This is a genomic window from Burkholderia sp. AU39826 (genome assembly GCF_020419965.1).
Taxonomy (GTDB): Bacteria; Pseudomonadota; Gammaproteobacteria; order Burkholderiales; family Burkholderiaceae; genus Burkholderia; species Burkholderia semiarida.
This window is the reverse complement of the sequence record NZ_JAIZQG010000015.1, coordinates 55,455-112,079: the sequence shown is the minus strand read 5'-3', so window position 1 is coordinate 112,079 and position 56,625 is coordinate 55,455. Positions and strand designations below refer to the sequence as shown.

The window sequence follows — 56,625 nt, the reverse complement described above, 5'->3', positions numbered from 1 at the left end:
TCGGGCGCGCGGGTTGAGACGGGCGCGCAAGCGCGCCGCGGCGCGTCACGGATAGAAGATCTGGACGCGGAAATTCGAGGCCGGCGTGCCGTTCGTTTCGAGGCGGACGACCATCGTCTGCGTCGTGCCGGGCGGCAGCCCGGCGTCGATCGGCGTGCCCGGGCGCACGTAGTCGCGCGGCGCGAGCACGCGACGCACGGTGACGTGGTTGGTGTCGTCGAGCAGCGTGAGTTCGAGCGACGGGTACGCGAGCGCGACGCGGTAGCGGTTCGTCAGCGGCACCTTCAGTTCGAGCTCGCGCGGGCCGTCGAGCTGGCGCAGGTCGGTCGCGTCGAGCCGCAATCCGTCGATCGCGCGCGGCGGCGTGACCGTGCAGCCGAGCGGCGCGCACGCCTGCCGGAACCAGCCCTGCGTGGCGGGCCAGTAGATCATCAGCGTTTCGCGCTGCCACCACGCCAGTTGCGCGGCGAGCAGGGCGACCAGCGCGGCCGCGACGAGGCCGCCGAAAAAGCCGCCGAGCATCCCGCGCCGCTGCGGCGCGCGCGTCTCGCGCGTGACGGCGAAGTGGGGACGATCGTCATCGGTCGGTGCGGCGGGGAACGGGACGGCCAGTTGGACGGCCGGTTGGTCGGCCGGCTGGACGTCTGGCTGGATGATCGGTTCGTCGGCCGCTGCTGTCGTCGGGGCCTTGTCGTGCCGGGCGAAGGTATCGGGTTCCGATGCGGTTTCGGTTTCGGTAACGGCGGGCGCGGGCCTGAACGCAAAGCGCGGTTCGCGCGGCGCGCGTTCGTCGTCGGGCGCCGCGAAGTGCGCGGGCACGACGGGTTCGACCGGTTCGGCGGCGGTTTCCGTTTCGGGCGGCAGGTGAGCGACGAAGCGCGGCTCGCGCGGGTCGCGCTCGACGGGCGCGGGCGACGACGCGGCTTCCCCGGTTTCGTGCGGTTCGTGCGGTTGCGGCGAATGCGGTTCGGCCGGTTGCTCGACGGCTGCCGAGGCATCGAGCTCGGCCGGAGACGACGCGAACGGCTCGGGCGTACCCGACAGATGGACGACGCCGGCTTCCGTGGACGGAAGCGCGAGCGGTATCAGCGGTTCGGTGCGCACGGTCTCGGCGCTGTGCTGCAGCGACGGATCGACGCCGCCGTCTAGCCACGGCGCCCACATGTCCCAGCCTTCCGGCTTGTAATCGGTGCCGGTCGGCAATTCGGGCGGCGCGTCGGTGGCGAACAGCCGAGCCGGGGCGGCCTGCTGGCGTGCGTCGCCGCCCTGCGGCGCGGCAGCCGGTTCGGTCAAGGCCGGCTCGGGCTGCCGCGCGTACTCGGGAACGAGCGATTCGGCGGCGTTGAAGACTTCGTGGCAATGCCCGCAGCGCACGAGCCCCTGGTGCAGCGAGAGCTGTTCCTGCTGCAGCCGGAAGACGGTTTCGCAATGAGGGCAGCGCGTCGCAAGAAGCATGTCGAGCCGGGCGGCCTGCTGGCCAGAGTGAAGGACAGCGCTATTCTAATGGCTTTCGCGGCGGGTTCCGGCGAGGCATACCCAACCTTCGTGCTCGCGCCAGACCGAGATGTCGACGTAGCGCGCATAGACGGCCGCCACTTCGTCGGCCTGGCGCGCGAGCACGCCGGACAGCGCGATGCGCCCGCCGGGCTTGACCTTCGACGCGAGCATCGAGGCCATCAGCTTCAGCGGGTTCGACAGGATGTTCGCGACGACGATGTCGAATTCGCCGTCCGGGCAGGCGTCGGGCAGCCCGTACGTGACTTCCGCGCGGTTGCGTTCGCTGTTCTGGCGTGCCGATTCGACCGCCTGCGGATCGATGTCGATGCCGATCACGGGGTTCGCCCCGCATTTCTTCGCGAGGATCGCGAGGATGCCCGAACCGCAGCCGTAGTCGAGCACCGACTGGCCCGGCTTCACCGACTGCTCGAGCCATTCCATGCACAGCCGGGTAGTGGGGTGGCTGCCGGTGCCGAACGCGAGGCCCGGATCGAGTTCGAGGACGAGCGCATCGGGATCGGGCGCATCGTGCCACGACGGCACGACCCAGATCCGCTCGCCGATCGGGATCGGCTCGAACTGCGACTGCGTGAGCCGCACCCAGTCCTGCTCCTCGACTTCGCGCACGACGAACTTCGGCGTTTCGGCGATGCCGATCTCGTTCGCGGCCGCCGCGAGCAGCACGGCCGGCTCGTGGTCGGCCGACAGCAGCGCGACCACGCGCGAGCGCTGCCACGCGGTGCGATCGGGCACGAGGCCCGGCTCGCCGAAGAGCGGCTGTTCGTCGGGCGTGTCGGCGTCGGCGTCCTCGACGGACACCGACAGCGCGCCGAGCTCGAGCAGCGCGTCGGACAGGGCCTCCGCATGCTCGCGGGCCAGTTCGACGACGAGTTCGCGATAACTCATGCTTACGCTTCTTCCGGTGCGACCTGCTGCTTCTGCGCGAGCCGGTTTTCGAGGTAGTGGATGCTGGTGCCGCCTTCGACGAACTTCGAGTCGATCATCAGCTCGCGATGCAGCGGGATGTTGGTCTGGATGCCTTCGACGACCATTTCCGACAGCGCGATGCGCATCCGGCGGATCGCCTGTTCGCGCGTCGCGCCGTAGGTGATCAGCTTGCCGATCATCGAATCGTAGTTCGGCGGGACGAAATAACCATTGTACGCGTGCGAATCGACGCGCACGCCGGGGCCGCCCGGCGTATGCCACGACGTGATCCGGCCCGGCGACGGCGTGAACTTGAACGGATCTTCGGCGTTGATCCGGCATTCGATCGCATGCCCGCGGAACTGGATGTCGCGCTGGCGCAGCGCGAGCTTCTCGCCGGCCGCGATGCGGATCTGTTCCTGCACGATGTCGACGCCCGTGATCAGCTCCGATACCGGATGCTCGACCTGCACGCGCGTGTTCATCTCGATGAAGTAGAACTCGCCGTTTTCGTACAGGAATTCGAACGTGCCCGCACCGAGGTAGCCCATCTTCTTGCACGCGTCCGCGCAGCGGTCGCCGATGCGGTCGATCAGGCGGCGCGGAATGCCGGGCGCCGGCGCTTCCTCGATCACCTTCTGGTGGCGGCGCTGCATCGAGCAGTCGCGCTCGCCGAGCCAGATCGCGTTCTTGTGCGCGTCCGACAGCACCTGGATCTCGATGTGGCGCGGGTTCTCGAGGAACTTCTCCATGTACACCTGCGGGTTGCCGAACGCACGGCCGGCTTCCTCGCGGGTCATGTTGACCGCGTTGACGAGCGCGGCTTCGGTGTGCACGACGCGCATCCCGCGCCCGCCGCCGCCGCCAGCCGCCTTGATGATGACCGGATAGCCGATCGTGCGCGCAATCTTGACGATCTCCTTCGGATCGTCCGGCAACGCGCCTTCCGAGCCCGGCACGCACGGCACGCCGGTCTTGATCATCGTCTGCTTCGCGGTGACCTTGTCACCCATCATGCGGATCGTTTCCGGACGCGGGCCGATGAACGTGAAGCCCGACTGCTCGACGCGCTCCGCGAAATCGGCGTTCTCCGACAGGAAGCCGTAGCCGGGGTGGATCGCCTCGGCATCGGTGACTTCCGCGGCGCTGATCAGCGCCGGCATGTTCAGGTAGCTCAGGTTCGACGGGGCCGGGCCGATGCAGACGGCTTCGTCCGCGAGGCGCACGTACTTGGCTTCCTTGTCGGCTTCCGAGTAGACGACCACCGTCTTGACGCCGAGTTCGCGGCACGCACGCTGGATGCGCAGCGCGATTTCACCGCGGTTGGCAATGAGGATTTTTTCAAACATAGCGAGTATTCGTCTCTTCGAGGGGCGCGCGAACGGCGCCTGGCGAGCATCGGCGGCGCGCGGCCGGCAGGGCCGCGCGGCGGGCTTAGCCGATCACGAAAAGCGGCTGGCCGTATTCGACGGCCTGGCCGTTCTCGACGAGGATTTCCTTGATCACGCCGGCCTTGTCCGACTCGATCTCGTTGAGCAGCTTCATCGCTTCGATGATGCAGATCGTCTGGCCTTCCTTGACCGTGTCGCCGGCCTGCACGAACGGGTCGGCGCCCGGCGACGGCGCGCGATAGAACGTGCCGACCATCGGCGACGTCACGACGTGGCCCTGCGGAGCGGCCGGTGCGGCTGCGGCGCCGGCGGCCGGCGCCGCAGCGCCTTCGGTCGGCAGCGCGGCGGACGGAGCAGGCGCGCTGACTTGCGGGGCATACCCAGCCGTCGGCTGCACGTAGACCGGCGGCGCGTTCTTGACGATACGCACCTTGCCTTCGCCTTCCGTCACTTCCAGCTCGGAGATGCCGGATTCGGAAACGAGGTCGATCAGAGTTTTCAGCTTACGAAGATCCATCGGGAATTCCCCTTTCAATACGTGAAAGCGCCGGTGAGCGGCCGGCGCTGAATCTAGATCGCGAAATCAGCCGCGCGACGCGCCTTGCAGCTTGTCCAGCGCGTACTCGAGCGCGTACAGATAACCTTTCCAGCCGAGCCCGCAGATCACGCCTTCGGCCTGGTCGGAAAAGTAGGAGTGGTGCCTGAACGCTTCGCGGCGATGCACGTTCGACAGGTGAACCTCGACGAACGGAATGCCAACGCCGGCGATCGCGTCCCGGATCGCAACGCTCGTATGCGTATACGCGGCCGGATTGATCAGGATGAAGTCGGTCTGTTCCTCCCGCGCGGCCTGGATGCGGTCGACCAGCGCACCTTCATGGTTGCTCTGGAACGACGACAGTTCGGCGCCGGCCTCCTGGGCGCGCGCGGCAAGCGCCTGATCGATCTGCGCGAGCGTGACGCGGCCGTACACCTCCGGTTCCCGGGTGCCGAGAAGGTTCAGGTTGGGGCCGTGCAACACCAGCAATCGTGTCATGGTCGCTTCTATTTCTGCGGAATTGCGCGAACTTTAGCGCTATTTAGAGAAATTTGTCTAGTTTTGCCGAACGGCCAGACGCGTCGGGCCCGCAAGAATTACCGGTGCGGATGCAAAGTATCGGCGAATTCACGCGAAATTGCGGCGAATGCCCGGCAAATCACCGCGAACGCGCAGGCCGTCGCTTGCGCAGATTACAGCGCGTCGAGCGTCTTTTTCAGCTCGGCCGGCTGGATTTGTCCTAATTTTGTCTCGCGGATCTTGCCGGTTTCGTCGATGACGACGGTAAACGGCAGCGCGCCGGCGGTATTTCCGAAATTGCGGGCCAGATCGGCGCCCGCATAGCCGCTGACGAAGACCGGGTAATCGACCTTCACCTTCTGCAGGAAATTCTTCACGTTCTGCTCGGAATCCACGCCGATCCCGACGAAGCGGATGCCTTTCTGCTTGTACTGATGCGACAGCGCGACGAGCTCGGGCATCTCCTCGACGCACGGGCCGCACCACGACGCCCAGAAATTGACGACGACTTTCTGGCCCTTGAAGGCGGCCAGCGTGGCCGGCTTGCCGTCGACGCCGGTGAGCGACGACGCCCACAGCTGGTCGACCGGATTGCCGTGGGCGGCCGGCGCGGCGACGGCGACGCCGTCGTCCGTCGTGCCGCGGAACCAGTGGCCGGCGGCGATCCCGCCGGCAACGGCGGCGGCCGCGACCACCGCGAGCGCCAACATGCGTTTCATCATCATCGTTGAATCATTCCGGTTCGGAAGGGGCCTCGCCTGCCGCGACGAGTGCGCGCAGCGCGGCGGCGTCCGCGCGGGCGACGCGGCCGCGCGCGTCGGCCTTCACCGCGCCGCGCAGGTCGTCGCTCGCATACAGCGCGAGATGGATGCCGATCGCGTCCACGTCGCGCCGCGGGCGCCACAGGAAACTGAGCGTTTCGACGTCGCCGCGGCCCGCGAAATGCCGCGTCTCTGACACGTCGTACTGGACGTTCTGGTTCAGCAGGTAGATCGCGACGTCCTTCGGGTTGTCGGTGAATGCCTGCAAATGGATATCCGAATGCGCGTTCGCGGTGCCGTTCAGCACGGCGCCCGTCACATAAGGATGGAACTCGGCGAGCCGGCGCATCCAGTCGAGCGCGATCTCGCGCAGGCGGCGCAGTTCGTCCGGCTGCGTGTCGCTCTGGAACAGCGCGAGGTACTCGCGCAGTTCTTCCTCGATCTGGTCGTTATCCGGCAGCCATTCGCCCGCAACGCGCGAATCGCCCAGCAACTGGCGCGCGGCCTTGCGTTTCGCGCCGGCGTAGTCCAGCCCGTCCTCCGCGATCAGGCGGGCGGCGGACTGGGCGATTTCCTCGCGGACGCGCCGCGGGTCGACAAGAGGTTTGCGAGACATGATCCGGCAATCATACTCGATCGTCGCGGCGCCCGAGCACGGGTGCGGCGGCCCGCCGCCCGAGGGTGACGGCGCCGTTCGCCCGCATCGTTCGGGCCGCCGGGCATCGCAGGCCGTCAGTTACAATAGTGCTCTTTTGTGTCGCGGCCAGGTCGTTGGCCGGGCGCCGGCCGCACGGCCTCGCCGGCGCGCCGCACACGCATCCTTTCCGAATCGACGGCGCCCGGCGGCGCGAAAGCATTCATCTATGCACATCCACATTCTTGGCATCTGCGGCACCTTCATGGGCGGTCTCGCCGTACTCGCACGCGCGGCGGGCCACACGGTGACGGGTTGCGACGCGGGCGTCTATCCGCCGATGAGCACGCAGCTCGAGGCGCAGGGCATCACGCTGATCGAGGGCTACGGCGCCGAGCAGATCGACCTGAAGCCGGACCTGTTCGTGATCGGCAACGTCGTCACGCGCGGCAATCCGCTGATGGAGGCGATCCTCGATCGCGGCCTGCCTTACGTGTCCGGCCCGCAGTGGCTCGGCGAGCACGTGCTGGCCGGCAAGTGGGTGCTCGCCGTGGCGGGCACGCACGGCAAGACGACCACGTCGTCGATGCTCGCGTGGCTGCTGGAAGACGCGGGGCTCAACCCGGGCTTCCTGATCGGCGGCGTGCCGCTGAACTTCGGCGTGTCCGCGCGGCTTACCGATTCGAGCTTCTTCGTGATCGAGGCCGACGAGTACGACACGGCGTTCTTCGACAAGCGCTCGAAGTTCGTGCACTACCGGCCGCGCACTGCGGTGCTGAACAACCTGGAATTCGATCACGCCGACATCTTCCCCGATCTCGCCGCGATCGAGACGCAATTCCATCATCTGGTGCGCACCGTGCCCGGCGTCGGGCGGATCGTCACGAACGGCCGCTCCGACGCGCTCGAGCGCGTGCTGGCGCGTGGCTGCTGGAGCGAGGTCGAACGCTTCGGCGTCGACGGCGGCTGGCAGGCGCTGCCGGCCGAGGACGGCGTGCCGGTGGACGAACGCTTCGCGGTGTATCGCCAAGCCGAGCGTGTCGGCGAAGTCGCGTGGCAGGTGCAGGGCGACCACAACCGGATGAACGCGCTCGCGGCGATCGCCGCCGCGCGCCACGTCGGCGTGCCGCCCGCGCAGGCGGCCGTTTCGCTCGCCTCGTTCCGCAACGTGAAGCGCCGCATGGAAGTGCGCGGCAGCGTGGACGGCGTGACCGTCTATGACGATTTCGCCCACCATCCGACCGCGATCGACACCACGATCGCCGGCCTTCGCGCGCGCATCGGCCGCAAGAATGCCCGCATCCTCGCGGTGCTGGAGCCGCGCTCGAACACGATGAAGCTCGGCGTGATGAAGTCGCAATTGCCGTCGAGCCTCGCCGACGCCGATCTCGTGTTCGGCTACGGCGCGCCGACCGGGCGCGATGCGCTCGGCTGGAATCTTGCCGAAGCGCTCGCGCCGCTCGGCGAGCGTGCGCGCGCATTCGACGACCTGCACGTGCTGGTGAAGGCGGTGGTCGAGGCCGCGCGCCCGGGCGACCACGTGCTCGTGATGAGCAACGGCGGTTTCGGCGGCGTGCACCAGAAGCTGCTCGACGCGCTCGGGAGCCGCACGTGATCCTGTATCTGCACGGCTTCCGGTCGTCGCCGGAATCGCAGAAGTCACGGCTGCTCGCCGCACGGATGGCCGAACTCGGCCGCACCGGCGAGTGGCGGTGCCCGTCGCTGTCGGTGTCGCCGCTCGACGCGATCGCGATCGCGGAAGCCGAGGTCGCGGGCGCGCGCGACGTGACCGTGATCGGCAGCTCGCTCGGCGGGTATTACGCGACGTGGCTCGCCGAAAAGCATGGCTGGAAAGCCGTGCTGCTGAATCCGGCGATCGTGCCGCAGCGCGATCTCGAACAGCATCTGGGCGAGCAGCCGCTGTGGCACGGCGGCGGCACGATCGTCGTCGAGCGCCGTCACCTGCACGAACTCGACGCGCTGCGCGTGCCGGCGATCACGCGCGCCGACCGCTACTATCTGTTCGCGGCGACCGGCGACGAAGTGCTCGATTATCGCGAGATGCTCGCCCATTACCCGGGCGCGAAAACCCGCGTGATCGACGGCAGCGATCACGGGATCAGCGAATTTGCCGACTATGTCGACGACGTTCTCGCGTTTTGCGACGGAAAGACGACTTGAACCGGCCGCGTGCCGATCGAATCCCCATCATCATGCGGCGCCGCCGACGCGGCGCCCGGCAGTCTGAACGAGAGTACTGAGTGAACGTTTTCTTCGAGGAATCGGGCAGTTTCAAGGCGGGCAGCGTGCTGTCGCGCCAGGGCGACGCATTTCAGGTCGAGTTGCCCGGCGGGCGGCGCGCGAAGGTGCGCGCGAAAGACGTGCTGATCGAATTCGACAAGCCGGCCGCAAGCGAACTGATGCAGGAGGCCGACACGGCCGCGCAGCAGATCGATCTGGATTTTCTGTGGGAATGCGCGCCGGCCGACGAGTTCGCGTACACGGCGCTGGCCGCCGAATACTTCGGCGCGACGTACGGCCCGGTCGAGCGCGCCGCGCTGGTGCTGCGGCTGCACGGCTCGCCCGTCTATTTCCGCCGCAAGGGGCGCGGCCAGTACCAGCGCGCGCCGGAAGAGCAGCTCAAGATGGCGCTCGCGTCGCTCGAGCGCAAGCGCCAGCAGGCGCTCGTGCAGGCGCAGTATGAAGAGGAGCTGAAGGCCGGCAAGCTGCCGGAGGCGTTCGCGGGCAAGGTGCTCGGGCTGCTGACGCGGCCGGACAAGAATTCGATCGAATACAAGGCGATGGAAGCGGCGGCCGGCGCGCGCGGCGTGTCGCCGGCGCGGCTGATGCTCGACTGCGGCGGCATCGAGTCGCCGCGTGCGCTGCACGAAGCGCGCTTTCTCGCGGAATTCTTCCCGCACGGCACGGGCTTTCCGCCCGTCACGGTCGGCCCGCTGCCGGACGACCTGCCGCGCGCGAACGTCGAGGCGTTCTCGATCGACGACATCACGACCACCGAAATCGACGACGCGTTTTCGGTCGAGCACCTGTCCGACGGCCGGGTGCGAATCGGCGTGCACATCGCGGCGCCGGCGCTCGGCATCGTGCGCGGCGACCCGGTCGACGCGATCGCACGTGCGCGCCTGTCGACCGTCTACATGCCGGGCGACAAGATCACGATGCTGCCGGACGACGTCGTCGACGTGTTCACGCTGAAAGAGGGTGACTATCGCCCGGCGCTGTCGCTGTACATCATCGTCAACCGCGAGACGCAGGAGATCGTCGCGAACGAGACGCGCGCGGAGCTCGTGTTCGTGAAGAGCAACCTGCGCCACAACACGCTCGACGAGCTCGTCAACGAAGAGACGCTCGCGGCCGGCACCGGCGACTATCCGCACAAGGACGACATCGCCGTGCTGTGGCCGCTCGCGCAGGCGCTGTTCGAGAAGCGCCAGGTCGCGCGCGCGGGCTACGGGCTGAAGCGCGAGGTGCAGCGCAACACCGACTACAACTTCTACGTCGAAGGCGAGCGCGTGACGATCACGCCGCGCCGCCGCGGCTCGCCGCTCGACCTGATCGTGTCGGAGCTCGCGATCCTCGCGAACTCGACCTGGGGCGCGTTCCTGCACGACCATACGGTGCCGGGCATCTACCGGTCGCAGCGCGGCTTCGGCGCGCCGGGCCCGAAGCGCACGCGGATGCAGACGACGGCCGCGCCGCACGAAGGCCTCGGCGTCGCGCAATACGCGTGGAGCACGTCGCCGCTGCGCCGCTACGTCGACCTCGTGAACCAGTGGCAGCTGCTCGCGTGCGTGCAGCACGGCGTCACCGCGAAGCTCGCCGCGCCGTTCAAGCCGAAGGACGCCGATCTCTACGCGGTCGTGCAGGGCTTCGACGATACGTATACGGCCTACGCCGACTACCAGCGCCGGATGGAGTACTTCTGGTGCCTGCGCTGGCTCGCGCAGGAGCAGAAGAAGCAGGTGGTCGCGAGCGTCGTGAAGGGCGATCTCGTGCGCCTCGAGGAAATCCCGCTGCTGCTGCACGTGCCGGGGCTCGGCGTGCATGCGCGCGGCACGCGCGTGCTGCTCGACGTGATGTCGCTCGACGAGCTGACGATCGAGGCGTCGGTGCGGCTCTTGAACGTGCTCGACGCGCCGACCGTGACGAGCGGCGACGCGGCCGACGAAGAGGATGACGCCGAAGGCGGCGACGATACGCTGGTCGACGCGCAAGACGCGTCGGCGCAAGCCGAGGCCGAGGCACTGGCCGAATCGGGCGACGCGGCGGCAGAGGGCGGCGAGGCTGCGGGCGGCAACGACGGCGAAGCGGGGCGCGCATCATGAACGCAACTGCGTCGACGAGCGGCGCCGACCGCTATGTCGTGTTCGGCAACCCGGTGGCGCACAGCAAGTCGCCGTTCATCCACGCGCAATTCGCCGCGCAGACCGGCGAGCCGATCGAGTACACGCACCGGCTCGCGCCGGTCGACGGGTTCGAGGCCGCGGTGCGCGCGTTCGTCGCCGAAGGCGGACGCGGCGCGAACGTGACGGTGCCGTTCAAGCTCGACGCGCATGCGCTCGCCGATACGCTGTCGCCGCGCGCGGCGGCGGCCGGTGCGGTGAACACGCTGCGCATCGACGCCGACGGCCGCCTCCACGGCGACAACACCGACGGCGTCGGCCTCGTGCGCGACATCGAGGCGAATCTCGGCGTGTCGCTCGCCGGTGCGCGCATCCTGCTGCTCGGCGCGGGCGGCGCCGCGCGCGGCGTCGTGCTGCCGCTGCTCGACCGCGCGCCGCTGTCCATGACGATCGTGAATCGCACCGCGAGCAAGGCCGAGGCGCTCGTCGGCCAGTTCATGCAGGCCGCGCACGATGCGGGCTGCACGCTCGCGGGCGGCGGCCCCGGCGTCGTGCGCGCCGAGCCGTACGACGTGGTGATCAATGCGACGGCCGGCAGCCTCGATGCCGCGCTGCCGGAATGCGACGCGGCCGCGTTCGGCACGGGCACGCTCGCGTACGACATGATGTACGGCGCGCAGCCGACCGTGTTCATGCAGCACGCGGCGTCGCTCGGCGCGCGCACGGCCGACGGCCTCGGGATGCTCGTCGAGCAGGCCGCCGAATCGTTCTTCATCTGGCGCGGCGTGCGGCCGGACGGTGCGCCGGTGCTCGCCGCGCTGCGCCAGGCGCTCGCGGCGAGCTGAACGGAGCGGCACGTGGTGGCGGTGAGCGGCATGCAGCGCACGCGCACGGTGAGCGTCGCTCGCTGGATCGTCTACGCAGGGTCGGTGTTCGCGCTCGCGTGGCTCGCGACGCAACTGTTCTATCTCGCGCAGATCGCGCTGTGGTCGTTCGTGAACCCGGGCTCGACCGCGTTCATGCGCACCGACGCGTGGTGGCTGTCGCGCGACACGCCGCCCGCGCAGATCCGGCACCAGTGGGTGCCGTACGACCAGATCTCGCGCAACCTGAAGCGGGCGCTGATCGCCTCCGAGGATTCGACGTTCGCGACCAACAACGGCTACGACGTCGACGCGATCCTGCAGGCGTGGGAGAAGAACAAGGCGCGCGGCAGGATCGTCGCGGGCGGCTCGACGATCACGCAGCAGCTCGCCCGCAACCTGTTCCTGTCGCGCGAGAAGAGCTACATCCGCAAGGGGCAGGAGCTCATCATCACGTGGATGCTCGAAACGGTGCTCGACAAGGAACGCATCTTCGAGATCTACCTGAATTCGGTCGAATGGGGCCGCGGCGTGTACGGCGCCGAGGCGGCCGCACGCTATTACTACAGGATTCCCGCGAGCCGGCTCGGCGCGTGGCAGTCGGCGCGTCTCGCGGTCATGCTGCCGAAGCCGCGCTGGTTCGATGCGCATCGCGGCTCGGCCTACCAGGCGCAGCGTGCGGCGGTCATCGCGCGCCGCATGGGGGCGGCCGAGCTGCCGCAATCCGAGTAAGCGGCGCGCCTGCGCCGCTGTATTGTCCGTTTCGCCGTCGACGCGCGATTGGTGCGCTGCAGCGCGTTCGTGTCATCCCCATTTCGGGCCACATCCTTTAGACGAATCCATCTATTTCGCTTTGCTGAGCAATGCCGTCGACCGTGCGATTTTGGTGGTCGGCTTCGCACGAAATCGGTGCTTTTTTAGTCGTCGCGGGTAAACGCGAAAGTCGACGAAAGCGACGTGAAATGCAACGTTTCGCAAATCGAAGCATTCCTGAAAGGTGTGCGCCGCACCGGCCGCACGCCAAATATTTCCAAATTTTTCAAAGCCGGCGGGCTCGCGTATATTGGCCGGCGCCTCGGCTCATCGGCCGCAATCGAGGCGGGGGGCGGCTTATCCCGCTGCTCGACACGAAAAACATCCGAGAGAAGGAACGCAACGATGCCAGCGAGCAAAGCGAAGCTGTTGTTGGGGGTGGTGTGTTCTTCGCTGATTCTGACGGCCTGCAACGACGACGTGACGTCGTCCGCTGCGGCGAGCGCCGCGAATTCAGCCGATCCCGCCGGTCAGGTCGACCGCGCGTACAACGATCCGAACAGTTATTCGTCGAGCGCGAACGCGTCGCTCGACGCGTCCGCCGCGGTCGAAAAGGCCGCCGTCACGCACCACCAGATCACGCTGAACGGCAAGACGATCCGGTACACGGCCACCGCCGGCCACCTCGTCGCGCGCAATCCGCAGACGGGCGCGCCCGAAGCGTCGTTCTTCTACGTCGCCTACACGGCCGACAACCAGCCCGCGGCGAAGCGGCCCGTCACGTTCCTGTACAACGGCGGCCCCGGCTCGGCCTCGGTGTGGCTGCATCTGGGCTCGTTCGGCCCGCGCCGGATCCAGACCGGCGACCCGAACGCGAACGCGTCGACGTTCCCGTTCGTCGACAACCAGGACACGCTGCTCGACACGACCGACCTCGTGTTCGTCGATGCGATCGGCACGGGCTTTTCGGAGGCGATCGCGCCGAACACGAACCAGACGTTCTGGGGCGTCGACCAGGACGCCGGCGCATTCCGCGATTTCGTGACGCGCTACCTGAACGTGAACCAGCGCAACGCTTCGCCGAAATACCTGTTCGGCGAGTCGTACGGCACGCCGCGCACCGACGTGCTCGCGAACCTGCTCGAGACGGCCGGCGTGAAGCTCGACGGCATCGTGCTGCAGTCGTCGATCCTGAACTACAACACCAACTGCGACATGGCGAGCGACTATGTCGGCAACTCGAACAACGGCGCGAGCCCGGTGAGCTGCGCGGGCTTCGTGCCGTCGTACGGCACGGTCGGCGCGTACTACCAGCTCGACAACCCGAACCCGTCGAACCTGCCGCAGTATGCGGACCAGATGCGCCTGCTGACGGCCGGCAGCTACGCGCCCGCCGTGAACGCGTACCTCGCGAGCCACACGCCACCGCCGCCGAACCTGGTCACGACGATGGTGAATTCGACCGGCGTGAAGCAAGCGCTGTGGAATGCGGACTTCAACGTGGTCCCGACCTTCTTCGACAACAGCTTCCAGTTGTCGCTCGTTCCGGGCACGCTGATCGGCCGCTACGACGCACGCGTGAACGTGCCCCTGTCGAGCCCGCTCGCGGCCGACGGCGATCCGTCCAGCTCGTTCATCACGAAGCCGTTCACCGACACGATCGGCAGCTACCTGCCGAACGAACTCAAGTACACCGCGCAGTCGGCCTACTCGGTGAGCAGCAATGCGATCAACACGTGGGACTGGACGCACGACGGCCTCGCGATGCCCGACACGATCCCCGATCTGGCCGCGGCGCTGACGCTGAATCCGCAATTGAAGGTGCTGTCGCTGAACGGGTATCACGACATCGCGACGCCGTTCTACCAGACCGAGCTCGACCTCGCGCGGCTCGGCACGCAACCGAACCTGACGATCAAGGACTATCAGGGCGGGCACATGGTCTATCTCGACGATACGTCGCGTCCGCAGGAGAAAGCCGACCTCGTGACCTTCTACAACGCGGCCGCGCACTGATGCGCGAGGCCGGCGACAGGCGCCCTCGGCGGCGCCGCTCGCCGGCAGTCGACCTCATTCCAGACTGGAGCCTGACATGAAGAATCGTTTCATCGTCGTTGCCGCGGCGCTCGCATGCGTCGGCGCCGCCGCATCCATTTCCGCATTCGCACAGGCGAGCGACGCCGCCGCGCCGGCGCGTGCGCGCCAGGCGCAGCTCGGCGACCCGTACGTGCCGCCGGCCGCGCGCCACGCGAGCGCCGGCACGCAGACGACCGGCGCCGCACTGCATGCGCAGGTGGTGCGCAAGCTCGCGCGGCAGTTCAGCGCGGCCGACACGCAGAACACGGGTTCGATCACCGAGTCGCAGGCGCGCGCGGCCGGCCTCGGCTACGTCGCGAACCACTTCCGGCAGATCGATGCGGGCGGCAGCGGCCGCGTGTCGTTCGCCGACGTACAGCGCTACATGCAGGCGCGCGGCACGAGCCAGCAGTAAGCGCGGGACGCGGTGAGCAAACGGGGCGGAACCTGCGGCACGGCGGGTTCCGCCCCCGTGCGCATCGCCGGGCGGTTGCGCGAGCCCCCGAGTCGATCTCGCCTGAATTCTCATTATCTGGACAACGCATTCAAATATTGGAGCCGAGTGCGTGCGCTCCTACAATCCGAAGCACATCGACAGCTTCGGACGCACGCATCGCGCGGCGCCCGTCGCACACGGAGACACCTTCCATGAAGTTCGCCGGGCGCTTTACTCGGTGCATCGACCGCCGCGACGCCGCAGCACGGGACGCAGTTCCGGCGCCGCGCGAGCGGCTTCACCGATTCCGTTGAAGAAGCCCCGCCCCATGACCAAGATGCCAGACTCCCTTGCCCTCGACGCCCGGCGCGCGATGCCGGCCGAACCGTCGCTGACCGACAGCATCGGCGCGACCAGCACGCCGCTCGACCTCGCCGCGCAGCAGGCCGGCACGCAGACGCTGCTGCGCGGCCTCGCGATCCTCGAGGCGATCGCGAACGGCGCGCGCGACATGCGTGCGATCGGCGCCGCGCTCGGCACGACGCGCAGCACGACGCATCGCCTCGTCAGCAGCCTCGTGCAGGCGCGCTATCTGCGCCAGGTGCAGGGCGGCTACCTGCTCGGCCCGAAGCTGATCGAGCTCGGCACGATCGCGCTCGAACAGATGCCGCTCACCGCGGTGGCGCGTCCGCATCTGGAGGCGCTCGCGGAAGCGACGCTCGACACGATCCATCTCGGCGTGCGCGACGGCGACGACGTGCTGTACATCGACAAGATTCCCGGCACGCGCGGCCTCGAGATGCGCTCGCGCGTCGGCCACCGGATGCCGCTCGCATCGACCGGCATCGGCAAGGCGATGATGCTCGACCTCGATCCCGAGCTGTGGCGCTCGCTGTTCGAAGCCGCGCGGCGCGCGCTGGCCGGCGTCAACTTCAAGCCCGACAACCGGCCCGAGACGAATGCGTTCCTGCAGCGCATGGCCCATTACGCGGTCGGCGGCTATACGTTCGACCTCGAGGAAAACGAGGCGTCGATCCGCTGCGTGGCCGCGCCGATCCGCGACGCGTCGGGCGCGATCGTCGCGGCGGTGTCGGTCGCGAGCACGATTCCGTACATGCCGCACGACCGGATGGACGAACTGATTCCGCTCGTGCAGCGCGAAGCGCGAGCCATTTCCGCGGAACTGGGCTGGAGCCCGCCGCAGGGTACCCGCAGGATCAAACGATGACGACTTCGACCCGGCCCGTTCCGGATGCCTGTTCCGCCGCCCCGTCGCTGATCGCGCTCGACTGGGGCACCACGTCGCTGCGCGCCTATCTGTACGACGCGCACGGTGTGCCGATCGACACGCGCAGCCGGGCGGCCGGCGTGATGCACGTGCCGGGCGGCGGCGCGCGTGCGTTCGACGCGGTGTTCGAGGAAGCGTGCGGCGACTGGCTCGACCGCACGCCCGGCCTGCCGGTGCTCGCCGCCGGGATGGTCGGCAGCGCGCAGGGCTGGCGCGAAGCGCCGTACGTCGCGGTGCCGGCCGGCGCCGACGCGCTCGTCGCGGGCCTCATCACGGTGACGACGTCGCGTGGCACGACGGTTTCGATCGTGCCGGGCGTGATCGCGACGGGCGAATTGCCCGACGTGATGCGCGGCGAAGAAACGCAGATCGTCGGCGCGCTCGCGAGCGATCCCACGCTTGGCGCCGATCGTTCAGGCGTACTGATCGGATTGCCGGGCACGCATGCGAAATGGGCGTGGGTGAAGGACGGGCTGATCGAACGCTTCCAGACCTTCATGACCGGCGAGCTGTTCGCGGTGCTGCGCGATCACACGATCCTCGGCCGCACGATGCGCGCGGGTGCGTCGCCCGACCGTGGCGCGTTCGTGCGCGGCGTGGCGGTCGCGCGCGGCGCGCGGCACACGGGGCTGCTCGCGACGATTTTCAGCACGCGCACGCTCGGCCTGACCGACCGGCTCGCGCCGGATGCGCAGGGCGACTACCTGTCCGGCCTGCTGATCGGCCATGAGCTCAATGCGCTCGACGCGATGCTCGCGGAGCGCGGCATCGCGCTCGCGGACCAGCCGCTGCTGCTGATCGGCGACGGCGGCCTGTGTTCGCGCTACGTCGATGCGCTCCAGGTATTCGGCCACGCGCATGCGCGTGTCGCCGCGCAGGCGACCGAGCGCGGCCTGTGGCGGATCGCGTCGCGCGCCGGGCTCGTGCGCGCGGACGGCGAGCCCGTGTGCGCCGACCAGTGAACTGCTTGCAGAGGAATCTTCGATGCCGTCCGACCTGACATTGCCCGCGCCGTACACGCCCCACGCCGCATTGATGCGCGCGTTCGATGCGTGCCCGCTGATCGCGATCATGCGTGGCATCACGCCCGCGGAAGCGGCCGACCACGGCCGCGCGCTCTACGAAGCCGGCTTCCGGATCGTCGAGGTGCCGCTGAACTCGCCGGAGCCGTTCGACAGCATCGCGGCGCTGCGCCGTGCGTTGCCCGACGACATGATCGTCGGCGCGGGCACGGTGTTGCGCGCCGAGTACGTCGACCGCGTGCAGGACGCGGGCGGCGCGCTGATCGTGATGCCGCACAGCGACGCGGCCGTGATCCGCCGCGCACGCGAGCGCGGGCTGGCGAGCGCGCCGGGCGTCGCGACGCCGACCGAAGCATTCGCGGCGCTGACGAACGGCGCCGACGTGCTGAAGATGTTCCCGGCCGAGCAGCTCGGCGTGACGGTCGTGAATGCGTGGCGCGCGGTGATCGACCGTGCGGTGCCGCTGGTTCCGGTCGGCGGGATCGCACCGGACAACATGCGGCCGTTCCTCGACGCCGGCGCGAACGGTTTCGGGCTCGGCTCGGCGCTGTACCGTCCCGGCCAGTCGGCGGATACGACCGCGGCGAATGCGCGCGCGTTCCAGGCCGGCTTGCGCGCGGCACGCGGCGGAGCCGCATGATGGGCCGCCTCGCGGGCAAGGTCGCGATGGTGACGGGCGCGGGCCGCGGCATCGGCGCCGCGATCGCGCGTGCGTTCGTGCGCGAAGGCGCGGCCGTCGCGCTCGTCGATCTCGACTTCCCGCAGGCGCAGCACACGGCCGCCGCGATCGCACACGAATGCGACGGCGCGCGCGTGCTGCCGTTGCAGGCGGACGTCGCGCGGCAGCAGGCGGTGCGCGATGCGCTCGCGCGGACGGAAGCGGCGTTCGGCCCGCTCGACGTGCTCGTGAACAACGCGGGCATCAACGTGTTCGCCGATCCGCTGACGATGACCGACGACGACTGGCGCCGCTGCTTCGCGATCGATCTCGACGGCGTGTGGCACGGCTGCCGCGCGGCGCTGGAGGGCATGGTCGAGCGCGGTCGCGGCAGCATCGTGAACATCGCGTCGACGCATGCATTCAGGATCATCCCGGGCTGCTTTCCATACCCGGTCGCGAAGCACGGCGTGCTCGGTCTCACGCGTGCGCTCGGCATCGAATACGCGGCGCGCAACGTGCGCGTGAACGCGATCGCGCCGGGCTACATCGAGACGCAACTGACGCGCGACTGGTGGGACGCGCAGCCCGATCCGGCCGCCGCGCGCGCCGAGACGCTCGCGCTGCAGCCGATGAAGCGGATCGGGAAACCGGAGGAGGTCGCGATGACGGCCGTGTTCCTCGCGTCCGACGAGGCGCCGTTCATCAATGCCGCATGCATCACCGTCGATGGCGGGCGCGCGGCGCTGTATCACGACTGACACGACTGACGTAACGATTCGAAAGACCGCACGTGCGACGGCCGCGCGCACGCTGCGTCGAAACCAACAAGCGGCTGCATCCTGTTCGATGAAAACAAGGAGACACTGGAGATGAAACGCAGAACGTTCGTAACGCTGGCCGCCGCGGCCGCGGTGGTGATGGGCAGTCCGGTCGCGCACGCGGCCGACCCGGTCAAGATCGGCTTCCTCGTGAAGCAGCCGGAAGAGCCGTGGTTCCAGGACGAGTGGAAATTCGCCGAGATCGCCGCGAAGCAGAAAGGCTTCACGCTCGTGAAGATCGGCGCGCCGTCCGGCGAGAAGGTGATGAGCGCGATCGACAACCTGTCCGCGCAGAAGGCGCAGGGCTTCATCATCTGCACGCCCGACGTGAAGCTCGGGCCGGGCATCGTCGCGAAGGCGAAGTCGCACAACCTGAAGATGATGACGGTCGACGACCGCCTCGTCGACGGCGCGGGCAAGCCGATCGAGTCGGTGCCGCACATGGGGATTTCCGCATACAACATCGGCAAGCAGGTCGGCGACGGCATCGCGGCCGAGATCAAGAAGCGCGGCTGGGACATGAAGGAGGTCGGTGCGATCGACATCACCTACGAGCAGTTGCCGACCGCGCACGACCGCACGAGCGGCGCGACCGACGCGCTGGTGGCCGCCGGCTTCCCGAAGGCGAACGTGATCGCGGCGCCGCAGGCGAAGACCGACACCGAGAACGCGTTCAACGCGGCGAACATCGCGCTCACGAAGAACCCGCAGTTCAAGCACTGGGTCGCATATGGCCTGAACGACGAGGCCGTGCTCGGCGCGGTGCGCGCGGCCGAAGGGCGCGGCTTCAAGGCCGACAACATGATCGGCATCGGCATCGGCGGTTCCGATTCGGCGTTGAACGAGTTCAAGAAGCCGCAGCCGACGGGCTTCTACGGCACCGTGATCATCAGTCCGAAGCGCCACGGCGAGGAAACCTCGGACCTGATGTACACGTGGATCACGCAGGGCAAGGCGCCGCCGCCGTTGACGCTGACGACGGGCATGCTCGCGACGCGCGAGAACGTGTCGAAGGTGCGCGAGGAGATGGGGCTCGCGTCGAAGTAAGCGGCCCGCCGGCTGCCGCGGCGACGCGGCGGCCGGCGGTCGATGGATCTGGAAGTGGGGAGACGACGTGTCAGCGGCACTGCGTTTTGACAATATCGGCAAGGTATTTCCCGGCGTGCGCGCACTCGACGGCATTTCGTTCGACGTGCATGCGGGCGAGGTGCATGGCCTGATGGGCGAGAACGGCGCGGGCAAGTCGACGCTGTTGAAGATTCTCGGCGGCGAATACCAGCCCGACGCGGGTAGCGTGCTGGTCGACGGCCAGCCCGTGCAGTTCGCGAATGCGGCCGCGTCGATCGCGGCCGGCATCGCGGTGATTCACCAGGAATTGCAGTATGTGCCCGATTTGACGGTCGCGGAAAACCTGCTGCTCGGCCGCCTGCCGAATGCGTTCGGCTGGGTCAGGAAGCGCGAGGCGAAGCGTTACGTGCGCGAGCGGCTCGCCGAGATGGGCGTCGATCTGGACCCCGACGCGCGGCTCGGGCGGCTGTCGATCGCGCAGCGGCAGATGGTCGAGATCTGCAAGGCGCTGATGCGCAATGCACGCGTGATCGCGCTCGACGAACCGACGAGCTCGTTGTCGCATCGCGAGACGGAAGTGCTGTTCAAGCTGGTCGACGATCTGCGCGCGCAGGGCCGTGCGCTGATCTACATCTCGCACCGGATGGACGAGATCTACCGGCTGTGCGACGCGTGCACGATCTTCCGCGACGGGCGCAAGATCGCGTCGCACGAGGCGCTGGCCGACGTGCCGCGCGAGCGGCTCGTCGCCGAGATGGTGGGGCGCGAGATCGCCGACATCTACCATTACGCGCCGCGCGCGCTCGGCGACGTGCGGTTTTCCGCCGAAGGCGTCGACGGCCCGGCATTGCGCGAACCGGCGAGCTTCTCGGTGCGCGCGGGCGAGATCGTCGGCTTCTTCGGGCTCGTCGGCGCCGGCCGCAGCGAGCTGATGCGGCTCGTGTACGGCGCGGACCGCCGGCGCGCCGGCGTGCTGACGCTCGACGGCCAGCGCATCGACGTGAAGCGCACCGGCGACGCGATCCGCCACGGCATCGTGCTGTGCCCGGAGGACCGCAAGGAAGAAGGAATCATCGCGATCGCGTCGGTCGCGGAGAACATCAACATCAGTTGCCGCCGCCATTCGCTGCGTGCGGGGCTCTTCATCAACGGCAAGACCGAAAGCGAAACGGCCGACCGCTTCATCCAGCGGCTGAAGATCAAGACGCCGAACCGGCGCCAGAAGATCCGCTTCCTGTCGGGTGGCAACCAGCAGAAGGCGATCCTGTCGCGCTGGCTCGCGGAGCCCGACCTGAAGGTCGTGATCCTCGACGAGCCGACGCGCGGGATCGACGTCGGCGCGAAGCACGAGATCTACGACGTGATCTACCGGCTCGCGGAGCGCGGCTGCGCGATCGTGATGGTGTCGTCGGAGCTGCCGGAAGTGCTCGGCGTGTCCGACCGCATCGTCGTGATGCGCGAAGGGCGGATCGCAGGCGAGCTGGCGCGCGCCGACGCGAACGAGCACGCGGTGCTGAACCTCGCGCTGCCGCAGACGAGCGCGGCCGAGGCGGCCTGACGCGGCCGGCTACGTCCGGACAAGCCTGGGACAATCGAATCGAACACGCGCGGCGCGGGCCGCACGATGCAGGAGCAGGAGACACACCATGCAAGCCAACGAAAACCTTGCCAGCGCCGCCGTGAAGCCGTCGGCCGACGCGCTGGTTCCGCAGCAGAGCGACCACCAGAAGTGGTGGCAGCATCTGACCGAATACAGCCTGATCGCGATCTTCGCGGTGATGTTCATCACGATGTCGCTGACCGTCGATCACTTCTTCTCGATCGACAACATGCTCGGCCTCGCGCTGTCGATCTCGCAGATCGGCATGGTCGCGTGCACGATGATGTTCTGTCTCGCGTCGCGCGACTTCGACCTGTCGATCGGCTCGACCGTCGCGTTCTCCGGCGTGCTGTGCGCGATGGTGCTGAACGCGACCGACAACACGTTCGTCGCGATCGTCGCCGCGGTCGCGGCCGGCGCCGCGATCGGCTTCGTGAACGGCGCGGTGATCGCGTACCTGCGCATCAACGCGCTGATCACGACGCTCGCGACGATGGAGATCGTGCGCGGGCTCGGCTTCATCGTGTCGAAGGGGCAGGCGGTCGGCGTGTCGTCGGATACGTTCATCGCGCTCGGCGGGCTGTCGATGTTCGGCGTGTCGCTGCCGATCTGGGTCACGCTGCTGTGCTTCATCGGGTTCGGCGTGCTGCTGAACCAGACCATCTATGGCCGCAACACGCTCGCGATCGGCGGCAATCCGGAAGCGTCGCGGCTCGCGGGGATCAACGTCGAACGCACGCGTGTGTACATCTTCCTGATCCAGGGCGCGGTGACGGCGCTCGCGGGCGTGATCCTCGCGTCGCGCATCACGTCGGGCCAGCCGAACGCCGCGCAGGGCTTCGAGTTGAACGTGATTTCCGCGTGCGTGCTCGGCGGCGTGTCGCTGATGGGCGGCCGCGCGACGATCTCGGGCGTCGTGATCGGCGTGCTGATCATGGGCACCGTCGAGAACGTGATGAACCTGCTGAACATCGACGCGTTCTACCAGTACCTCGTGCGCGGCGCGATCCTGCTCGCGGCCGTGCTGCTCGACCAGTTGAAGAACCGCGGCGTACGCGACTGACCGAATCCACGGAGACGACACGCATGACCATCGACCCATCAGCGCAGGGCACGCACGCGGCGGCGAGCGACGCGCGCTATGCGCGCTACCCGAGCCTCGAGGATCGCGCGGTGCTGATCACGGGCGGCGCGACCGGCATCGGCGCGTCGTTCGTCGAGCACTTCGCCGAACAGGGCGCGCGCGTCGCGTTCGTCGATCTCGACGCGGCGGCCGGCGCCGCGCTGGCCGAACGCCTCGCGCACGTGCGCCATGCGCCGCTGTTCCTGTCCTGCGATCTGACCGACATCGACGCGCTGCGCCGGGCGATCGACGCGATCCGTGCGCGCATCGGCGCGATCGCGGTGCTCGTGAACAACGCGGCGAACGACGCGCGCCATGCGATCGGCGACGTGACGCCGGCGTCGTTCGACGCGGGCATCGCGGTGAACCTGCGTCACCAGTTCTTCGCCGCGCAGGCGGTGATCGACGACATGAAGCGGCAGGGCGGCGGCTCGATCGTCAATCTCGGCTCGATCAGCTGGATGCTGAAGAACGGCGGCTATCCCGTCTACGTGATGGCGAAGGCGGCCGTGCAGGGCCTGACGCGCGGCCTCGCGCGCGACCTCGGCCCGTTCGGCATCCGCGTGAATTCGCTGGTGCCCGGCTGGGTGATGACCGACAAGCAGCGCCGGCTGTGGCTCGACGACGCGGGCCGCGCGGCGATCAAGGCCGGCCAGTGCATCGACGCCGAACTGCTGCCGGCCGACCTCGCACGGATGGCGCTGTTTCTCGCGGCCGACGACAGCCGGATGATCACCGCGCAGGACGTGATCGTCGACGGCGGCTGGGCCTGATCGTTCGCACCGACCTGCATCGTTTCTTCGACGAAGGAAAGGAGCTCACCATGACCGCCACGTCCTCGCGCGCATCGTCGTCCGCCAGCCAGTCGCGCCGCGCGCGCCTGGCCGCCGCCGCCCAGCCGGTCAGCCCCGGCCCGCAGACGGCCGTGTTCGCGCAGGGCGTCGGCGCCGCGCATGCGGCGGCCGTCACGCTGTCGAACGCGTCGCTGCGGCTCGACGTGCTGCCGCACCTCGGCGGCGGCATCGCGCGCTTCGACTGGCGCGGCGACAACGGCGCGCTGATGCCGGTGTTCCGCCGTTGCGAGCACCCGGAGACGGTGACGGACCCGAACGAGCTCGCGTGCTACCCGCTGCTGCCGTACTCGAACCGGATCGGCGGCGGGCGCTTCGAATGCGACGGGCGCAAGGTCGCGGTGCCGCGCAACCGCCGCGACGAGCCGTTGCCGATCCACGGCGACGGCTGGCTCGCGCCGTGGCAGGTGGACGATGCGACCGACACGTCGCTGCAACTGTCGCTCGATCGTGCGGCCGGCGCGCCGTATGCGTTCCGCGCGATCCAGTCGTTCGAACTCGACGACGCGACGCTGTCGATCGCGCTGACGATCGAGAACGCGGGCCGCGCGCGGCTGCCGTTCGGGCTCGGCGTGCATCCGTTCCTCGTGCGCGATACGGAGACCGAGCTGGCCGCGGCGGCGGGCGGCCTGTGGCTGTCGGGCGCCGATTTCCTGCCGGTGCGGCACGTCAGCGTGCCGCCGGCCTGGCAGTTCGGCGTCGCGTATCCGCTGCCGGCCACGCTCGTCAATCACGCGTTCACCGGCTGGGGCGGCCACGCGACGGTGAGCTGGCCGCGCCGCCGGCTGTCGCTGACCGTCGCGGCCGACGCCGACGCGTACGTGCTCTATACGCCGCCGGGCGAGGATTTCTTCTGCTTCGAGCCGGTCGATCATCCGATCAATGCGGTGAACCTGCCGGGTGGCGCGGCCGCGCACGGGATGACGCTGCTCGCGCCCGGCGAGCGGCTCACGCGGCGCTTCGCGTTCACGGTCGAGCGCGCCGATGCGCGCGGCAATGGCGCGACACGCGAGGCAGCGCGGCGACGCGGGTAAAATACGCGGTCTACCAACGGTTTGCCGCGAGTATCCGCCATGTCTTCCCCGCTTACTTTCATCGAATCGCTGCGCGCCGCGTGGCAGCGCACGAATTCGCTGCTGTGCGTCGGCCTCGATCCCGAGCCGTCGCGCTTTCCCGTGCAGTTCGACGGCCAGCCCGACGCGATCTTCGAATTCTGCCGGCAGATCGTCGACGCGACCGCGCCGTATGCGAGCGCGTTCAAGCCGCAGATCGCGTACTTCGCCGCGCATCGCGCGGAAGACCAGCTCGAGCGGCTGATCGCGCACATCCATCTCCAGCATCCGGGCCTGCCCGTGATCCTCGACGCGAAGCGCGGCGACATCGGCAGCACGGCCGAGCAGTACGCGCGCGAGGCGTTCGAGCGCTATCGCGCGGACGCCGTCACGGTGAACCCGTACATGGGCTACGACTCGGTCGAGCCGTACTTCGAGCATGAAGGCAAGGGCGTGATCGTGCTGTGCCGCACGTCGAACCCGGGCGGCTCGGACCTGCAGTTCCTCGATACGAACGGGCGGCCGCTGTATCAGGTCGTGGCCGATCTCGCGGCGAACAAGTGGAATGCGAAGAACGGCCAGCTCGGCCTCGTGGTCGGCGCGACGTTCCCGAAGGAAATCGAGATCGTGCGCGGGATCGTCGGCGACATGCCGCTCCTGATCCCCGGCATCGGCGCGCAGGGCGGCGACGTGCAGGCGACCGTCAATGCGGGCCGCACGGCCGACGGCACCGGGATGATGATCAACTCGTCGCGCGCGATCCTGTATGCGAGCAAGGGCGAGGATTTCGCCGAAGCCGCGGCGCTCGCCGCGCAGAAGACGCGCGACACGATCAACGCGCATCGCTGAAATACCGGCCGCCCGCTCGGGCGGCCTTCGACCGCCGCGCCCGCGTTCGCGGGCCGCGCGCCTTCATCGTGTATTCGCCGTCCTGGCGCACGCGAACAATTTTCCGTCGCTTCCGTACTGCACGTGCGCAATTTAGTCGCGCCATGCTGCCGTTTGTCATCGATCCGTCACGAAAATGTCAAGAAAAGGAGCGACGCCATGCCCAAGCTGTCCCGCCGTCTTCTGAGCGCGTTCGCCGCGTCGCTGTGCATGACGTTCGCCCATGCGGCGGACCTGTCGCACTGGCCGGCCGACAGCGCGAAGGCGTTGAACGCGATGATCGCCGCGCACGCGAACCGCGGCGACTACGCGGTGTTCGACGCCGACAACACGACCTACCGCTACGACCTCGAGGAATCGCTGCTGCCGTATCTCGAGAACCACGGCGTGCTGACGCGCGATTCGCTCGATCCGTCGCTCAAGCTGATCCCGTTCAAGGATTCCGCCGACTACAAGGAATCGCTGACGAGCTACTACTACCGGCTGTGCGAGATCGACGATCTGGTCTGCTATCCGTGGATCGCGCAGGCGTTCGCCGGGCAGTCGCTCGCCAGCCTGAAGCGCCACGTCGATGCGATGCTCGCCGACGGCAAGCCGATCCCGATCCGCTACTGGCAGGGCGACAAGGTCGTCGACGGCACGGTGAATCCGCCGCGCTTCTTCCGCGGGATGCAGGAGCTGTACAACGCGCTGCGCGAGAACGGCATCGACGTCTACGTGATGACGGCCGCGCACGAGGAACTCGCGCGGCTCGTGCTGTCCGACCCGAAGTACGGCTACAACGTGAAGCCGCAGAACGTGATCGGCGTGACGACGCTGCTGCGCGACCCGGCCACCGGCGCGCTGACCACGTCGCGGCTGCAGATCAAGGCCGGCAAGTACGACGAGGCCGCGAACCGCAACCTCGTGATCACGCCGTTCCTGATGAACCCGATGACGTGGTACGAAGGCAAGCTCGGTTCGATCGTCGGCTGGATCGACCAGTGGAAAAAGCCGGTGCTCGTCGCGGGCGACACGCCGAGCTCCGACGGCTACATGCTGCTGAACGCGACCGACGTCGCGCGCGGCGGCGTGCGCGTGTGGGTCAACAAGAAGGACAAGCAGATGGCGCAGATCCGCGCGTGGTCGGACGAATCGGCCGCGAAGCAGAAGGCGCTCGGCCTGCCGGTGACGGCGGACAAGAACTGGATCGTCGTGAAGCCCGACGCGATTCAATAAGCGGGCGCGGCGCCACGCGCGCCCGGGCCGCTCAGCCTTCGTGTTCGTCGAGCAGCTTCAGCAGCCCGCGCAGCGCATGCGCGGCCGCCTGCGTGCGGATCTGTTCGCGGTCGCCCTTGAACACGCGCGTCTCGACGTCGGTATGCAGCCGGTTGCTCCAGCCGAACGACACGGTGCCGACCGGCTTCTTCTCGCTGCCGCCGGCCGGGCCCGCGATGCCGGTGACGGACAGCGCGACCTGCGCGCGGCTGTTGCGCAGCGCGCCTTCGGCCATCGCGCGCGCGACGGGCTCGCTGACGGCGCCGTGCTTGTCGATCAGGTCGGGCGGCACGCCGATCATCTCGATCTTGGCCTGGTTCGAGTACGTGACGAAGCCGCGCTCGAACCACTGGCTGCTGCCGGAAATGTCGGTGATCGCCGTGGCGATCATCCCGCCGGTGCAGGATTCGGCGGTGGCGAGCGTGAGGTGCTCGTCACGCAGCTTGTTGCCTGCGCGGATCGCAAGCTGATGGACGACGGAATCGGTTGGCATGCGCGTCGGGAAACGGGAGTCGGGAAATCGGTCAGCCGGCGACGGAGCGCCACAGCGCGATCACGAGCAGCGTCATGAACGCGGCGACGAGGTCGTCGACCATGATGCCGAGCCCGCCTTTCAGGCGGCGCTCGAAGTAGCGGATCGGCGGCGGCTTGAGCATGTCGAAGAAGCGGAACGCGACGAACGCCCATAGCTGGCCGACGAAGGTCGCGGGCGTGACGAACAGCATCACGAGCCAGATCGCGACGATCTCGTCCCAGACGACGGCGCCCGGATCGGACACGCCGGCCTGCTTCGCGGTGAAACCGGTGATCCACGTGCCGGCCGCGAAGCCGACGGCGATCAGCGCCCACCATTCGGGCACCGTCAGGTAGCGGTTGAGCACGACGAACGTGAGCCAGCCGAACAGCGAGCCGAACGTGCCGGGCATGATCGGCGCGAGCCCGCTGCCGAAGCCGAGCGACACGATATGCGCGGGGTGCGACAGCATGAAGCGGGCCGTCACGCGTGTCGGCGCGGGCCGCGCGGCGCCGGAATCGGCCGCGGCGTGCGCGGGCGTCGGATCAGTCTGCATGGAAGTGGTCGAAGCCGTGCAACGTGAGAGCGAGGGGCGCGCCGGCGGCGTCGCGCCACGCGATGGCGGGTTGGGCCGACGGCGCGGACAACGCGCGTATTGTACCGATTCGCGTGACCGGCACGCCGGCCGCGGCGCCGGCCGCTTCGACCGCCGCGCGGGCCGCGACGGGCGCCGTGAAGCACAGTTCGTAATCGTCGCCGCCCGCCAGCGTGCAGCGGCGCTGCACGTCGGCCGGCAGCGTCGCGAGCGCGGCCGAGCGTGGCACCGCGTCGGCGTCGATCTCGGCGCGCACGTTCGAGCGCGTCAGGATGTGCTGGAGATCGCCGGCGAGGCCGTCCGACAGGTCGAGCGCCGCGTGCGCGACGCCCGCGAGCGCCAGGCCCAGCGTGACGCGCGGCTCCGGGCGCTCGAGCGCGCGCCGGAACGCGGCGGCTTCATCCGCGCCCGCCGTCCATTCGCCGCGGGCGACGCCGAGCCCCGCGCGCGCATCGCCGAGCGTGCCGGATACCCATACGTCGTCGCCGTCGCGCGCGGCATCGCGCCGCAGCGCCGCGCCGGGCGCGACTTCGCCGAACACGGTCACGCACAGGTTCAGTGGCCCGCTCGTCGTGTCGCCGCCGATCAGCTCGCAGCCGTATCGCTCGGCCAGCGCGAACAGCCCGTTGCTGAACGCTTCGAGCCACGCCGCGTCGGCGCGCGGTAGCGCGCACGCGAGCGTGAACGCGCGCGGCTCGGCGCCCATCGCCGCGAGATCCGACAAATTGACCGCGAGCGTCTTGTGGCCGAGCGCGTCGGGCGCGACATCGGGAAAGAAGTGGCGGCCTTCCACCAGCATGTCCGTCGAAATGGCCAGTAATTTCCCGGATCGGGGCGCCATCAGCGCGCAATCGTCGCCGATGCCGAGCGTCGACGCGCGGGCGCCCCGGGCCGCGCGGCGCGTGAAGAAGCGTTCGATCAGCGAAAACTCGGAGAGGGCGGCTGGCACGGCGGGCGATCCGAAACGGTTGAAGGAACGGCATTGTACGAGGCGGGCGGCGGCGCTCCTGTACCATCCAGTTCATTTTTGTCGCGGCTGTCGCACCCGAATCGCCGGTCTGATGGGCGGTGATTGGCGCTACAATGCCGTCGAACAGTTATTCTAATCCGCCCGTCACGAGACACATGTCCACCCAAGCCTCCTCCAAAGCCAAGCTCCGCGAAGCCGCGCTCGACTATCACGAATTTCCGACCCCCGGCAAAATCGCGATCGCCCCGACCAAGCAGATGATCAACCAGCGCGACCTCGCGCTCGCGTATTCGCCGGGCGTGGCGTTCGCGTGCGAGGAGATCGTCGAGAATCCGCTGAACGCCGCGCGCTTCACAGCGCGCAGCAACCTGGTCGGCGTCGTGACGAACGGCACGGCGGTGCTCGGTCTCGGCAACATCGGCCCGCTCGCGTCGAAGCCGGTGATGGAAGGCAAGGCCGTGCTGTTCAAGAAGTTCGCGGGCATCGACGTGTTCGACATCGAGCTGAACGAGTCGGACCCGCACAAGCTCGTCGACGTGATCGCCGCGCTGGAGCCGACCTTCGGCGGGATCAACCTCGAGGACATCAAGGCGCCGGACTGCTTCATCGTCGAGCGCGAAGCGCGCAAGCGGATGAAGATTCCGGTGTTCCACGACGACCAGCACGGCACCGCGATCGTCGTGGCCGCGGCCGTCACGAACGGCCTGAAGGTCGTCAACAAGGACATCAAGAAGGTCAAGCTCGTCGCGTCCGGCGCGGGCGCGGCCGCGCTCGCGTGCCTGGACCTGCTGGTCGACATCGGGCTGCCGCTCGAGAACATCACGGTGACCGACCTGGCCGGCGTGGTCTACAAGGGCCGCACCGAGCTGATGGATCCGGACAAGGAGCGTTTCGCGCGCGAAACCGACGCCCGCACGCTCGCCGAGGTGATCGACGGCGCGGACATCTTCCTCGGCCTGTCGGCCGCCGGCGTGCTGAAGCAGGAGATGGTGAAGGGCATGGCCGAGCGCCCGCTGATCCTCGCGCTCGCGAACCCGACGCCGGAAATCCTGCCGGAACTCGCGCTCGAAGTGCGCCCGGACGCCGTGCTGGCCACTGGCCGCACCGATTACCCGAACCAGGTCAACAACGTCCTGTGCTTCCCGTTCATCTTCCGCGGCGCGCTCGACGTCGGCGCGACGACGATCACGCGTGAAATGGAGATCGCCGCCGTGAACGCGATCGCCGAACTCGCGCAGCACGAGCAGAGCGACATCGTCGCGACCGCGTACGGCATCCAGGATCTGTCGTTCGGGCCCGAATACCTGATTCCGAAGCCGTTCGATCCGCGCCTGATCGTGAAGATCGCACCGGCCGTCGCGCAGGCCGCGATGGACGGCGGCGTCGCGACGCGCCCGATCGAGGACATGGACGCGTACAAGCAGCACCTGCAGCAGTTCGTGTACCACAGCGGCACGACGATGAAGCCGATCTTCCAGATCGCGCGCGCCGCGCCGGAAGAGAAGAAGCGCGTGGTGTTCGCGGAAGGCGAGGAAGAGCGCGTGTTGCGCGCCGTTCAGATCATCGTCGACGAAAAACTCGCGAAGCCGATCCTGATCGGCCGCCCGTCGGTGATCGAGCACCGTATCCAGCGCTACGGCCTGCGCCTGACGCCGGGCACCGATTTCACGGTCGTCAACACCGAGCACGACGAGCGCTACCGCGACTTCTGGCAGACGTACTACAAGATGATGGCGCGCAAGGGCATCAGCGAGCAGCTCGCGCGTGTCGAAATGCGCCGTCGGACGACGCTGATCGGCTCGATGCTGGTGAAGAAGGGCGAAGCGGACGGGATGATCTGCGGCACGATCAGCACCACGCACCGCCACCTGCACTTCATCGACCAGGTGATCGGCAAGCGCCCGGGCTGCAGCGTGTACGCGGCGATGAACGGCCTCGTGCTGCCGGGCCGCCAGATTTTCCTCGTCGATACGCACGTGAACGTCGATCCGACCCCGGAGGAGCTGGCCGAGATCACGATCATGGCCGCCGAAGAAGTGCGCCGCTTCGGCATCGAGCCGAAGGTCGCGCTGGTGTCGCACTCGAATTTCGGCACGAGCAACGCACCTTCGGCGAAGAAGATGCGCGATACGCTCGCGATCCTGCAGGAAACCGCGCCGGAGCTGAAGGTGGACGGCGAAATGCACGGCGACGTCGCGCTCGACGCGGCGCTGCGCAAGGAGATCCTGCCGGAATCGACGCTGGAAGGCGAAGCGAACCTGCTGATCCTGCCGAACATCGACGCCGCGAACATCGCGTACAACCTGCTGAAGACGGCCGCCGGCAACAACATCGCGATCGGGCCGATCCTGTTGGGCGCCGCGCAGCCGGTGCACGTGCTGACCGAATCGGCGACCGTTCGTCGCATCGTCAACATGGCGGCGCTGCTCGTGGCCGACGTCAACGCCGCGCGCTGAGCCGACACGAACGCGCGGCGCCGGTCGAACCGGGGCCGCGCGCCGGGCGAAATTGTAAACAAAGGCAAAAAGAGGCGTGCCCGCAAGGGGCACGCCGCGGGCAGGGCGCAACCGCGCTTCCCATAAGCAACAGCAGCATCTTTCCACTCCGGGTAGCGAGTGTGGCAAGGAGGCAGGTCTTGCCATGCGAAAGATGCCGCACGCATTTTATCCTATGTAAGATAAATGTAGTGCAATTTCGGTAAAAAATGCGGAATTCGGGGCGTCGCGTGGCTTTCGATTCCCAAACGGACATTGATTCGCGCGGCCAATAACGCTACGCTAACGCCTTTGTTGGTCGTCAACTACTTGATTTAACAGCGGGAACCCTGGTTCATGGCACGCAAGTGGCTCCGCAACGGCGCGCTCGCGTCCGTCTTCGCGATGTTCGCGATGGGTATCGTCGGCACGCCGACGGGCAGTCTGGTTTCCGCCGCTTACGCACGGGAGGCCGTTCCGGCCGACGTGGCCGCCAGCGGGCTCGATACGATCTCGACTGCCAGTCTTCCGCGCGAGGCCGTGACCACGCTGGGCCTGATCAGCGCCGGCGGCCCCTATCCGTACGAGAAAGACGGCGTCGTGTTCGGCAACCGCGAGCGGATCCTGCCGAAGGCGAAGCGCGGCTACTACCATGAGTACACGGTGCCGACGCCGCGTGCGCGCAATCGCGGCGCGCGCCGGATCGTCTGTGGCGGGCCGTTGCGCCGGATCGACAACTGTTATTACACGGGCGACCACTACAACAGTTTTAAACGTATTGTTGAATGACTTCGGGACGAATGGCATGAGCGACTCCATCTACGCGCACGATACGGCGGCGGCGGATCTGTTCGCGGCCGGCGACGGCAATCTGTTTCAGCGTGTGATTCAGCTGCACGCGGCGGCGCAGGCCGGCGGCACGCCGGAGCAACAGGAAGCCGAGCCCGGGCTTTCATCGAACGAGGAGCCTATGAGCCTTTTCACGACCGTGCGACCCAATCTCGTGCAGTCGATCCGCGCGTTCCGCGTGCAGGATCTCGCCGACGAAGCCGGTCGGCTCGGCCAGCATTTCCTGTATGCGTATTGCGGCGCCGCGCAGTCGAAGCAGGAAGTGATGGAAACGATCGCGACCTCGTTCCTGTTTCCGAAGCATTTCGGGAAGAACTACGACGCGCTGTACGATTGCCTCACCGATCTCGTCGCGAAGGCCGGCGCGCAGCCTGGTTTCGTGATCGTCCTCGAAGGGTTGCCGATCGCGCAGAAATTCGACAAGGAAGGGCGCGAAACGCTGCTCGACGTGTTCCGCGAGGCGGCCGAGTTCTGGGCCGAGCGCAAGGTCGCGTTCCGCGTGTTCTACTCGTTCGCGTAAGCGCGTCGGCGGGCCGGTACGCCGCGTTGTCGCAGCTTCCGGTCGTTGTTCGCCGCCGGCACCGGAATCCGGTGCGCAGCGTCTCGAAAACCCGCCATTGCGCGGGTTTTTGTGCATCTGGCGACTGAATCGGCGAGTGCGCCGTACGCCCGATGGGCGTACTTCACGTCATTGCAGCGATGCCGGCGACGAGCATGCGCTTGCACGGATCGTCCCGTACACGACAACGCAATTCATCGCCGCGGAATGAACCCGAGACGATCCGCGCGTTGAAGTCGAGCCGGAGCGAATCGCTCGCGGTCGCCGATCACCACCCGCCCCAGCGTGCCGCCAGCGCCGCGAGCACGGCCGCGCCGGCCGTCTCGGTGCGCAGCACGCGCGGCCCGAGCGACAACGCGGTGAACCCGCGTGCGCGGGCCGCATTTTCCTCGTCCGGCGACAGCCCGCCCTCCGGGCCGATCAGCAGCGTGACGGCGCCCGCGGGCGGCGCGTCGGGCAGCGACGCGAACGGGATGCTCGCGCGCGGCGACAGCAGCAGCCGCAGTTCGCCGTCGGCCGGCGCGGCCGGCAGCGCGTCGAGCCATGCGTGGAAGCCGGCCACCGGCGCGACGTCGGGCACGCGGTTGCGTCCGCACTGTTCGCACGACGCGCGCACGACGCCGCGCCAGTGCGCGACGCGCTTGTCCGCCCGTTCGCCGGCGAGCTTCACGACGCCGCGCGCGGTCGACAGCGGCACGACCGCCGCGACGCCGAGCTCGACGGCTTTCTCGATCACCCAGTCCATCTTGTCGCCGCCGGCGATGCCCTGCGCGAGCGTCACGCGATACGGCGGCTCGGCCTCGGCGGGCTCGAACGTATCGACCTGCACGAGCGCGCCGCGCTTGTCGACCTCGACGAGCCGCGCGCGGTACTGGCCGCCCGTGCCGTCGAACAGCGCGAGCGCGTCGCCGGGCTGCAGGCGCAGCACCTGCACGTGGCGCGCGACGTCGGCCGGCAATGCGAGCGGGGCATCGGCGCGCGGCGCGGCGTCGACGAAAAAGCGCGGCACGGCCGCGGTGGTGGTGGCTTCATTCATGCGTGTGGCGGTTTCGGTCATGCGTCGAGACGGCACCCGAGCGCCCAGCGGTAGCCGTCGAGATCCTCGATCTGCGCGAACCGGTCGCCCCAGAACTGATCCTGCGGCGCGCTCAGCGATTTCGCGCCCGCGTCGAGCGCGCGCTGCCAGGTGGCGTCGACGTCGTCGACATACAGATAGAACGATTGCGGCGCGGTGGCGTTCGCGCGCTTCGGCGTGAGCGCGGGCGAGCCGAACGCGCCCTCGGGCGCGAACATCACGATCAACTGGCCGCGATAGGCCATCTCGACGTGCATGATCGCGCCGTCCTCGTCGTGCACGTCGCGTACCGTGAAGCCGAATGCGGCCTGGAAGAACTCGATGGCCGCGCGCGCGTTGCGCACGGTCAGGTAGGGCGTCAACCAAGGCACGTTGGCCGGACGTGGATCGGTCATGAAAATCTCCTGTTGCACGGTATCGGCGCCGCGGCGCCTGCGCCGGTCTCATGCTGGAACGACGGAACGTTGCGCGGCGTGCCGAGGTTCAGCGGCGAACGCCCAGTGTATCGCGCAGCGCGCGCGGCAGGGCAAAGAGGGACGCATGCAGCCGCGCATCGTAGTAGCGCAAGCCGTCGACGCGGCGGGCCGCGAGCCGTTCGTCGACGTCGTGCGCGAACAGCGCGGCCGCATCGAGCGTGTCGCTCGCGATCGCCATCAGCCACTGCGAGCCGTACAGCGGCACGTGCGCCGACAGTGGGTCGACGACCGCGAAGCTCGCGCGCAGATCGTCGAGCAGCGCGGCGATGCGCGCGGCATGGAACACCGGCGAGCCGAGATGCATCGAGATCGCGCCGCAGCGCGTGAGGATTCGCTTGAGCCGCGCGTAGAACGCACGCGTATAGAGGCCGGCCGCCGGCGAATCGGGCGGCGTGAGGTCGAACACCACGAGATCGAAATGTTCGACCGTCGAATCGACGAAGTGCGCGGCGTCGCCGATCACGACCTCGACGCGCGGGTCGTCGAGCGCGCCCTGGTGCACGTCGTCGAGATAGCGGCGCGCCATCCCGATCACCTCGTGGTCGAGCTCGGCGATCACGATCCGTTCGATGCACGCGTGCTTGAGCAACTGGCGCGCCGCGCCGCCGTCGCCGCCGCCGAGCACGAGCGCTTTCTTCGGCGCCGGATGCGCGAGCGCGGCCGGGTGCGTCATGCACTCGTGATACACGTACTCGTCGCCGACCGACGTCATCGGCCGGCCGTCCAGCGTGAACAGGCGGCCGAGCTGCGGCGTTTCCCACACTTCGATGCGCTGGTGCGGCGACGCCACGTGCGCGAGCCGGCGCGCGTTCGGGAAGCCGTAGGCGGCGTTGGGCGTGGGATGGAAGAGAAGGGTCGTGCTCACGGGTGGGGCCGCGGGAGGCGGGCAGTTCCGACGCCTGAATTATAGGAGGCGGGCGGTTTGGCGGAAAACCGTGCCGGAACACGACGCGCCGACAAGGGAAATGCCGGCCCATCTGTTAAAATGACGAGCTTTGCAGCCCCGTCCGTTGGCTCCGTCCGCTTCGCGTCCGTCAGGCGCCGCACCGCGCGCCGGGAACGATTGACGCTCGAGCTTCCGGATGCCGCCGTGCCCCCGTTTCCTCGACTCGTTCTCCGGACTCGACATGACGACTTCGTCTCCCGCCTCCACCACCTTGATGGCCAACGCGATCCGTGCGCTCGCGATGGACGCCGTCCAGCAAGCGAACTCCGGCCACCCGGGCATGCCGATGGGCATGGCCGAAATCGGCGTCGCGCTCTGGTCGCGCCATCTGAAGCACAACCCGGCGAACCCGCACTGGGCCGACCGCGACCGTTTCGTGCTGTCGAACGGCCATGGCTCGATGCTGCTGTACTCGCTGCTGCACCTGACCGGCTACGACCTGCCGATCGAAGAGCTGAAGAACTTCCGCCAACTGCACTCGAAGACGCCGGGCCACCCCGAATACGGGATCACGCCGGGCGTCGAGACGACCACCGGCCCGCTCGGCCAGGGACTCGCGAACGCGGTCGGCATGGCGCTCGGCGAAGCGCTGATGGCCGACGAGTTCAACCGTGACGGCGCGAAGATCGTCGATCACCACACGTACGTGTTCCTCGGCGACGGCTGCCTGATGGAAGGCATCTCGCACGAAGCCTGCTCGCTCGCGGGCACGCTGAAGCTGAACAAGCTGATCGCGCTGTACGACGACAACGGCATCTCGATCGACGGCGACGTCGTGAACTGGTTCCACGACGACACGCCGAAGCGCTTCGAAGCGTACGGCTGGAACGTGATCCCGAACGTGAACGGCCACGACGTCGACGCGGTCGACGCGGCCATCGCGAAGGCGAAGTTGTCGGACAAGCCGACGCTGATCTGCTGCAAGACGGTGATCGGCAAGGGCGCGGCGACCAAGGCCGGCGGCCACGACGTGCACGGCGCGGCGCTCGGCGCAGAAGAAATCGCGAAGACGCGCGAAGCGCTCGGCTGGAAGTGGGAGCCGTTCGTGATTCCTCAGGAAGTCTATGCGGCCTGGGACGCGAAGGAAGCCGGCAAGCGGGCCGAGTCCGAATGGGACGCGACGTTCGCGGCCTATCGCGCGAAGTTCCCGGCCGAAGCGGCCGAATTCGAGCGCCGGATGGCGAACAAGCTGCCGGCCGACTGGGCCGAGAAGGCCGCGGCGATCATCGCCGGCGCGAACGAGCGCGCCGAGACGGTCGCGACCCGCAAGGCGTCGCAGCAGGCGATCGAAGGCCTCGCCGCCGCGCTGCCCGAGCTGCTCGGCGGCTCGGCCGATCTGACCGGCTCGAACCTGACCAACTGGAAGGCGTCGAAGGCGGTGCGCGCGAATCCGGAAGGCGCGGGCGTGCTGCTCGGCAACCACATCAACTACGGCGTGCGCGAATTCGGCATGAGCGCCGCGATCAACGGCCTCGCGCTGCACGGCGGCCACAAGCCGTTCGGCGGCACGTTCCTGACGTTCTCCGACTACAGCCGCAACGCGCTGCGCGTGGCCGCGCTGATGAAGGTGCCGTCGATCTTCGTGTTCACGCACGATTCGATCGGCCTCGGCGAAGACGGCCCGACGCACCAGTCGATCGAGCACGTGTCGAGCCTGCGCCTGATCCCGAACCACGACGTGTGGCGTCCGGCCGACACGGTCGAGACGGCCGTCGCGTGGACCCACGCGGTCGCCGCCGATCGTCCGTCGAGCCTGATCTTCAGCCGTCAGAACCTTGCGTTCAACCCGCGTACCGATGCGCAGATCGCGAACATCGAGAAGGGCGGCTACGTGCTGAAGGACTGGGACGAGGAAATCGTCGCGCGCAAGATCATCCTGATCGCGACGGGCTCGGAAGTCGAACTCGCGATGAAGGCCGTCGAGCCGCTCGCGCAACAGGGCATCGCGGCCCGCGTCGTGTCGATGCCGTCGACCAACGTGTTCGATCGCCAGGACGCCGAATACCGCGAACGCGTGCTGCCGCACGGCGTGCGCCGCGTCGCGATCGAAGCGGGCGTGACGAGCTTCTGGCACAAGTACGTCGGCCTCGAGGGCGGCGTCGTCGGGATCGACACGTTCGGCGAATCGGCGTCGGCCGGCGTGCTATTCAAGTACTTCGGTTTCACCGTCGAGCACGTCGTCGAGACCGTGAAGGCCGTGCTGGCCTGAAAGCATACGCGACGCGCGCCACCCGTTGCGCGCGTCGCACCGTGAAGCTGCACGAAACGAATTTTTTCAGCCATCAGGAGATAGACCATGACGATTCGCGTCGCAATCAACGGCTACGGCCGTATCGGCCGCAACACGCTGCGCGCGTTCTATGAAAACGGCAAGAAGCACGATCTCGAGATCGTCGCGATCAACGACCTGGGCGATGCGAAGACCAACGCGCACCTGACCCAGTACGACACCGCGCACGGCAAGTTCCCGGGCGACGTGTCGGTCGACGGCGACTACCTCGTCGTGAACGGCGACAAGATCCGCGTGCTCGCGAACCGCAACCCGGCCGAACTGCCGTGGGGCGAGCTGGGTGTCGACGTCGTGATGGAATGCACGGGCTTCTTCACGACGAAGGAAAAGGCGAGCGCGCACCTGAAGGGCGGCGCGAAGAAGGTAATCATCTCGGCGCCGGGCGGCAAGGACGTCGACGCGACGATCGTCTACGGCGTGAACCACGACGTGCTGAAGGCCGAACACACGGTCATCTCGAACGCATCGTGCACGACGAACTGCCTCGCGCCGCTCGTCAAGCCGCTGAACGACAAGATCGGCCTCGAAACCGGCCTGATGACGACGATCCACGCGTACACGAACGACCAGGTGCTGACGGACGTCTATCACGAAGACCTGCGCCGCGCGCGTTCGGCCACGCACAGCCAGATCCCGACGAAGACGGGTGCCGCATCGGCCGTCGGCCTCGTGCTGCCGGAACTGAACGGCAAGCTCGACGGCTACGCGATCCGCGTCCCGACGATCAATGTGTCGATCGTCGACCTGTCGTTTATCGCGAAGCGCGACACGACGGTCGAGGAAGTCAACGCGATCATGAAGGAAGCATCGGAAGGCGCGCTGAAGGGCATCCTCGGCTACAACGACGCACCGCTGGTGTCGATCGACTTCAATCACAACCCGGCTTCGTCGACGTTCGACGCGACGCTGACCAAGGTGTCGGGCCGTCTCGTGAAGGTGTCGAGCTGGTACGACAACGAGTGGGGTTTCTCGAACCGCATGCTCGATACGGCAATCGCATTCGCGAACGCGAAGTAATCCAGCACGTTGCGCGGCCGCCGCAAGGCGGCCGGCGTGGCGAACGAGCCCGGCCCGGGGTTTCCCGGCCGGGTTTTTTATTGCCCGGCGTTCGCCGTCACCTGCCCGATCGCATCGACGAACGCGCGCTTGAGCGGGCTGTCGAGATCCGTCCACGCGAGCCCGATGCCGCTGCGGTGACCGGCCAGGTCGAGCGGCCGCGCGAGCACGTTCGGCGGCAGCGCGCTGGCCGCTTGCGCCGGGATCAGCCCGATCCCCATCCCGGCCGCGACGAGCGCGAGCATCGTCGTGAATTCGCCGAACTCCTGCGCGATCTCGAGCGTCGTGCCCGCGCGGCTCAGCGCGAGCAGCATGTCGTCGTGAAAGCCGGGCGCGTAGCGGCGCGCGAGCACGAACGTGGGCTGGCCGCGCAGCGCGGCCGGTGAAATCGCGTCGTGCGCGGCCAGCGGATGGTCCAGCGGCAGCGCGACGACGAACCCCTCCTCGAGCACCACGCGCGTGTCGATGCCCGCGTAGGCGGCCGGCAGCCGGATCATCCCGAAATCGATCCGGCGCTCGCGCAGCGCGGCGATCTGGTCGGGCGTGGGCATGTCCTTCAGCTCGAGCGCGATCAACGGATAGCGCTCGAGCATCGTGCGCAGCACGGCCGGCAACAGCGCCGGCAATACCGACGACACGAACGCGATCCGCAGCGTGCCGATTTCGCCGCGGCTCGACCGCCGCGCGATCTGTTCCGCGCGCGCGGCCTGCTGCAGCGTCGCGCGCGCTTCGGGCAGGAACACGCGCCCGGTGTCGCTCAATTCGACCTTGTGCCGGTCGCGCTCGAACAGGCGCGCGCCGAGTTCCGCCTCGAGCGCCTTGATCTGCATGCTCAGCGCGGGCTGCACGATGCACAGGCGCTGCGCGGCGCGCCCGAAATGCAGCTCTTCCGCGAGCGTGACGAAGGCGCGCAATTGCTTGAGTTCCATGGGCGGCGGGCATGAGAGAAGACGGTCATCAGTTTTCATGATAACCGGATCAAAAAAGACCATTGGCGCGGACCCGGCCGGCGGCCGAAGATACCGTCGATGCGAGACCGGCCGCGATGGGCAGCCGGCTCGACCGGCACGAGGAGACATCCATGGCTAACGCGCTTGACCGGTTCCGCCTCGACGGCCGCCGCGCGCTGATTACCGGTTCCGGTCGCGGAATCGGGCTGACGCTCGCTCGCGGGCTCGCGGAAGCCGGCGCGGCGATCGTCATCAACGATCGCAATGAAGAGAAGGCCGCGACGCTCGCGCGCCAGTTCCGCGACGAAGGCTTCGCGGCCGACCATGCGGTGTTCGACGTGGCCGAGCACGCGCAGGTACGCACGGCGATCGACGACTTCGAGGCGCGCGTCGGCGCGATCGACATCCTCGTGAACAACGCAGGCATCCAGCGCCGCGCGCCGCTCGACGCATTCGACCCGGACGACTGGCATGCGCTGATGCGCGTGAATCTCGACGGCGTGTTCAACGTCGCGCAGGCGGTCGCGCGGCACATGATCGCGCGCGGTCGCGGCAAGATCATCAACATCTGCTCGGTGCAGAGCGAGCTTGCGCGGCCGACGATCGCGCCGTATGCGGCGACCAAGGGCGCGGTGCGGATGCTGACCAAAGGAATGTGCGCCGACTGGGCGCGCCACGGCATCCAGGCGAACGGCCTCGCGCCCGGCTATTTCGAAACCGAGCTGAATCGCGCGCTGGTCGACGACGCGGCGTTTTCCGACTGGCTGTGCAAGCGCACGCCGGCCGGCCGCTGGGGGCAGGTCGACGAACTGTGCGGCGCGGCGATCTTCCTCGCGTCGGCCGCGTCCGATTTCGTGAACGGCCAGACGTTGTTCGTCGACGGCGGGCTGACGAGTGCCGTCTAACCAGGAGCGTGTCATGCGTATGCGTTGCATGTGTGTCGTGATCCACGGGCCGAACGACCTGCGGGTCGAGGAGCAGGACGCGGGCGAGATCGGCCCGGGCCAGGTGCGCGTCGACGTCGCGATGGGCGGCATCTGCGGCTCCGACCTGCATTACTTCCGGCATGGCGGCTTCGGCGCGATCCGGCTGCAGCAGCCGATGGTGCTCGGCCACGAGGTCGCCGGCACCGTCGCTGAAGTGGCGCCGGACGTGACGTCGGTGAAAGCCGGCGATCGCGTCGCGGTCAACCCGAGCCGGCCGTGCGGCGCCTGCCGCTACTGTCTCGAAGGGCTGCCGAACCAGTGTCTCGACATGCGCTTCTACGGCAGCGCGATGCGGATGCCGCACGTGCAGGGTGCGTTCCGCAATGCGCTCGTGTGCGACGCGGTGCAGTGCGTGAAGGTCGCCGATCACGTGCCGCTGTCGCTCGCGGCGCTCGCCGAGCCGTTCGCGGTCGGCCTGCATGCGGTGTCGCGCGCGGGCCCGCTGATCGGCAAGCGCGTGCTCGTGTCGGGGTGCGGGCCGATCGGCGTGCTGGCGATCGCGGCCGCGCGCGTGCACGGCGCCGCGGAGATCGTCGCGACCGATGTCGTCGACGCGCCGCTCGCGGTGGCGAGCGCGCTCGGCGCGGACCGCACGATCAACGCGGCCGCCGATGCCGGCTGGGTCGAGCGCTACAGCGCCGACAAGGGCACGTTCGACGTGATGATCGAGTGTTCGGGCAATGCGCGCGCGCTGCGCGACGGGCTGGACGTGATGCGGCCGCGCGGCGTCGTCGTGCAGCTCGGGCTCGGCGGCGACGTGAGTCTGCCGCAGAACGTCGTGGTCGCGAAGGAACTGTCGATCTGCGGCTCGTTCCGCTTTCACGCGGAATTCGCGCTGGCGGTGCAACTGATCAACGCGGGGCGCGTCGACCTGCGGCCGGCCGTCACGCGCGTGTTCCCGATGCGTGATGCGAACCTCGCGTTCGAACTGGCCGGCGATCGCCAGCGTGCGATGAAGGTGCTGATCGATTTCGCGAACGAGGCCGCGTGACGGGGCAGCGTTAGCGCGCGACGGCAGCAGCGCCCTTGGCAAAAAGGCACGCCCGCGATGCGCGGTGCGTGCCTTTTTGTCGTGCGGTGGAAACGGACTGCCGGATTGCCGGCCTGCCGCATCACTGCGTGACCCGCCGCGTGCCGCAGCGTCCCGGCGCGCCTTCATCGAGCGCGTGCTCGCGTAGCGCGATCCGTCGGAACGGTGACCGGTACGGCCGGGAGGAAGGCCGCGCCGCGGCGCGGAAAGATTACGCGCCGGGTGTCGGGAAGAAGACGCCCGCGCGCTGCGCGGCGTTCGCGATGTGCGTTTCGATCGCGGTGCCGGCGGCGGCCGCATCGCGCGCGATCAGCGCGTCGACGATCGCGCGGTGCTCGTGCCACGTCGACAGCAGCAGTTCGCGCCGGTAGAACGGCATGCGCTGGCTTTCCTTCATGATGTCCGCACTGCTGCGCAGGATCGACTCGATCGCCGCGTTGCCGGCCAGATGGATGATCCGCATGTGGAAGTCGAAGTCGAGCCGCGATGCCTCGTCGAGCGCGCTGTCGGTCAGCGCGACGTGCAGGTCCGCGAGGTTGTCCTCGAACCATGCGATGTCTGCGTCGCTGACGACGTGCGCGGCCATCCGCGCGGCGAAGCCTTCGAGCGCATAGCGCATCTGGTAGGTGTCGGGCGGCGACGACTGCTCGGCGAATTGCCACGGATGCGCGGCCGACGCCTGCGCGCTTTCGACGTACACGCCCTTGCCCGCGCGGATGCGCAGCATCCCGAGCGCCTCGAGCGTCGACAGCGCCTCGCGCAGCGACGCGCGGCTGATCTCCAGCTCCTCGGAGAGCTGGCGCTGGGCCGGCAGCAGGCTGCCGACCGGATACACGCCTGCCTCGATCCGGTCGCGGATCGTCGCGATGGCGGCGTCGGTCACGGTATGCGGAACATTTCTCATGATGTGAACGATGGCCGGTCTGACCGGCATTGTAATCCGCACGCACGCGGTGCACGCGGCCGTACGGGAAAGCCACGATCCGCCCCCTTTAGGGCCCCGGAAGCACGGGCGCGGGGGCGGGAAATCCCTATTTTGTCCGTCCTTGACGCCACTATATCGGCTTCCTACTATCCACCATAACATTACTGGTCTTACCAGTATGAACAGACGAAACTGCAACCGTTGGATCGGGAGAGCGCCGTGTCGAAATTCCTTAATTCGCTGTTTGGCCGGGTAGTCGTCGCCTTGATACTGGGGGTCGCGCTCGGCGCGTTCTTCCCGCACTTCGCCGAGTCGCTGCGTCCGCTCGGCGACGGCTTCCTGAAGCTCATCAAGATGGTGATCGGCCCGATCGTGTTCTGCGTCGTGGTGAGCGGGATGGCCAACGCGGGCGACCTGAAGAAGGTCGGCCGGGTCGGCCTGAAGGCCGTCGTCTACTTCGAGGTGATGACGACGCTCGCGCTCGGCATCGGGCTCGTGCTCGCGTGGTTCACGCGCCCGGGCGTCGGGATGAACATCGACCTGCGCTCGCTCGACGCGGCGTCGCTGTCGACGTACGCGAAGAACGCCGAAAGCCTGAAGGACACGGCCGGCTACCTGATGAAGATCATCCCCGAGACCGCGATCGACGCGTTCGCGAAGGGCGACATCCTGCAGATCCTCGTGTTCGCGGTGCTGTTCGGCTCGGCGCTGTCGCTGCTCGGCGACAAGGCGCAGCGCGTCAATTCGCTGATCGAGGAGCTGTCGCACGTGTTCTTCCGGATCATCGGCTTCATCATCAAGCTCGCGCCGCTCGGCGTGCTCGGCGCGATCGCGTTCACGACCGGCAAGTACGGCGTCGCGTCGCTCAAGCAGCTCGGCTATCTGGTCGCGGTGTTCTACCTGAGCTGCTTCGTGTTCGTCACGGTCGTGCTCGGCGTGGTGATGCGGCTCGCGGGCTTCTCCGTGTTCAAGCTGATCCGCTACCTGCGCGAGGAGCTGTCGATCGTGCTCGGCACGGCGTCGTCCGACGCGGTGCTGCCGCAGGTGATGAGCAAGCTCGAATACATGGGCATCAAGGATTCGACCGTCGGCCTCGTGATCCCGACCGGCTATTCGTTCAACCTCGACGGCTTCTCGATCTACCTGACGCTCGCCGTGCTGTTCATCGCGCAGGCCACCAACACGCCGCTGTCCACGCACGACCTGATCGTCGTGCTGCTCGTGTCGCTCGTCACGTCGAAGGGCGCGCACGGCATCCCGGGCTCGGCCATCGTGATCCTCGCGGCGACGCTGTCGGCGATTCCCGCGATTCCCGTGCTCGGCCTCGTGCTGATCCTGCCGGTCGACTGGTTCGTCGGCATCGCCCGCGCGCTGACCAACCTGATCGGCAACTGCGTCGCGACGGTGGTGGTCGCGGTGTGGGAGAACGACATCGACCGCGCCCGCGCGACGCGCGTGCTGAATCGCGAACTGCGCTACGTGGCCGACGCGCCCGGCAGCGCCGCCCCCGTCGCAGGCGACCAGGCCCACGCGCTCTGACCCCGACGCTCGTGCGGCGCGGGTTCCCCGGCCAGGCGCCCTTGGCCGGCCCCCCGGCCACCCCGCGCGACCGACCTTCACGCGGCCGGCGCGCCGAAGCGCCGGCGCTTCTCAAAACAATGGAGACGACATGGCAGCCCCCATCCTCGATCCGAACGCGCCGGCTTTCACGCGGCGCTACATGAACCTCGCCGACCCGCGCCTGGGCGCGCAGGCGCTCTTTGCCAGCGACGAATTCTTCGCGCCGAAGGAGCGCATGCTCAATCCCGAGCCGGCCGTGTTCATTCCCGGCAAGTACGACGACCACGGCAAGTGGATGGACGGCTGGGAAACGCGCCGCAAGCGCACGACCGGCCATGACTTCTGCGTGGTGCGCCTCGCGCGGCCGGGCGTGATTTACGGCGTCGACCTCGATACGAGCCACTTCACCGGCAACTTTCCGCCGGCCGCGTCGATCGAGGCCTGCGCGGTGGACGGCGACACGCCGCCCGACGACGCCGAATGGCGCACGATCGTGCCCGCGACGACGCTGCAGGGCAATTCGCACCATTACGTGAGCGTCGACGATGCGCGGCCGGTCACGCATCTGCGCGTGAACCTGTACCCGGACGGCGGGCTTGCGCGGCTGCGCGTGTACGGCCAGCCGCAGCGCGACTGGCGCCGCGTGCCGGCCGGCGAGCTCGTCGATCTCGCGGCGATCGAGAACGGCGGCTACCTGGTGGCCGCGAACAACCAGCACTTCGGCCCGGCCTCGCAGATGCTGATGCCGGTGCGCGGCGTGAACATGGGCGACGGCTGGGAAACGCGGCGCCGCCGCGAGCCCGGCAACGACTGGGCGATCGTCGCGCTCGCGCGGCCGGGCATCATCCGGCGCGTCGAGGTCGATACGGCGTTCTTCAAGGGCAATTTCCCCGACCGCTGCTCGCTGCAGGCCGCGCATGTCACGGGCGGCACCGACGATTCGCTCGTCACGCAGGCGATGTTCTGGGCCGAACTGCTCGGCGAGCAGAAGCTGCAGATGGACCACGTGCACACGTTCGACGCGCTCGCGGCGCTCGGCCCCGTCACGCACGTGCGGTTCAACATCTTCCCGGACGGCGGCGTGTCGCGCCTGCGTCTGTGGGGCGAGCCGGCTTGAGGGAGGGGGGCGGCATGAGCGGAACTCCGATCCTGCGCGTCGAGCGCCTGACCCGCGAAGCGTTCGCGCCGTTCGGCGACGTGATCGCGCTCGAAGGCGCGCGGCATTTCCCGATCAACGGCGGCACGACCGAGCGCTTTCACGATCTCGCGACGATCGACGTGTGCGCGGACGGCGGCCGGCCGCTCGTCAGCGTGTTTCGCGCGCAGCCGCGCGCGCTGCCGGTGGCGATCACGCTGATGGAGCGCCATCCGCACGGCAGCCAGGCGTTCATCCCGCTCGCGGCCGTGTCGCGTTATGCGATCGTCGTCGCGCCGGCCGGCGAGTTCCGGCCCGATGCGATGCGCGCGTTCCTGGCCGAGGGCTGGCAGGGCGTCAATTATGCGAAGGGCGTCTGGCATCATCCGCTGCTCGCGCTCGACGCGGTCAGCGATTTCGTGATCGTCGATCGCGGCGGGCCGCAGCCGAACTGCGACGAGATCCCGCTGGAGCACGCGTGGGCGCTGGCGTTCGAGCCGGCCTGCGCGGGTGCCGAAGGGCTTTCGTAAGCATTCCCGGCGCGCGGCAGGCGCGCCGAAAAAGCACACGGCCCGGGCGGCGAGATGCCGGCCGGGCCGTGCCGCGTGCGCGGGTGGCGCGATTCAGTGCTTGCGGTGCGGGCAGTTCTCGGTTGTGCACGAACCGTACATCGCGAGCGAGTGCTCCTGGAGCCGGAAGCCGCGCTCCTTCGCGATCGCCTGCTGGCGGCTCTCGATCTCGGCGTCGAAGAATTCCTCGACGCGGCCGCAATCGAGGCACACGAGGTGGTCGTGGTGCGAGCCTTCGTTCAGCTCGAACACCGCCTTGCCGGATTCGAAGTTGCTGCGCGACAGCAGGCCGGCCTGCTCGAACTGCGTGAGCACGCGATAGACGGTGGCGAGCCCGATGTCGAGCTGTTCGTTGAGCAGGTTGCGGTAGACGTCTTCGGCCGTCAGGTGGCGCACGGGGCTCTGCTGGAAGATCTCGAGAATCTTGAGGCGCGGTAGGGTGGCCTTTAGCCCGATATTCTTGAGATCCGTCGGATTGGTCATGGCTAGGCATCCCTAGAGTACAATGCAGGGCTTCAATGTTACCGGCTTTTCGCCGTTCCAGATATACGCGCGGCCTGTACGCGGGCCAGCACGGTGAAGGAAATGATCCCAGAATCGCTTTCGCACTTTCAGAGGAGTCGCATGCGGAGTGCCATCATCGCTGCCGCCGCCGTTGTCGCGCTGGCGGGTTGTTCGTCGTACGACAGCGTGACGCAGCGCATCGCGCAGAGCATCACGCCGTATCGGATCACCGTCGTGCAAGGCAACTTCGTGTCGCAGGAGAAGGCCGCCCAGCTGCAGGTCGGCATGACGCGCGAGCAGGTCCGCGCGCTGCTCGGCACGCCGCTGCTGGCGGACATGTTCCACGCGGATCGCTGGGATTACCTCTTCTACTTCAAGCGCGGCTCGACGTCGATCGTCCAGCAGCGCGACCTCGTCATCAACTTCTCGGGCGATCGCGTCGCGAGCTGGACCGGCGCCGACAATCTGCCGTCCGAGCTCGACCTGCTGGCCGACATCGACGGCGACCGCGGCGGCAAGAAGGCGAAGGCCGCTGCCGCGGCGAAGAAGGCGTCCGAAGCCGCTGCGGCCGCGAGCGCCGCGCAGGCTGCCGCCGCCGCGAGCCCGGCCACCGAGCCGGCGCCGGGCGCGGTGGTCGACCAGGATGCGAACGCCCAGGCGGCGCGCGCGGCGAACCGCGCGACCAACCAGGTGTCGGGGCAGGGTGCGGCGTCGCGCCGGTTCACGCCGGCCGCGCAGGCCTCGGGCGGCGCGCCGGTGCCGGGCGGCCAGCCGCCGGGCGCCGCGCCGGCGATCCAGCCGCAGTTCCAGTTCCATCGTCCGCCGCAGCCGAACGTGTCGAACGAGGCGTCGCCGCCGGTCGGCCCGCAAGGCTCGGACAACCTGCAGAACCAGCCGCTCACCGCACCGGCGCAGTAAGCGGCCGGCGTGCGGAAACGGGGCGGCATGCGCCGCCCGCCTTTAGACCTGTCGTGTAGAAAGCCATGAAGATTGCGATTGCCGGCGCATCGGGCCGAATGGGCCGGATGCTGATCGAAGCCGTTCTCAACGATGCCGACGCGCAGCTCGTCGGCGCGCTCGACCGCGCCGGTTCGCCGTTCCTCGGCCAGGACGCCGGTGCGTTTCTCGGCAAGGACACCGGGATCAAGCTGACCGACGATCTCGACGCCGTGTTCGCGCAGGCCGACTATCTGATCGATTTCACGCGTCCGGAAGGCACGATGGCCCACATCGAGGCCGCGCTGCGCCACGACGTGAAGCTCGTGATCGGCACGACCGGCTTCACCGCCGAGCAGAAGGCCGAGTTGCAGGCCGCCGCGGGCAAGATCGGCATCGTGTTCGCGGCGAACATGAGCGTCGGCGTGAACGTCACGCTGAAGCTCCTTGAATTCGCGGCGAAGCATTTTTCGCACGGCTACGACATCGAGATCATCGAGGCGCATCACCGCCACAAGGTCGACGCACCGTCGGGCACCGCGCTGATGATGGGCGAAGCCGTCGCCGGCGCGCTCGGCCGCTCGCTCGACGACTGCGCGGTGTACGGCCGCCACGGCGTGACGGGCGAGCGCGATCCGTCGTCGATCGGCTTTGCCGCGGTGCGCGGCGGCGATATCGTCGGCGATCACACCGTGCTGTTCGCCGGGATCGGCGAGCGCATCGAGATCACGCACAAGTCGTCGAGCCGCGTGTCGTACGCGCAGGGCGCGTTGCGTGCGGTGCGCTTCCTGTCGGCGCGCGGCGCCGGCCTGTTCGACATGCAGGACGTGCTCGGCCTGCGCTGACACCCGCGAGGAAACTCCGATGGCGATTCCCACCGGCGTTGTCCACTACCTCGAAAGCGGCGATGCGATCACGCACGCCGTCGCCTATGTGCTGCTGGCGATGTCCGTCGCCAGCTGGTGCTTCCTCTTCATGAAAGCCTGGCTGCTGGTCCGCGCGAAGCGGCAGGGGCCGCGCGCGCTCGCCGCGTTCTGGCGCGCGCCGTCGCTCGACGCGGGCATCGCCGCGCTGGCCGGCGCCGATCGCGAGCGCGTGTTCGTGCCGCTCGCCGAAGCCGCGCGCGACGCGGCCGACGACCACGACCCGGCCGCGCTGGCCGCGCGCGTCGAGCGCGGCGAACGCGTGCTGCGCGCGTTGCGGCACGCGATGCTGCGCTCGCAGCGGCGCCTCGAATTCGGCCAGGTGCTGCTCGCGTCGATCGGCAGCACCGCGCCGTTCGTCGGGCTGCTCGGCACCGTGTGGGGTATCTACCACGCGCTCGGCAGCATCGCCGCGAGCGGGCAGGCGCAGATCGAGAACGTCGCGGGCCCGGTGGGCGAGGCGCTGATCATGACCGCGTTCGGGCTGGTCGTCGCGATTCCCGCGGTGCTCGCGTACAACATCCTCGGCCGGCTCGTCCGGCAGCTTGCCGAGGAACTCGACGGCTTCGCGCGCGATCTGCACGTATTCGTGTGCGCGCAGGGCGCCTGACGCGCCGGCCCCGGAGGAACGACCATGGCATTCGGCGGGCTCGAGCACCACAAGACGTCCGCGCCGATGGCGGAGATCAACATGACGCCGCTGATCGACGTGATGCTCGTGCTGCTCGTCATCTTCATCATCACCGCGCCGCTGATGACGCACGCGATCCGGCTCGACCTGCCGAAGGTGGCGGCGAGCGTCGCGCGCGACACGCCGCAATCCGTCACGCTGTCGATCGACGACGCGGGCAAGCTTTACTGGGACGACGCGCCCGTGGCGCTCGACGCGCTGCCCGCGCGCTTCCGGGCCGCCGCCGCGGGCGCCGCGCCGCCCGAGTTGCGGCTGCGCGCGTCGCGCGCGACGCGCTACGACGTGATCGCGCAAGTGATGGGCGCCGCGCAGGCCGCGGGCCTCACGCGGATCGGCTTCGTGACCGACGTGCCGCCGGCCGGCGGCGCCGTGCCGCCCGCCGCCGGCGCGAAACCCTGATACGCCGTCGTTGCGGGCCCCGGCCCGCGAGAGACCGGCCGTGCGGGCCCGCACGGGCGGTATAATCGACGTTTTTCCCGGCCCGGAACCGCTCAGCCCGTTCCCGCGCCGGGCACGCACGATTTCGATCCAATCCTGCGCGCGAGCCGTCGCGCCGCTTAAAGCCTAGCCCGAACCACACCATGCACGAGAGATACGTACCCGCCGACGTCGAAGCCGCCGCCCAGGGCGACTGGCGCGCAGCCGATGCCTACAAGACGAAGGAAGATTCGCAGAAGCCGAAGTTCTACTGCGTGTCGATGCTGCCGTACCCGTCCGGCAAGCTGCACATGGGTCACGTGCGCAACTACACGATCAACGACGTGATGTACCGCTATCTGCGGATGAACGGCTACAACACGCTGATGCCGATGGGCTGGGACGCGTTCGGGATGCCGGCCGAGAACGCCGCGATGGCGAACGGCGTGCCGCCCGCGAAGTGGACCTACGACAACATCGACTACATGAAGGGCCAGATGCAGTCGATGGGCCTCGCGATCGACTGGTCGCGCGAAATCGCGACGTGCAAGCCCGACTACTACAAGTGGAACCAGTGGCTGTTCCTGAAGATGCTTGAGAAGGGCATCGCGTACAAGAAGACGGGCACCGTGAACTGGGACCCGGTCGACCAGACCGTGCTCGCGAACGAGCAGGTGATCGACGGCCGCGGCTGGCGCTCCGGCGCGCTCGTCGAGAAGCGCGAGATCCCGATGTACTACCTGCGCATCACGCAGTACGCGGATGAGCTGCTGAACGACCTCGACGGCCTCGGCTGGCCCGAGCGCGTGAAGATCATGCAGCAGAACTGGATCGGCAAGAGCTTCGGCGTGAACTTCGGCTTCCCGTACGAACTCGACGGCGAGCAGAAGCTGCTGCGCGTGTTCACGACGCGCGCCGACACGATCATGGGCGTCACGTTCTGCGCGATCGCGGCCGAGCACCCGCTCGCCACGCGTCTCGCGCAGGACAAGCCGGAGCTGCTCGCGTTCATCGACGAATGCAAGCGCGGCGGCGTCGCCGAGGCCGACGTCGCGACGATGGAGAAGAAGGGCGTCGCGACCGGCTTCTCGGTCAAGCACCCGCTGACCGGCGAGCCGGTCGAGGTGTGGATCGGCAACTACGTGCTGATGAGCTATGGCGAAGGCGCGGTGATGGGCGTGCCGGGCCACGACGAGCGCGATTTCGCGTTCGCGAAGAAATACGATCTGCCGATCAAGCAGGTGATCGCGAGCGAAGGGCAGACGTACTCGCTCGACGCATGGCAGGAGTGGTACGGCGACAAGGAAACCGCGGTCTGCGTGAACAGCGGCAAGTACGACGGCCTGCGCTACACGGAAGCGGTGGACGCGGTCGCGGCCGACCTGAAGGCCGGCGGCTTCGGCGACAAGCAGGTCACGTGGCGCCTGCGCGACTGGGGCGTGTCGCGCCAGCGCTACTGGGGCACGCCGATCCCGATCATCCACTGCCCGTCGTGCGGCGACGTGCCGGTGCCGGAAGCGGACCTGCCGGTCGTGCTGCCGGAAGACCTCGTGCCGGACGGCACGGGCAACCCGCTCGCGAAGTCCGAAGCGTTCCTGAACTGCACGTGTCCCAAGTGCGGCGCGGCGGCGAAGCGCGAAACCGACACGATGGACACCTTCGTCGATTCGTCGTGGTACTTCTCGCGCTACACGGCGCCGGACGCCGAGACCATGGTCGACGCGCGCACCGATTACTGGATGCCGATGGATCAATACATCGGCGGCATCGAGCACGCGATCCTGCACCTGCTGTATTCGCGCTTCTGGACCAAGGTGATGCGCGACCTCGGCCTCGTGAAGTTCGGCGAGCCGGCGAAGAACCTGCTCACGCAGGGGATGGTGCTGAATGAGACGTACTACCGCGAGGACGCGGCGGGCAAGAAGACCTGGTACAACCCGCTCGACGTGACGGTCACGCACGACGACAAGGGCCGCCCGGTCGGCGCGACGCTGAATGCGGACGGCCAGCCGGTCGTGCTCGGCGGCATCGAGAAGATGTCGAAGTCGAAGAACAACGGCGTCGATCCGCAACTGCTGATCGACCAGTACGGCGCCGATACCGCGCGCCTGTTCACGATGTTCGCGGCGCCGCCGGAGCAGCAGCTCGAGTGGTCGGGCGCGGGCGTCGAGGGCGCGAGCCGCTTCCTGCGCCGCGTGTGGAGCTTCGGCTTCGGCAACCGCGAAGCGCTCGCGGCCCGCGCGGGCTTCGATGCCGCCGCGCTGGGTGACGCCGACAAGGCGCTGCGCCGCGAGATCTACAGCGTGCTGAAGCAGGCCGATTTCGACTACCAGCGCCTGCAGTACAACACGGTCGTGTCGGCCGCGATGAAGATGCTGAACGCGATCGACGGCGCGAAGGGCGCGACGCCCGCCGTGCTGCGCGAAACCTACGGCGTGCTGCTGCGCGTGCTGTACCCGGTCGTGCCGCACATCACGTTCGAGCTGTGGAAGGCGCTCGGCTACGCGGACGAATTCGGTCCGCTGCTCGATGCGCCGTGGCCGAAGGTCGACGAGGCCGCGCTCGAGCAGGCCGAGATCGAACTCGTGCTGCAGGTGAACGGCAAGGTGCGCGGCGCGCTGAAGGTCGCGAAGGACGCGAGCCGCGACGCGATCGAAGCGGCGGCGGTGGCCGACGAGGCATTCGCGAAATTCAGCGACGGCAAGCCGGCGAAGAAGATCGTCGTCGTGCCGGGCCGCCTCGTGAACATCGTCGTCTGACGGCCGCGGGCCGTCGGGTGCACACAGAAGGAGCGAAGGTGATCCGCAGATCGTTTTTGATGCTCGTCGGCAGCGCGGTCGCGCTGTCGGCATGCGGCTTCCAGTTGCGCGGCCAGCAGGACTACGCGTTCAAGCACCTGTTCGTGGCCGGTGCGCCGGCGCCCGTCGAGGCGCGGCTCACGCGCCTCGTCCAGGCCGGCAGCGACACGAAGATCGTCAAGTCGGCGGACGATGCCGACGCCGTGCTGCGCATGTGGGAGTCGCGTGGCCAGAACACGCTGACGCTCAACAAGTACGGCTCCGCGCAGGAATACGCGCTGTTCTACACGCTGAACTACACGCTGACGAGCAAGGACGGCACCGTGCTGATCCCGCCGAGCGCGATCGCGCTGAACCGCGCGATGACCTACAGCGACCAGTACACGAACGCGAAGGCGCAGGAAGCCGACATCCTGTACGGCGACATGCAGAACGACGCAGTCGACCAGTTGATGCGGCGTCTCGCGATCGTCCATTCGCTGACGCCGGCGCCGGAGGACGTGGTGCCGGGCGTGGCGCCGCGCGCGCCGCTGCCGCCGCCGCCGCTCTGATCGCGGGCGCACGCAGCGATGCAATTGCGACTTGATGCGCTGGAGCCGCACCTCGCGAAGGGGCTGGCCGGGCTCTACACCGTCTACGGCGACGAGCCGCTGCTCGCGCAGGAAGCGTGCGACCGCATTCGTGCGGCCGCGCGCGCGGCCGGCTTTACCGAGCGTTCGGTGCATACGGTCGAACGCGGCTTCGACTGGAGCGTGCTGCTCGGCGCGACCCAGGCGATGTCGCTGTTCGGCGAGCGCCAGCTGATCGAGCTGCGCATTCCGTCGGGCAAGCCCGGCAAGGAAGGCGCCGACGCGCTGAAGACGCTCGCGGCCACGCCGAACCCCGACGCGCTGATGCTCGTCACGTTGCCGCGTCTCGACGCGGCCACGCAGAAATCCGCATGGTTTACCGCGCTGCAGACGGGCGGCGTCGCGCTGAAGATCGATCCGGTCGATCGCGCGCAACTGCCGAACTGGATCGGGCAGCGCCTGTCGATGCAGGGCCAGCGCGTCGCATCCGGCGACGACGGGCGCCGCGCGCTGCAGTTCATCGCGGAGCGTGTCGAGGGCAACCTGCTCGCCGCGCACCAGGAAATCCAGAAGCTCGGGCTGCTGTATCCGCAGGGCGCACTGTCGTTCGAGCAGGTGCACGACGCGGTGCTGAACGTCGCGCGCTACGACGTGTTCAAGCTGAACGAGGCGATGCTCGCCGGCGATGCCGCGCGGCTCGCGCGGATGATCGACGGCCTGAAGGGCGAGGGCGAGGCGATCGTGCTCGTGATGTGGGCCGTCGTCGAGGAATTGCGCACGCTGCTGCGGATCAAGCGCGGCACGACGGCCGGCAAGCCGCTCGCGACGCTGCTGCGCGAGAACCGCGTGTGGGGGCCGCGCGAGCGGTTGATCGCGCCCGCGCTGAACCGCGTGTCGGAAGCGGTGCTCGAAAAGGCGCTCGCGTTCGCCGCGAAGCTCGACCGGCAGGTCAAGGGGCTGACGGCCGTCGCGCCGGGCCGCCGTACGCAGGACGAACCGCCGCCCGACCCATGGGACGGGCTGTTCCAGCTTGCGATGACGGTCGCGGGCGAGCGCGGCGAGCGACCGCCGACCGCGGGTCGCGTGCGACGCTAAGTCCCGTTCGGGCCTTCAGCGCGCGCTGCGCAACCCGCTTACAATGTTTCGATGACCGGGCGCCGCTGCGCGGCGCCGTCTGGCGGCCGCCACCGCGCACGGATGGCCGCCCACGCTTCCCCACGAATTCATGCCGCTCCGCGCGGCTCGCTTCTCGAGTCACACGATGGATATCGATCAGTACATGACCGACCTGGGCCGTCGCGCCCGGCACGCTTCCCGCGCGATGGCGCGCGCCAGCACGGCCGCGAAGAATGCGGCGCTCGACGCCGTGGCCCGCGCGATCGAACGCGACGCGCAGGCGCTGAAGGACGCGAATGCGCGCGACGTCGCCCGCGCCCGCGAAAAGGGGCTCGATGCGGCGTTCGTCGACCGCCTGACGCTGTCGGACAAGGCGCTGAACACGATGGTCGAAGGGCTGCGCCAGGTCGCGTCGCTGGCCGATCCGATCGGCGAGATCGGCAACCTCAAGTTCCGGCCGAGCGGGATCCAGGTCGGCCAGATGCGCGTGCCGCTCGGCGTGATCGGCATCATCTACGAGTCGCGCCCGAACGTGACGATCGACGCGGCCGCGCTGTGCCTGAAGTCCGGCAACGCGACGATCCTGCGCGGCGGTTCCGAAGCGCTCGAATCGAATGCGGCGCTCGCGAAGCTCATCGGCGAAGGGCTCGAGGCGGCAGGCCTCCCGCAGGATGCGGTGCAGGTCGTCGCGACGGCCGATCGCGCGGCGGTCGGCAAGCTGATCACGATGACCGAATACGTCGACGTGATCGTGCCGCGCGGCGGCAAGAGCCTGATCGAACGGCTGATCAACGAGGCGCGCGTGCCGATGATCAAGCATCTCGACGGCATCTGCCACGTGTACGTCGACGACCGCGCCGATCTCGCGAAGGCGCTGACCGTCTGCGACAACGCGAAGACGCACCGCTACGGCACCTGCAACACGATGGAGACGCTGCTCGTCGCGAGCGATATCGCCGCGCAGCTGCTGCCGCCGCTCGGCAAGCTGTATCGCGACAAGCAGGTCGAACTGCGCGTCGATGCAGCCGCGCGCGCGGTGCTCGCCGATGCGGGCGTCGGCCCGCTCGTCGACGCGACCGAAGAAGACTGGCACACCGAATATCTCGCGCCGGTGCTTGCGATCAAGGTCGTCGACGGCCTCGACGCCGCGATCGAGCACATCAACCATTACGGCTCGCATCACACCGATGCGATCGTCACCGAAGATCACGACCGCGCGATGCGCTTCCTGCGCGAAGTCGATTCGGCGAGCGTGATGGTCAACGCGTCGACGCGCTTCGCGGATGGTTTCGAATTCGGCCTCGGCGCGGAAATCGGCATCTCGAACGACAAGCTGCACGCACGCGGCCCGGTCGGCCTGGAAGGGCTCACGTCGCTGAAGTACGTCGTGCTCGGGCACGGCGAAGGCCGTCAGTAAGTCAACCGCGAGGCGCACAACCGATGGCAATGCTCTGGGTCAAGACGTTCCATATCGTTCTGATCGCCGCGTGGTTCGCGGGGCTGTTCTACCTGCCGCGCATCTACGTGAACCTGGCCATGGAGACCGATCCGGCCGCGGTGCGGCGCCTGCTGCTGATGGCGCGCAAGCTGTTCCGCTTCATGACGATGATCGCGGTGCCGGCACTGGCCTGCGGGTTGTGGCTCTGGCTCGTGATCGGCATCGGGCAGGGGCAGGGCTGGATCCATGCGAAGGTGACGGTGGTGCTGCTGCTGATCGTCTATCACGCGTATTGCGGGCACCTGCTGCGGGTGTTCGAGCGCGGCGAGAACCGCCGCACCGACAAGTGGTATCGCGTGTTCAACGAGCTGCCGGTGCTCGGCATGCTCGCCGCGGTCGCGCTGGTGGTGATCAAGCCGTTCTGAGTTCGCTGCAACGCGCGGCCGGCGATCGATGCGCAACGGCGCCCCTCGGGGCGCCGTTGTTCGTTTACGCGCGGCGTCCCGCTCCGGCTCAATCCTTCACCGGATCGTCGATCCGGCGCCGCGTGATCGCTTCCTTCGCGCGGCCGACGCGCTCCATCAGCGCCGGCCCGCGCGACAGCGCGACGCCGACCGCGAGGATGTCGCCGATCGCGAGATGCGACATCCGCGACGTCATCGGCGAGAACACGTCCGTTTCCTCGGCGACGTTCGACGCGAGGCTGACCGTCGCGAGCTTCGCGAGCGGCGAATGGCTCTGCGTGATCGCGACGACTTTCGCGCCGCACGCGAGCGCGGAGCGCGCGGCGTCGACGATATCGCGCGTGCGGCCGGTGTTCGAGATCGCGACGACGACGTCGTGCGGCCCGAGCAGCGCCGACGACATCGAGAACGTGTGCGGATCCGAATACGCGACGCTCGGCACGCCGAGCCGGAAGAACTTGTGCTGGATGTCCTGCGCGGCGATGCCCGAGCCGCCGGCGCCGTAGAACTCGATGCGCGACGCGTTCGACAGCAGCGCGATCGCGTCGGCGACGCTGCCCGCGGACAGGCTGTTGCGCACCTCGATCAGCGCGCCGATCGTGCGGTCGAACACCTTGCCGATGATGCCGGGCGCCGGCTCGTCGGGCTCGACGTCGCGATACACCGATGACACGCCGGGCGCGACGCTCTGCGCGAGCCGGATCTTGAATTCGCGAAAGCCGCTGCAGCCGAGCGCCTGGCAGAAGCGCGCGATCGTCGGCTGGCTGACGCCCGCGCGGGCCGACAGCTCGGTCATCGCGAGGTCGAGCACCTCGCGCGGCGCGGCGAGAATGTAGTCGGCGAGCTTGCGCTCGGACGGGCGCAACTCGGCGCGGATCGCTTCAATGCGGGGCAGCATGGGACGGCACGTGGAAATCGGGTTCGGATGAGCGAGTGTATCGCAATCGAATTGTAGAAAATCTACATAAAAATACTAGCGAAATTGCGAGCGTTGTCATGCGGGTCTGGCGAGCCGAATTAGGGTTTTCACTGATGAAAGCCTTGCTGGTGGCGGGAATAAGGGTTGCGCGCGCGTCGATCCACATTGCGTGCATGTAGTTTTTCTACTAGACTTGCGTCGTTCGGTCGACGAAGCGCGACCGTCCCCACGATTCCAACCGCCGGTGTCGGCCGGCATACAGGAGCGCCCAGCATGACGTCGCTGCACCCCACCCTGGCGAAGGTCACCGAACGCGTGATCGCCCGCAGCCAATCGACCCGTTCCGCCTATCTGCAGCGCATCGACGGCGCGCAAGGCAAGTTCCCGGCCCGCGGCGCGCTGTCGTGCGCGAACCTCGCGCACGGCTTCGCAGGCCTCGAGGGCAACGACAAGTTCCAGATCAAGGCGATTCGCGAACCGAACATCGGCATCGTGTCCTCGTAC

55 protein-coding genes (1 of these 55 cut by a window edge) are annotated in these 56,625 nt (G+C 68.3%); 38 read left to right on the top strand and 17 right to left on the bottom strand.

Going from position 1 to position 56,625, the window contains the following annotated elements; translation table 11 throughout:
- Positions 1–45: 45 nt before the first annotated feature.
- From LGM42_RS23235 to LGM42_RS23205, 7 genes are all read right to left on the bottom strand, one after another.
- On the bottom strand, positions 46–1,455 hold the full coding sequence (locus LGM42_RS23235) for a DUF3426 domain-containing protein (RefSeq protein ID WP_226233284.1): 1,410 nt from the start codon (positions 1,453–1,455) through the stop codon (positions 46–48).
- Between the two features lie 45 nt (positions 1,456–1,500).
- Positions 1,501–2,403, bottom strand: coding sequence for a 50S ribosomal protein L11 methyltransferase (gene prmA / locus LGM42_RS23230; RefSeq protein WP_099316055.1), 903 nt, complete (start codon positions 2,401–2,403; stop codon positions 1,501–1,503).
- A gap of 2 nt (positions 2,404–2,405) precedes the next feature.
- A complete protein-coding gene (accC, locus tag LGM42_RS23225) occupies positions 2,406–3,773 on the bottom strand; it encodes an acetyl-CoA carboxylase biotin carboxylase subunit (protein WP_059580930.1) in 1,368 nt (455 codons plus the stop codon).
- Between the two features lie 85 nt (positions 3,774–3,858).
- A complete protein-coding gene (gene accB, locus LGM42_RS23220; RefSeq protein WP_059580933.1) occupies positions 3,859–4,332 on the bottom strand; it encodes an acetyl-CoA carboxylase biotin carboxyl carrier protein in 474 nt (157 codons plus the stop codon).
- A 66-nt stretch (positions 4,333–4,398) separates the two neighbouring features.
- The gene (aroQ, locus tag LGM42_RS23215) at positions 4,399–4,851 is read right to left on the bottom strand and encodes a type II 3-dehydroquinate dehydratase (RefSeq protein ID WP_040143361.1); all 453 of its coding nucleotides are present in this window, start codon (positions 4,849–4,851) and stop codon (positions 4,399–4,401) included.
- Positions 4,852–5,045: 194 nt separating this feature from the next.
- Positions 5,046–5,597: a TlpA family protein disulfide reductase gene (locus tag LGM42_RS23210; protein WP_059580937.1), complete on the bottom strand. Its 552-nt coding sequence runs from the start codon at positions 5,595–5,597 to the stop codon at positions 5,046–5,048.
- A gap of 7 nt (positions 5,598–5,604) precedes the next feature.
- On the bottom strand, positions 5,605–6,249 hold the full coding sequence (locus LGM42_RS23205; protein ID WP_059580939.1) for a hypothetical protein: 645 nt from the start codon (positions 6,247–6,249) through the stop codon (positions 5,605–5,607).
- A 247-nt stretch (positions 6,250–6,496) separates the two neighbouring features.
- Between LGM42_RS23205 and mpl the strand changes: the two genes are divergently transcribed.
- From mpl to LGM42_RS23115, 18 genes are all read left to right on the top strand, one after another.
- The gene (mpl, locus tag LGM42_RS23200) at positions 6,497–7,882 is read left to right on the top strand and encodes a UDP-N-acetylmuramate:L-alanyl-gamma-D-glutamyl-meso-diaminopimelate ligase (protein ID WP_059638051.1); all 1,386 of its coding nucleotides are present in this window, start codon (positions 6,497–6,499) and stop codon (positions 7,880–7,882) included.
- Positions 7,879–8,448, top strand: a complete 570-nt coding sequence (locus tag LGM42_RS23195) for a YqiA/YcfP family alpha/beta fold hydrolase (RefSeq protein WP_059580943.1) — start codon at positions 7,879–7,881, stop codon at positions 8,446–8,448. The genes mpl and LGM42_RS23195 overlap by 4 nt, the downstream gene beginning before the upstream one ends.
- A gap of 80 nt (positions 8,449–8,528) precedes the next feature.
- Positions 8,529–10,613, top strand: coding sequence for an RNB domain-containing ribonuclease (locus tag LGM42_RS23190; RefSeq protein WP_226233283.1), 2,085 nt, complete (start codon positions 8,529–8,531; stop codon positions 10,611–10,613).
- On the top strand, positions 10,610–11,476 hold the full coding sequence (gene aroE / locus LGM42_RS23185) for a shikimate dehydrogenase (protein ID WP_059638055.1): 867 nt from the start codon (positions 10,610–10,612) through the stop codon (positions 11,474–11,476). Before LGM42_RS23190 ends, aroE begins: the two co-directional genes overlap by 4 nt.
- Before the next feature lie 12 nt (positions 11,477–11,488).
- Positions 11,489–12,226, top strand: coding sequence for a monofunctional biosynthetic peptidoglycan transglycosylase (gene mtgA / locus LGM42_RS23180; RefSeq protein WP_060312613.1), 738 nt, complete (start codon positions 11,489–11,491; stop codon positions 12,224–12,226).
- A gap of 426 nt (positions 12,227–12,652) precedes the next feature.
- Entirely contained in the window at positions 12,653–14,263 is a 1,611-nt protein-coding gene (locus tag LGM42_RS23175) for a S10 family peptidase (protein ID WP_226233282.1), read from the top strand.
- Positions 14,264–14,339: 76 nt separating this feature from the next.
- Complete coding sequence (locus tag LGM42_RS23170; protein ID WP_226233281.1) at positions 14,340–14,738, top strand: EF-hand domain-containing protein; 399 nt, start codon at positions 14,340–14,342, stop codon at positions 14,736–14,738.
- A gap of 349 nt (positions 14,739–15,087) precedes the next feature.
- A complete protein-coding gene (locus tag LGM42_RS23165) occupies positions 15,088–15,987 on the top strand; it encodes an IclR family transcriptional regulator (protein ID WP_226233280.1) in 900 nt (299 codons plus the stop codon).
- On the top strand, positions 15,984–17,009 hold the full coding sequence (locus LGM42_RS23160; protein WP_226233279.1) for a 2-dehydro-3-deoxygalactonokinase: 1,026 nt from the start codon (positions 15,984–15,986) through the stop codon (positions 17,007–17,009). Before LGM42_RS23165 ends, LGM42_RS23160 begins: the two co-directional genes overlap by 4 nt.
- A 22-nt stretch (positions 17,010–17,031) precedes the next feature.
- Positions 17,032–17,709, top strand: coding sequence for a 2-dehydro-3-deoxy-6-phosphogalactonate aldolase (locus tag LGM42_RS23155; protein WP_226233278.1), 678 nt, complete (start codon positions 17,032–17,034; stop codon positions 17,707–17,709).
- The gene (locus LGM42_RS23150) at positions 17,709–18,488 is read left to right on the top strand and encodes an SDR family oxidoreductase (protein ID WP_226233300.1); all 780 of its coding nucleotides are present in this window, start codon (positions 17,709–17,711) and stop codon (positions 18,486–18,488) included. Before LGM42_RS23155 ends, LGM42_RS23150 begins: the two co-directional genes overlap by 1 nt.
- Positions 18,489–18,599: 111 nt before the next feature.
- Positions 18,600–19,595, top strand: coding sequence for an arabinose ABC transporter substrate-binding protein (locus LGM42_RS23145; protein ID WP_226233277.1), 996 nt, complete (start codon positions 18,600–18,602; stop codon positions 19,593–19,595).
- A 67-nt stretch (positions 19,596–19,662) separates the two neighbouring features.
- On the top strand, positions 19,663–21,174 hold the full coding sequence (araG, locus tag LGM42_RS23140; protein WP_059580968.1) for an L-arabinose ABC transporter ATP-binding protein AraG: 1,512 nt from the start codon (positions 19,663–19,665) through the stop codon (positions 21,172–21,174).
- An 88-nt stretch (positions 21,175–21,262) separates the two neighbouring features.
- Complete coding sequence (gene araH, locus LGM42_RS23135; RefSeq protein ID WP_226233276.1) at positions 21,263–22,279, top strand: L-arabinose ABC transporter permease AraH; 1,017 nt, start codon at positions 21,263–21,265, stop codon at positions 22,277–22,279.
- Positions 22,280–22,302: 23 nt separating this feature from the next.
- Complete coding sequence (locus LGM42_RS23130; protein WP_059638071.1) at positions 22,303–23,112, top strand: SDR family NAD(P)-dependent oxidoreductase; 810 nt, start codon at positions 22,303–22,305, stop codon at positions 23,110–23,112.
- A gap of 50 nt (positions 23,113–23,162) precedes the next feature.
- Complete coding sequence (locus tag LGM42_RS23125) at positions 23,163–24,224, top strand: aldose 1-epimerase (protein ID WP_059580975.1); 1,062 nt, start codon at positions 23,163–23,165, stop codon at positions 24,222–24,224.
- A gap of 39 nt (positions 24,225–24,263) precedes the next feature.
- Positions 24,264–25,091, top strand: a complete 828-nt coding sequence (gene pyrF / locus LGM42_RS23120; protein WP_006483119.1) for an orotidine-5'-phosphate decarboxylase — start codon at positions 24,264–24,266, stop codon at positions 25,089–25,091.
- A gap of 198 nt (positions 25,092–25,289) precedes the next feature.
- Complete coding sequence (locus tag LGM42_RS23115) at positions 25,290–26,348, top strand: hypothetical protein (RefSeq protein ID WP_059638076.1); 1,059 nt, start codon at positions 25,290–25,292, stop codon at positions 26,346–26,348.
- Between the two features lie 31 nt (positions 26,349–26,379).
- Here the strand turns inward: LGM42_RS23115 and LGM42_RS23110 are convergent, their stop codons facing one another.
- Genes LGM42_RS23110 through thiL form a run of 3 tightly spaced genes read right to left on the bottom strand, consistent with a single transcriptional unit; the run spans position 26,380 to position 28,445 of the window.
- A complete protein-coding gene (locus LGM42_RS23110) occupies positions 26,380–26,880 on the bottom strand; it encodes a CinA family protein (protein ID WP_059580979.1) in 501 nt (166 codons plus the stop codon).
- A gap of 31 nt (positions 26,881–26,911) precedes the next feature.
- A complete protein-coding gene (locus LGM42_RS23105) occupies positions 26,912–27,457 on the bottom strand; it encodes a phosphatidylglycerophosphatase A (RefSeq protein ID WP_226233275.1) in 546 nt (181 codons plus the stop codon).
- A complete protein-coding gene (thiL, locus tag LGM42_RS23100; RefSeq protein ID WP_226233274.1) occupies positions 27,447–28,445 on the bottom strand; it encodes a thiamine-phosphate kinase in 999 nt (332 codons plus the stop codon). Before thiL ends, LGM42_RS23105 begins: the two co-directional genes overlap by 11 nt.
- Before the next feature lie 134 nt (positions 28,446–28,579).
- On the opposite strand from thiL, the gene LGM42_RS23095 reads away from it, so the two are divergent.
- From LGM42_RS23095 to LGM42_RS23085, 3 genes are all read left to right on the top strand, one after another.
- Positions 28,580–30,922: an NADP-dependent malic enzyme gene (locus LGM42_RS23095; RefSeq protein ID WP_319001459.1), complete on the top strand. Its 2,343-nt coding sequence runs from the start codon at positions 28,580–28,582 to the stop codon at positions 30,920–30,922.
- 375 nt (positions 30,923–31,297) lie between these two features.
- Positions 31,298–31,729 (top strand): ribonuclease domain-containing protein, encoded by a 432-nt coding sequence (locus tag LGM42_RS23090; RefSeq protein WP_124658328.1) that lies wholly within the window; start codon positions 31,298–31,300, stop codon positions 31,727–31,729.
- Between the two features lie 16 nt (positions 31,730–31,745).
- Positions 31,746–32,309: a barstar family protein gene (locus tag LGM42_RS23085; RefSeq protein ID WP_059581000.1), complete on the top strand. Its 564-nt coding sequence runs from the start codon at positions 31,746–31,748 to the stop codon at positions 32,307–32,309.
- A gap of 307 nt (positions 32,310–32,616) precedes the next feature.
- Here the strand turns inward: LGM42_RS23085 and LGM42_RS23080 are convergent, their stop codons facing one another.
- The 3 genes from LGM42_RS23080 to speE form a co-directional block, all read right to left on the bottom strand.
- The gene (locus LGM42_RS23080; RefSeq protein ID WP_059581201.1) at positions 32,617–33,384 is read right to left on the bottom strand and encodes a 16S rRNA (uracil(1498)-N(3))-methyltransferase; all 768 of its coding nucleotides are present in this window, start codon (positions 33,382–33,384) and stop codon (positions 32,617–32,619) included.
- Between the two features lie 17 nt (positions 33,385–33,401).
- Positions 33,402–33,818, bottom strand: a complete 417-nt coding sequence (locus LGM42_RS23075; RefSeq protein WP_059581002.1) for a VOC family protein — start codon at positions 33,816–33,818, stop codon at positions 33,402–33,404.
- An 88-nt stretch (positions 33,819–33,906) separates the two neighbouring features.
- Positions 33,907–34,764: a polyamine aminopropyltransferase gene (gene speE / locus LGM42_RS23070; protein WP_060965563.1), complete on the bottom strand. Its 858-nt coding sequence runs from the start codon at positions 34,762–34,764 to the stop codon at positions 33,907–33,909.
- A gap of 217 nt (positions 34,765–34,981) precedes the next feature.
- Between speE and tkt the strand changes: the two genes are divergently transcribed.
- Together tkt and gap are read left to right on the top strand one after the other, a co-directional pair.
- Positions 34,982–37,054 carry a transketolase gene (gene tkt, locus LGM42_RS23065; protein WP_226233273.1) on the top strand — a complete coding sequence of 691 codons (2,073 nt, stop codon included), beginning with the start codon at positions 34,982–34,984 and terminating at the stop codon, positions 37,052–37,054.
- 87 nt (positions 37,055–37,141) lie between these two features.
- On the top strand, positions 37,142–38,152 hold the full coding sequence (gap, locus tag LGM42_RS23060; RefSeq protein ID WP_060312631.1) for a type I glyceraldehyde-3-phosphate dehydrogenase: 1,011 nt from the start codon (positions 37,142–37,144) through the stop codon (positions 38,150–38,152).
- Between the two features lie 77 nt (positions 38,153–38,229).
- Here the strand turns inward: gap and LGM42_RS23055 are convergent, their stop codons facing one another.
- Complete coding sequence (locus tag LGM42_RS23055) at positions 38,230–39,120, bottom strand: LysR family transcriptional regulator (protein WP_226233272.1); 891 nt, start codon at positions 39,118–39,120, stop codon at positions 38,230–38,232.
- Positions 39,121–39,272: 152 nt separating this feature from the next.
- On the opposite strand from LGM42_RS23055, the gene LGM42_RS23050 reads away from it, so the two are divergent.
- Positions 39,273–40,046 carry an SDR family NAD(P)-dependent oxidoreductase gene (locus tag LGM42_RS23050; RefSeq protein ID WP_226233271.1) on the top strand — a complete coding sequence of 258 codons (774 nt, stop codon included), beginning with the start codon at positions 39,273–39,275 and terminating at the stop codon, positions 40,044–40,046.
- Between the two features lie 13 nt (positions 40,047–40,059).
- Positions 40,060–41,118 carry an L-idonate 5-dehydrogenase gene (locus LGM42_RS23045; RefSeq protein WP_226233270.1) on the top strand — a complete coding sequence of 353 codons (1,059 nt, stop codon included), beginning with the start codon at positions 40,060–40,062 and terminating at the stop codon, positions 41,116–41,118.
- A gap of 250 nt (positions 41,119–41,368) precedes the next feature.
- Here the strand turns inward: LGM42_RS23045 and LGM42_RS23040 are convergent, their stop codons facing one another.
- Positions 41,369–42,091, bottom strand: a complete 723-nt coding sequence (locus LGM42_RS23040; protein ID WP_179231710.1) for a FadR/GntR family transcriptional regulator — start codon at positions 42,089–42,091, stop codon at positions 41,369–41,371.
- A 210-nt stretch (positions 42,092–42,301) separates the two neighbouring features.
- Between LGM42_RS23040 and LGM42_RS23035 the strand changes: the two genes are divergently transcribed.
- The 3 genes from LGM42_RS23035 to LGM42_RS23025 all read left to right on the top strand — a co-directional run bounded on the left by LGM42_RS23035 (position 42,302) and on the right by LGM42_RS23025 (position 45,307).
- On the top strand, positions 42,302–43,621 hold the full coding sequence (locus LGM42_RS23035) for a C4-dicarboxylate transporter DctA (protein ID WP_226233269.1): 1,320 nt from the start codon (positions 42,302–42,304) through the stop codon (positions 43,619–43,621).
- A 130-nt stretch (positions 43,622–43,751) separates the two neighbouring features.
- Positions 43,752–44,759 carry an allantoicase gene (gene alc / locus LGM42_RS23030; RefSeq protein WP_226233268.1) on the top strand — a complete coding sequence of 336 codons (1,008 nt, stop codon included), beginning with the start codon at positions 43,752–43,754 and terminating at the stop codon, positions 44,757–44,759.
- Between the two features lie 14 nt (positions 44,760–44,773).
- Positions 44,774–45,307, top strand: coding sequence for an ureidoglycolate lyase (locus LGM42_RS23025; RefSeq protein ID WP_226233267.1), 534 nt, complete (start codon positions 44,774–44,776; stop codon positions 45,305–45,307).
- 93 nt (positions 45,308–45,400) lie between these two features.
- On the opposite strand, the gene fur is transcribed toward LGM42_RS23025, so the two are convergent.
- Complete coding sequence (gene fur, locus LGM42_RS23020; protein WP_006400349.1) at positions 45,401–45,829, bottom strand: ferric iron uptake transcriptional regulator; 429 nt, start codon at positions 45,827–45,829, stop codon at positions 45,401–45,403.
- 141 nt (positions 45,830–45,970) lie between these two features.
- Here fur and LGM42_RS23015 point away from each other — a divergent pair, with 141 nt between their 5' ends.
- The 9 genes from LGM42_RS23015 to LGM42_RS22975 all read left to right on the top strand — a co-directional run bounded on the left by LGM42_RS23015 (position 45,971) and on the right by LGM42_RS22975 (position 55,163).
- Positions 45,971–46,768 (top strand): outer membrane protein assembly factor BamE, encoded by a 798-nt coding sequence (locus LGM42_RS23015; protein WP_226233266.1) that lies wholly within the window; start codon positions 45,971–45,973, stop codon positions 46,766–46,768.
- A gap of 65 nt (positions 46,769–46,833) precedes the next feature.
- Positions 46,834–47,631, top strand: coding sequence for a 4-hydroxy-tetrahydrodipicolinate reductase (gene dapB, locus LGM42_RS23010; protein ID WP_059581032.1), 798 nt, complete (start codon positions 46,834–46,836; stop codon positions 47,629–47,631).
- A 19-nt stretch (positions 47,632–47,650) separates the two neighbouring features.
- Positions 47,651–48,319 carry a MotA/TolQ/ExbB proton channel family protein gene (locus LGM42_RS23005; RefSeq protein WP_059581034.1) on the top strand — a complete coding sequence of 223 codons (669 nt, stop codon included), beginning with the start codon at positions 47,651–47,653 and terminating at the stop codon, positions 48,317–48,319.
- A gap of 24 nt (positions 48,320–48,343) precedes the next feature.
- Entirely contained in the window at positions 48,344–48,799 is a 456-nt protein-coding gene (locus LGM42_RS23000; RefSeq protein WP_060312638.1) for an ExbD/TolR family protein, read from the top strand.
- Positions 48,800–48,981: 182 nt separating this feature from the next.
- Positions 48,982–51,576, top strand: a complete 2,595-nt coding sequence (gene leuS / locus LGM42_RS22995) for a leucine--tRNA ligase (RefSeq protein WP_089464532.1) — start codon at positions 48,982–48,984, stop codon at positions 51,574–51,576.
- 38 nt (positions 51,577–51,614) lie between these two features.
- Entirely contained in the window at positions 51,615–52,166 is a 552-nt protein-coding gene (lptE, locus tag LGM42_RS22990) for an LPS assembly lipoprotein LptE (RefSeq protein ID WP_006483412.1), read from the top strand.
- Positions 52,167–52,184: 18 nt separating this feature from the next.
- On the top strand, positions 52,185–53,279 hold the full coding sequence (holA, locus tag LGM42_RS22985) for a DNA polymerase III subunit delta (protein WP_060312642.1): 1,095 nt from the start codon (positions 52,185–52,187) through the stop codon (positions 53,277–53,279).
- Positions 53,280–53,445: 166 nt separating this feature from the next.
- Entirely contained in the window at positions 53,446–54,717 is a 1,272-nt protein-coding gene (locus LGM42_RS22980) for a glutamate-5-semialdehyde dehydrogenase (RefSeq protein ID WP_060312644.1), read from the top strand.
- Between the two features lie 23 nt (positions 54,718–54,740).
- Positions 54,741–55,163, top strand: coding sequence for a CopD family protein (locus LGM42_RS22975; protein WP_089464534.1), 423 nt, complete (start codon positions 54,741–54,743; stop codon positions 55,161–55,163).
- Between the two features lie 88 nt (positions 55,164–55,251).
- Here LGM42_RS22975 and LGM42_RS22970 read toward each other — a convergent pair whose 3' ends face one another.
- On the bottom strand, positions 55,252–56,100 hold the full coding sequence (locus tag LGM42_RS22970; RefSeq protein WP_059581048.1) for a MurR/RpiR family transcriptional regulator: 849 nt from the start codon (positions 56,098–56,100) through the stop codon (positions 55,252–55,254).
- Positions 56,101–56,394: 294 nt separating this feature from the next.
- Here LGM42_RS22970 and edd point away from each other — a divergent pair, with 294 nt between their 5' ends.
- Positions 56,395–56,625: the start of a phosphogluconate dehydratase gene (edd, locus tag LGM42_RS22965; RefSeq protein WP_059638116.1), read on the top strand. Its footprint extends 1,626 nt past the window's final position; 231 of the gene's 1,857 nt are visible here — the first part of the coding sequence; the start codon lies at positions 56,395–56,397; the stop codon falls past the right edge of the window.

Coding starts and splice junctions, on each gene's coding strand:
- LGM42_RS23235 (WP_226233284.1), bottom strand. CDS start 1,455: ATGCTTCTTGCGACGCGCTGCCCTCATTGCGAAACCGTCTTCCGGCTG.
- prmA (WP_099316055.1), bottom strand. CDS start 2,403: ATGAGTTATCGCGAACTCGTCGTCGAACTGGCCCGCGAGCATGCGGAG.
- accC (WP_059580930.1), bottom strand. CDS start 3,773: ATGTTTGAAAAAATCCTCATTGCCAACCGCGGTGAAATCGCGCTGCGC.
- accB (WP_059580933.1), bottom strand. CDS start 4,332: ATGGATCTTCGTAAGCTGAAAACTCTGATCGACCTCGTTTCCGAATCC.
- aroQ (WP_040143361.1), bottom strand. CDS start 4,851: ATGACACGATTGCTGGTGTTGCACGGCCCCAACCTGAACCTTCTCGGC.
- LGM42_RS23210 (WP_059580937.1), bottom strand. CDS start 5,597: ATGATGATGAAACGCATGTTGGCGCTCGCGGTGGTCGCGGCCGCCGCC.
- LGM42_RS23205 (WP_059580939.1), bottom strand. CDS start 6,249: ATGTCTCGCAAACCTCTTGTCGACCCGCGGCGCGTCCGCGAGGAAATC.
- mpl (WP_059638051.1), top strand. CDS start 6,497: ATGCACATCCACATTCTTGGCATCTGCGGCACCTTCATGGGCGGTCTC.
- aroE (WP_059638055.1), top strand. CDS start 10,610: ATGAACGCAACTGCGTCGACGAGCGGCGCCGACCGCTATGTCGTGTTC.
- LGM42_RS23175 (WP_226233282.1), top strand. CDS start 12,653: ATGCCAGCGAGCAAAGCGAAGCTGTTGTTGGGGGTGGTGTGTTCTTCG.
- LGM42_RS23170 (WP_226233281.1), top strand. CDS start 14,340: ATGAAGAATCGTTTCATCGTCGTTGCCGCGGCGCTCGCATGCGTCGGC.
- LGM42_RS23165 (WP_226233280.1), top strand. CDS start 15,088: ATGACCAAGATGCCAGACTCCCTTGCCCTCGACGCCCGGCGCGCGATG.
- LGM42_RS23160 (WP_226233279.1), top strand. CDS start 15,984: ATGACGACTTCGACCCGGCCCGTTCCGGATGCCTGTTCCGCCGCCCCG.
- LGM42_RS23155 (WP_226233278.1), top strand. CDS start 17,032: ATGCCGTCCGACCTGACATTGCCCGCGCCGTACACGCCCCACGCCGCA.
- LGM42_RS23150 (WP_226233300.1), top strand. CDS start 17,709: ATGGGCCGCCTCGCGGGCAAGGTCGCGATGGTGACGGGCGCGGGCCGC.
- LGM42_RS23145 (WP_226233277.1), top strand. CDS start 18,600: ATGAAACGCAGAACGTTCGTAACGCTGGCCGCCGCGGCCGCGGTGGTG.
- araH (WP_226233276.1), top strand. CDS start 21,263: ATGCAAGCCAACGAAAACCTTGCCAGCGCCGCCGTGAAGCCGTCGGCC.
- LGM42_RS23130 (WP_059638071.1), top strand. CDS start 22,303: ATGACCATCGACCCATCAGCGCAGGGCACGCACGCGGCGGCGAGCGAC.
- LGM42_RS23125 (WP_059580975.1), top strand. CDS start 23,163: ATGACCGCCACGTCCTCGCGCGCATCGTCGTCCGCCAGCCAGTCGCGC.
- pyrF (WP_006483119.1), top strand. CDS start 24,264: ATGTCTTCCCCGCTTACTTTCATCGAATCGCTGCGCGCCGCGTGGCAG.
- LGM42_RS23115 (WP_059638076.1), top strand. CDS start 25,290: ATGCCCAAGCTGTCCCGCCGTCTTCTGAGCGCGTTCGCCGCGTCGCTG.
- LGM42_RS23110 (WP_059580979.1), bottom strand. CDS start 26,880: ATGCCAACCGATTCCGTCGTCCATCAGCTTGCGATCCGCGCAGGCAAC.
- LGM42_RS23105 (WP_226233275.1), bottom strand. CDS start 27,457: ATGCAGACTGATCCGACGCCCGCGCACGCCGCGGCCGATTCCGGCGCC.
- LGM42_RS23095 (WP_319001459.1), top strand. CDS start 28,580: ATGCCGTCGAACAGTTATTCTAATCCGCCCGTCACGAGACACATGTCC.
- LGM42_RS23090 (WP_124658328.1), top strand. CDS start 31,298: ATGGCACGCAAGTGGCTCCGCAACGGCGCGCTCGCGTCCGTCTTCGCG.
- LGM42_RS23085 (WP_059581000.1), top strand. CDS start 31,746: ATGAGCGACTCCATCTACGCGCACGATACGGCGGCGGCGGATCTGTTC.
- LGM42_RS23080 (WP_059581201.1), bottom strand. CDS start 33,384: ATGAATGAAGCCACCACCACCGCGGCCGTGCCGCGCTTTTTCGTCGAC.
- LGM42_RS23075 (WP_059581002.1), bottom strand. CDS start 33,818: ATGACCGATCCACGTCCGGCCAACGTGCCTTGGTTGACGCCCTACCTG.
- tkt (WP_226233273.1), top strand. CDS start 34,982: ATGCCGCCGTGCCCCCGTTTCCTCGACTCGTTCTCCGGACTCGACATG.
- gap (WP_060312631.1), top strand. CDS start 37,142: ATGACGATTCGCGTCGCAATCAACGGCTACGGCCGTATCGGCCGCAAC.
- LGM42_RS23055 (WP_226233272.1), bottom strand. CDS start 39,120: ATGGAACTCAAGCAATTGCGCGCCTTCGTCACGCTCGCGGAAGAGCTG.
- LGM42_RS23050 (WP_226233271.1), top strand. CDS start 39,273: ATGGCTAACGCGCTTGACCGGTTCCGCCTCGACGGCCGCCGCGCGCTG.
- LGM42_RS23045 (WP_226233270.1), top strand. CDS start 40,060: ATGCGTATGCGTTGCATGTGTGTCGTGATCCACGGGCCGAACGACCTG.
- LGM42_RS23040 (WP_179231710.1), bottom strand. CDS start 42,091: ATGCCGGTCAGACCGGCCATCGTTCACATCATGAGAAATGTTCCGCAT.
- alc (WP_226233268.1), top strand. CDS start 43,752: ATGGCAGCCCCCATCCTCGATCCGAACGCGCCGGCTTTCACGCGGCGC.
- LGM42_RS23025 (WP_226233267.1), top strand. CDS start 44,774: ATGAGCGGAACTCCGATCCTGCGCGTCGAGCGCCTGACCCGCGAAGCG.
- fur (WP_006400349.1), bottom strand. CDS start 45,829: ATGACCAATCCGACGGATCTCAAGAATATCGGGCTAAAGGCCACCCTA.
- LGM42_RS23015 (WP_226233266.1), top strand. CDS start 45,971: ATGCGGAGTGCCATCATCGCTGCCGCCGCCGTTGTCGCGCTGGCGGGT.
- dapB (WP_059581032.1), top strand. CDS start 46,834: ATGAAGATTGCGATTGCCGGCGCATCGGGCCGAATGGGCCGGATGCTG.
- LGM42_RS23005 (WP_059581034.1), top strand. CDS start 47,651: ATGGCGATTCCCACCGGCGTTGTCCACTACCTCGAAAGCGGCGATGCG.
- LGM42_RS23000 (WP_060312638.1), top strand. CDS start 48,344: ATGGCATTCGGCGGGCTCGAGCACCACAAGACGTCCGCGCCGATGGCG.
- leuS (WP_089464532.1), top strand. CDS start 48,982: ATGCACGAGAGATACGTACCCGCCGACGTCGAAGCCGCCGCCCAGGGC.
- holA (WP_060312642.1), top strand. CDS start 52,185: ATGCAATTGCGACTTGATGCGCTGGAGCCGCACCTCGCGAAGGGGCTG.
- LGM42_RS22980 (WP_060312644.1), top strand. CDS start 53,446: ATGGATATCGATCAGTACATGACCGACCTGGGCCGTCGCGCCCGGCAC.
- LGM42_RS22975 (WP_089464534.1), top strand. CDS start 54,741: ATGGCAATGCTCTGGGTCAAGACGTTCCATATCGTTCTGATCGCCGCG.
- LGM42_RS22970 (WP_059581048.1), bottom strand. CDS start 56,100: ATGCTGCCCCGCATTGAAGCGATCCGCGCCGAGTTGCGCCCGTCCGAG.